The sequence below is a fragment of the Bacillus atrophaeus genome (genome assembly GCF_001584335.1).
GTDB classification, from domain to species: Bacteria; Bacillota; Bacilli; order Bacillales; family Bacillaceae; genus Bacillus; species Bacillus atrophaeus.
Window position 1 is genome coordinate 1 of sequence record NZ_LSBB01000009.1, and the last position, 55,378, is coordinate 55,378.

The 55,378-nt window shown below is 42.4% G+C and carries 72 protein-coding genes, 1 rRNA gene, 1 pseudogene and 2 other annotated features (1 of these 76 cut by a window edge); of the genes and pseudogenes, 3 read left to right on the forward strand and 71 right to left on the reverse strand.

The window, feature by feature from the left end; all coding sequences use genetic code 11:
* Positions 1-470: ribosomal RNA gene (locus tag AXI57_RS07585) — 16S ribosomal RNA — on the reverse strand; the annotation flags it as partial.
* A 418-nt stretch (positions 471-888) separates the two neighbouring features.
* Here AXI57_RS07585 and pdaB point away from each other — a divergent pair.
* A complete protein-coding gene (gene pdaB / locus AXI57_RS07590) occupies positions 889-1,653 on the forward strand; it encodes a polysaccharide deacetylase family sporulation protein PdaB (protein ID WP_003328249.1) in 765 nt (254 codons plus the stop codon).
* Between the two features lies 1 nt (position 1,654).
* Here pdaB and kbaA read toward each other — a convergent pair whose 3' ends face one another.
* Positions 1,655-2,251, reverse strand: a complete 597-nt coding sequence (kbaA, locus tag AXI57_RS07595) for a KinB-signaling pathway activation protein (protein ID WP_061669741.1) — start codon at positions 2,249-2,251, stop codon at positions 1,655-1,657.
* 107 nt (positions 2,252-2,358) lie between these two features.
* Here kbaA and gerD point away from each other — a divergent pair, with 107 nt between their 5' ends.
* Positions 2,359-2,916, forward strand: coding sequence for a spore germination lipoprotein GerD (gene gerD, locus AXI57_RS07600; protein ID WP_003328251.1), 558 nt, complete (start codon positions 2,359-2,361; stop codon positions 2,914-2,916).
* A gap of 35 nt (positions 2,917-2,951) precedes the next feature.
* Here gerD and AXI57_RS07605 read toward each other — a convergent pair whose 3' ends face one another.
* The 3 genes from AXI57_RS07605 to AXI57_RS07615 all read right to left on the reverse strand — a co-directional run bounded on the left by AXI57_RS07605 (position 2,952) and on the right by AXI57_RS07615 (position 5,308).
* A complete protein-coding gene (locus AXI57_RS07605) occupies positions 2,952-4,010 on the reverse strand; it encodes an Mrp/NBP35 family ATP-binding protein (RefSeq protein ID WP_003328252.1) in 1,059 nt (352 codons plus the stop codon).
* An 82-nt stretch (positions 4,011-4,092) separates the two neighbouring features.
* Positions 4,093-4,806, reverse strand: a complete 714-nt coding sequence (gene cwlD, locus AXI57_RS07610) for an N-acetylmuramoyl-L-alanine amidase CwlD (RefSeq protein WP_010787439.1) — start codon at positions 4,804-4,806, stop codon at positions 4,093-4,095.
* A gap of 58 nt (positions 4,807-4,864) precedes the next feature.
* Positions 4,865-5,308: a DUF2521 family protein gene (locus AXI57_RS07615; RefSeq protein WP_061570370.1), complete on the reverse strand. Its 444-nt coding sequence runs from the start codon at positions 5,306-5,308 to the stop codon at positions 4,865-4,867.
* A 143-nt stretch (positions 5,309-5,451) separates the two neighbouring features.
* Between AXI57_RS07615 and AXI57_RS20740 the strand changes: the two are divergent.
* A pseudogene (locus AXI57_RS20740) lies at positions 5,452-5,865 on the forward strand (DinB family protein).
* 45 nt (positions 5,866-5,910) lie between these two features.
* On the opposite strand, the gene AXI57_RS07620 reads toward AXI57_RS20740, so the two are convergent.
* From AXI57_RS07620 to radA, 66 genes are all read right to left on the reverse strand, one after another.
* Positions 5,911-6,678, reverse strand: a complete 768-nt coding sequence (locus tag AXI57_RS07620; protein ID WP_061669743.1) for a class I SAM-dependent methyltransferase — start codon at positions 6,676-6,678, stop codon at positions 5,911-5,913.
* A 407-nt stretch (positions 6,679-7,085) separates the two neighbouring features.
* The gene (gene rpsI, locus AXI57_RS07625; protein ID WP_003328256.1) at positions 7,086-7,478 is read right to left on the reverse strand and encodes a 30S ribosomal protein S9; all 393 of its coding nucleotides are present in this window, start codon (positions 7,476-7,478) and stop codon (positions 7,086-7,088) included.
* A 20-nt stretch (positions 7,479-7,498) separates the two neighbouring features.
* The gene (rplM, locus tag AXI57_RS07630; protein WP_003328257.1) at positions 7,499-7,936 is read right to left on the reverse strand and encodes a 50S ribosomal protein L13; all 438 of its coding nucleotides are present in this window, start codon (positions 7,934-7,936) and stop codon (positions 7,499-7,501) included.
* 159 nt (positions 7,937-8,095) lie between these two features.
* On the reverse strand, positions 8,096-8,839 hold the full coding sequence (gene truA, locus AXI57_RS07635) for a tRNA pseudouridine(38-40) synthase TruA (protein ID WP_003328258.1): 744 nt from the start codon (positions 8,837-8,839) through the stop codon (positions 8,096-8,098).
* Between the two features lie 9 nt (positions 8,840-8,848).
* On the reverse strand, positions 8,849-9,646 hold the full coding sequence (locus AXI57_RS07640) for an energy-coupling factor transporter transmembrane component T family protein (protein WP_013390724.1): 798 nt from the start codon (positions 9,644-9,646) through the stop codon (positions 8,849-8,851).
* Positions 9,643-10,512 (reverse strand): energy-coupling factor ABC transporter ATP-binding protein, encoded by an 870-nt coding sequence (locus AXI57_RS07645; protein WP_061669745.1) that lies wholly within the window; start codon positions 10,510-10,512, stop codon positions 9,643-9,645. Before AXI57_RS07645 ends, AXI57_RS07640 begins: the two co-directional genes overlap by 4 nt.
* Positions 10,488-11,333: an energy-coupling factor ABC transporter ATP-binding protein gene (locus AXI57_RS07650; protein WP_061669747.1), complete on the reverse strand. Its 846-nt coding sequence runs from the start codon at positions 11,331-11,333 to the stop codon at positions 10,488-10,490. Before AXI57_RS07650 ends, AXI57_RS07645 begins: the two co-directional genes overlap by 25 nt.
* Positions 11,334-11,471: 138 nt before the next feature.
* The gene (rplQ, locus tag AXI57_RS07655) at positions 11,472-11,834 is read right to left on the reverse strand and encodes a 50S ribosomal protein L17 (RefSeq protein WP_003328263.1); all 363 of its coding nucleotides are present in this window, start codon (positions 11,832-11,834) and stop codon (positions 11,472-11,474) included.
* A 76-nt stretch (positions 11,835-11,910) separates the two neighbouring features.
* Positions 11,911-12,855 carry a DNA-directed RNA polymerase subunit alpha gene (locus AXI57_RS07660; RefSeq protein ID WP_003328264.1) on the reverse strand — a complete coding sequence of 315 codons (945 nt, stop codon included), beginning with the start codon at positions 12,853-12,855 and terminating at the stop codon, positions 11,911-11,913.
* Positions 12,856-13,031: 176 nt separating this feature from the next.
* Entirely contained in the window at positions 13,032-13,427 is a 396-nt protein-coding gene (rpsK, locus tag AXI57_RS07665) for a 30S ribosomal protein S11 (RefSeq protein WP_010787431.1), read from the reverse strand.
* A gap of 20 nt (positions 13,428-13,447) precedes the next feature.
* Positions 13,448-13,813, reverse strand: a complete 366-nt coding sequence (rpsM, locus tag AXI57_RS07670) for a 30S ribosomal protein S13 (RefSeq protein ID WP_003328266.1) — start codon at positions 13,811-13,813, stop codon at positions 13,448-13,450.
* A 22-nt stretch (positions 13,814-13,835) separates the two neighbouring features.
* Complete coding sequence (gene rpmJ, locus AXI57_RS07675; RefSeq protein WP_003156543.1) at positions 13,836-13,949, reverse strand: 50S ribosomal protein L36; 114 nt, start codon at positions 13,947-13,949, stop codon at positions 13,836-13,838.
* Between the two features lie 33 nt (positions 13,950-13,982).
* Positions 13,983-14,201: a translation initiation factor IF-1 gene (infA, locus tag AXI57_RS07680; RefSeq protein ID WP_003156508.1), complete on the reverse strand. Its 219-nt coding sequence runs from the start codon at positions 14,199-14,201 to the stop codon at positions 13,983-13,985.
* Positions 14,179-14,520 carry a KOW domain-containing RNA-binding protein gene (locus tag AXI57_RS07685; protein WP_003328267.1) on the reverse strand — a complete coding sequence of 114 codons (342 nt, stop codon included), beginning with the start codon at positions 14,518-14,520 and terminating at the stop codon, positions 14,179-14,181. Before AXI57_RS07685 ends, infA begins: the two co-directional genes overlap by 23 nt.
* An 8-nt stretch (positions 14,521-14,528) precedes the next feature.
* Positions 14,529-15,275, reverse strand: a complete 747-nt coding sequence (map, locus tag AXI57_RS07690; protein WP_003328268.1) for a type I methionyl aminopeptidase — start codon at positions 15,273-15,275, stop codon at positions 14,529-14,531.
* Positions 15,272-15,925 (reverse strand): adenylate kinase, encoded by a 654-nt coding sequence (locus AXI57_RS07695; RefSeq protein ID WP_003328269.1) that lies wholly within the window; start codon positions 15,923-15,925, stop codon positions 15,272-15,274. Before AXI57_RS07695 ends, map begins: the two co-directional genes overlap by 4 nt.
* Positions 15,926-15,979: 54 nt before the next feature.
* Positions 15,980-17,275, reverse strand: coding sequence for a preprotein translocase subunit SecY (secY, locus tag AXI57_RS07700; RefSeq protein ID WP_010787430.1), 1,296 nt, complete (start codon positions 17,273-17,275; stop codon positions 15,980-15,982).
* A gap of 1 nt (position 17,276) precedes the next feature.
* Positions 17,277-17,717 carry a 50S ribosomal protein L15 gene (gene rplO / locus AXI57_RS07705; RefSeq protein ID WP_003328272.1) on the reverse strand — a complete coding sequence of 147 codons (441 nt, stop codon included), beginning with the start codon at positions 17,715-17,717 and terminating at the stop codon, positions 17,277-17,279.
* A gap of 30 nt (positions 17,718-17,747) precedes the next feature.
* A complete protein-coding gene (gene rpmD / locus AXI57_RS07710; RefSeq protein WP_003156497.1) occupies positions 17,748-17,927 on the reverse strand; it encodes a 50S ribosomal protein L30 in 180 nt (59 codons plus the stop codon).
* A gap of 13 nt (positions 17,928-17,940) precedes the next feature.
* Positions 17,941-18,441, reverse strand: a complete 501-nt coding sequence (gene rpsE / locus AXI57_RS07715; protein ID WP_003328273.1) for a 30S ribosomal protein S5 — start codon at positions 18,439-18,441, stop codon at positions 17,941-17,943.
* Positions 18,442-18,465: 24 nt separating this feature from the next.
* Complete coding sequence (gene rplR, locus AXI57_RS07720; protein WP_003328274.1) at positions 18,466-18,828, reverse strand: 50S ribosomal protein L18; 363 nt, start codon at positions 18,826-18,828, stop codon at positions 18,466-18,468.
* 32 nt (positions 18,829-18,860) lie between these two features.
* Entirely contained in the window at positions 18,861-19,400 is a 540-nt protein-coding gene (gene rplF, locus AXI57_RS07725) for a 50S ribosomal protein L6 (RefSeq protein WP_003328275.1), read from the reverse strand.
* Between the two features lie 29 nt (positions 19,401-19,429).
* On the reverse strand, positions 19,430-19,828 hold the full coding sequence (gene rpsH, locus AXI57_RS07730; RefSeq protein ID WP_003328276.1) for a 30S ribosomal protein S8: 399 nt from the start codon (positions 19,826-19,828) through the stop codon (positions 19,430-19,432).
* Between the two features lie 31 nt (positions 19,829-19,859).
* On the reverse strand, positions 19,860-20,045 hold the full coding sequence (gene rpsN / locus AXI57_RS20745; protein ID WP_003156488.1) for a 30S ribosomal protein S14: 186 nt from the start codon (positions 20,043-20,045) through the stop codon (positions 19,860-19,862).
* A 22-nt stretch (positions 20,046-20,067) separates the two neighbouring features.
* A complete protein-coding gene (gene rplE, locus AXI57_RS07735; RefSeq protein WP_003328277.1) occupies positions 20,068-20,607 on the reverse strand; it encodes a 50S ribosomal protein L5 in 540 nt (179 codons plus the stop codon).
* Between the two features lie 26 nt (positions 20,608-20,633).
* A complete protein-coding gene (rplX, locus tag AXI57_RS07740; RefSeq protein ID WP_003328278.1) occupies positions 20,634-20,945 on the reverse strand; it encodes a 50S ribosomal protein L24 in 312 nt (103 codons plus the stop codon).
* Between the two features lie 36 nt (positions 20,946-20,981).
* On the reverse strand, positions 20,982-21,350 hold the full coding sequence (rplN, locus tag AXI57_RS07745; protein ID WP_003328280.1) for a 50S ribosomal protein L14: 369 nt from the start codon (positions 21,348-21,350) through the stop codon (positions 20,982-20,984).
* 41 nt (positions 21,351-21,391) lie between these two features.
* Complete coding sequence (gene rpsQ / locus AXI57_RS07750; protein ID WP_003178345.1) at positions 21,392-21,655, reverse strand: 30S ribosomal protein S17; 264 nt, start codon at positions 21,653-21,655, stop codon at positions 21,392-21,394.
* A gap of 22 nt (positions 21,656-21,677) precedes the next feature.
* On the reverse strand, positions 21,678-21,878 hold the full coding sequence (gene rpmC / locus AXI57_RS07755) for a 50S ribosomal protein L29 (RefSeq protein WP_003156482.1): 201 nt from the start codon (positions 21,876-21,878) through the stop codon (positions 21,678-21,680).
* Complete coding sequence (rplP, locus tag AXI57_RS07760) at positions 21,868-22,302, reverse strand: 50S ribosomal protein L16 (RefSeq protein WP_003156478.1); 435 nt, start codon at positions 22,300-22,302, stop codon at positions 21,868-21,870. Before rplP ends, rpmC begins: the two co-directional genes overlap by 11 nt.
* 1 nt (position 22,303) lies before the next feature.
* Positions 22,304-22,960, reverse strand: coding sequence for a 30S ribosomal protein S3 (gene rpsC / locus AXI57_RS07765; RefSeq protein WP_003328281.1), 657 nt, complete (start codon positions 22,958-22,960; stop codon positions 22,304-22,306).
* Positions 22,961-22,963: 3 nt separating this feature from the next.
* Positions 22,964-23,305, reverse strand: coding sequence for a 50S ribosomal protein L22 (gene rplV / locus AXI57_RS07770; protein WP_003328282.1), 342 nt, complete (start codon positions 23,303-23,305; stop codon positions 22,964-22,966).
* 16 nt (positions 23,306-23,321) lie between these two features.
* Entirely contained in the window at positions 23,322-23,600 is a 279-nt protein-coding gene (gene rpsS / locus AXI57_RS07775; protein ID WP_003328284.1) for a 30S ribosomal protein S19, read from the reverse strand.
* A gap of 57 nt (positions 23,601-23,657) precedes the next feature.
* Positions 23,658-24,491, reverse strand: coding sequence for a 50S ribosomal protein L2 (rplB, locus tag AXI57_RS07780; protein ID WP_003328285.1), 834 nt, complete (start codon positions 24,489-24,491; stop codon positions 23,658-23,660).
* 31 nt (positions 24,492-24,522) lie between these two features.
* The gene (gene rplW / locus AXI57_RS07785; protein WP_003328286.1) at positions 24,523-24,810 is read right to left on the reverse strand and encodes a 50S ribosomal protein L23; all 288 of its coding nucleotides are present in this window, start codon (positions 24,808-24,810) and stop codon (positions 24,523-24,525) included.
* The gene (gene rplD, locus AXI57_RS07790; protein ID WP_003328287.1) at positions 24,810-25,433 is read right to left on the reverse strand and encodes a 50S ribosomal protein L4; all 624 of its coding nucleotides are present in this window, start codon (positions 25,431-25,433) and stop codon (positions 24,810-24,812) included. Before rplD ends, rplW begins: the two co-directional genes overlap by 1 nt.
* Positions 25,434-25,460: 27 nt before the next feature.
* Entirely contained in the window at positions 25,461-26,090 is a 630-nt protein-coding gene (gene rplC, locus AXI57_RS07795) for a 50S ribosomal protein L3 (RefSeq protein ID WP_003328288.1), read from the reverse strand.
* Between the two features lie 39 nt (positions 26,091-26,129).
* Positions 26,130-26,438 (reverse strand): 30S ribosomal protein S10, encoded by a 309-nt coding sequence (rpsJ, locus tag AXI57_RS07800; protein ID WP_003156464.1) that lies wholly within the window; start codon positions 26,436-26,438, stop codon positions 26,130-26,132.
* Between the two features lie 259 nt (positions 26,439-26,697).
* Positions 26,698-27,663, reverse strand: a complete 966-nt coding sequence (locus AXI57_RS07805; RefSeq protein WP_061669749.1) for an alpha/beta fold hydrolase — start codon at positions 27,661-27,663, stop codon at positions 26,698-26,700.
* A 94-nt stretch (positions 27,664-27,757) separates the two neighbouring features.
* A complete protein-coding gene (gene tuf, locus AXI57_RS07810; RefSeq protein WP_003328291.1) occupies positions 27,758-28,948 on the reverse strand; it encodes an elongation factor Tu in 1,191 nt (396 codons plus the stop codon).
* Positions 28,949-29,067: 119 nt separating this feature from the next.
* Positions 29,068-31,146 carry an elongation factor G gene (fusA, locus tag AXI57_RS07815; RefSeq protein ID WP_003328292.1) on the reverse strand — a complete coding sequence of 693 codons (2,079 nt, stop codon included), beginning with the start codon at positions 31,144-31,146 and terminating at the stop codon, positions 29,068-29,070.
* Positions 31,147-31,199: 53 nt separating this feature from the next.
* Positions 31,200-31,670 (reverse strand): 30S ribosomal protein S7, encoded by a 471-nt coding sequence (gene rpsG, locus AXI57_RS07820; RefSeq protein WP_003328293.1) that lies wholly within the window; start codon positions 31,668-31,670, stop codon positions 31,200-31,202.
* Between the two features lie 41 nt (positions 31,671-31,711).
* Positions 31,712-32,128, reverse strand: coding sequence for a 30S ribosomal protein S12 (rpsL, locus tag AXI57_RS07825; protein WP_003156445.1), 417 nt, complete (start codon positions 32,126-32,128; stop codon positions 31,712-31,714).
* Between the two features lie 115 nt (positions 32,129-32,243).
* Positions 32,244-32,492 carry a 50S ribosomal protein L7ae-like protein gene (locus AXI57_RS07830; protein ID WP_003328294.1) on the reverse strand — a complete coding sequence of 83 codons (249 nt, stop codon included), beginning with the start codon at positions 32,490-32,492 and terminating at the stop codon, positions 32,244-32,246.
* Positions 32,493-32,682: 190 nt separating this feature from the next.
* On the reverse strand, positions 32,683-36,282 hold the full coding sequence (gene rpoC, locus AXI57_RS07835; protein WP_003328295.1) for a DNA-directed RNA polymerase subunit beta': 3,600 nt from the start codon (positions 36,280-36,282) through the stop codon (positions 32,683-32,685).
* Between the two features lie 62 nt (positions 36,283-36,344).
* Positions 36,345-39,929 (reverse strand): DNA-directed RNA polymerase subunit beta, encoded by a 3,585-nt coding sequence (rpoB, locus tag AXI57_RS07840; RefSeq protein ID WP_003328296.1) that lies wholly within the window; start codon positions 39,927-39,929, stop codon positions 36,345-36,347.
* A 253-nt stretch (positions 39,930-40,182) separates the two neighbouring features.
* Positions 40,183-40,788: a class I SAM-dependent methyltransferase gene (locus tag AXI57_RS07845; RefSeq protein WP_003328297.1), complete on the reverse strand. Its 606-nt coding sequence runs from the start codon at positions 40,786-40,788 to the stop codon at positions 40,183-40,185.
* Positions 40,789-40,878: 90 nt separating this feature from the next.
* Complete coding sequence (rplL, locus tag AXI57_RS07850; RefSeq protein WP_003328298.1) at positions 40,879-41,250, reverse strand: 50S ribosomal protein L7/L12; 372 nt, start codon at positions 41,248-41,250, stop codon at positions 40,879-40,881.
* Positions 41,251-41,290: 40 nt separating this feature from the next.
* Complete coding sequence (rplJ, locus tag AXI57_RS07855) at positions 41,291-41,791, reverse strand: 50S ribosomal protein L10 (protein ID WP_003328299.1); 501 nt, start codon at positions 41,789-41,791, stop codon at positions 41,291-41,293.
* A 67-nt stretch (positions 41,792-41,858) separates the two neighbouring features.
* Positions 41,859-41,999, reverse strand: a sequence feature (ribosomal protein L10 leader region).
* A 48-nt stretch (positions 42,000-42,047) separates the two neighbouring features.
* A complete protein-coding gene (gene rplA, locus AXI57_RS07860) occupies positions 42,048-42,746 on the reverse strand; it encodes a 50S ribosomal protein L1 (protein ID WP_003328300.1) in 699 nt (232 codons plus the stop codon).
* A gap of 94 nt (positions 42,747-42,840) precedes the next feature.
* Positions 42,841-43,266 carry a 50S ribosomal protein L11 gene (gene rplK / locus AXI57_RS07865; protein ID WP_003156430.1) on the reverse strand — a complete coding sequence of 142 codons (426 nt, stop codon included), beginning with the start codon at positions 43,264-43,266 and terminating at the stop codon, positions 42,841-42,843.
* Positions 43,267-43,431: 165 nt separating this feature from the next.
* Positions 43,432-43,965 carry a transcription termination/antitermination protein NusG gene (gene nusG / locus AXI57_RS07870; RefSeq protein ID WP_003328302.1) on the reverse strand — a complete coding sequence of 178 codons (534 nt, stop codon included), beginning with the start codon at positions 43,963-43,965 and terminating at the stop codon, positions 43,432-43,434.
* A 186-nt stretch (positions 43,966-44,151) separates the two neighbouring features.
* Positions 44,152-44,331: a preprotein translocase subunit SecE gene (gene secE / locus AXI57_RS07875; protein WP_003156422.1), complete on the reverse strand. Its 180-nt coding sequence runs from the start codon at positions 44,329-44,331 to the stop codon at positions 44,152-44,154.
* A 35-nt stretch (positions 44,332-44,366) separates the two neighbouring features.
* The gene (gene rpmG, locus AXI57_RS07880; protein ID WP_003328303.1) at positions 44,367-44,516 is read right to left on the reverse strand and encodes a 50S ribosomal protein L33; all 150 of its coding nucleotides are present in this window, start codon (positions 44,514-44,516) and stop codon (positions 44,367-44,369) included.
* Between the two features lie 92 nt (positions 44,517-44,608).
* On the reverse strand, positions 44,609-45,265 hold the full coding sequence (sigH, locus tag AXI57_RS07885) for an RNA polymerase sporulation sigma factor SigH (RefSeq protein WP_003328304.1): 657 nt from the start codon (positions 45,263-45,265) through the stop codon (positions 44,609-44,611).
* A 62-nt stretch (positions 45,266-45,327) separates the two neighbouring features.
* Complete coding sequence (gene rae1 / locus AXI57_RS07890) at positions 45,328-45,840, reverse strand: ribosome-dependent mRNA decay endonuclease Rae1/YacP (RefSeq protein ID WP_003328305.1); 513 nt, start codon at positions 45,838-45,840, stop codon at positions 45,328-45,330.
* A 6-nt stretch (positions 45,841-45,846) separates the two neighbouring features.
* Positions 45,847-46,596, reverse strand: a complete 750-nt coding sequence (gene rlmB, locus AXI57_RS07895) for a 23S rRNA (guanosine(2251)-2'-O)-methyltransferase RlmB (protein ID WP_003328306.1) — start codon at positions 46,594-46,596, stop codon at positions 45,847-45,849.
* Positions 46,580-47,011, reverse strand: a complete 432-nt coding sequence (locus AXI57_RS07900) for a Mini-ribonuclease 3 (RefSeq protein ID WP_010787424.1) — start codon at positions 47,009-47,011, stop codon at positions 46,580-46,582. Before AXI57_RS07900 ends, rlmB begins: the two co-directional genes overlap by 17 nt.
* 3 nt (positions 47,012-47,014) lie before the next feature.
* Positions 47,015-48,415 (reverse strand): cysteine--tRNA ligase, encoded by a 1,401-nt coding sequence (cysS, locus tag AXI57_RS07905; RefSeq protein ID WP_003328308.1) that lies wholly within the window; start codon positions 48,413-48,415, stop codon positions 47,015-47,017.
* The gene (gene cysE, locus AXI57_RS07910; protein ID WP_010787422.1) at positions 48,412-49,065 is read right to left on the reverse strand and encodes a serine O-acetyltransferase; all 654 of its coding nucleotides are present in this window, start codon (positions 49,063-49,065) and stop codon (positions 48,412-48,414) included. Before cysE ends, cysS begins: the two co-directional genes overlap by 4 nt.
* Positions 49,066-49,145: 80 nt before the next feature.
* Positions 49,146-49,376, reverse strand: a binding site (T-box leader).
* Positions 49,377-49,379: 3 nt separating this feature from the next.
* Positions 49,380-50,831: a glutamate--tRNA ligase gene (gene gltX / locus AXI57_RS07915; protein WP_003328311.1), complete on the reverse strand. Its 1,452-nt coding sequence runs from the start codon at positions 50,829-50,831 to the stop codon at positions 49,380-49,382.
* Positions 50,832-50,921: 90 nt separating this feature from the next.
* Entirely contained in the window at positions 50,922-51,398 is a 477-nt protein-coding gene (ispF, locus tag AXI57_RS07920) for a 2-C-methyl-D-erythritol 2,4-cyclodiphosphate synthase (RefSeq protein WP_061669751.1), read from the reverse strand.
* Positions 51,391-52,089, reverse strand: coding sequence for a 2-C-methyl-D-erythritol 4-phosphate cytidylyltransferase (gene ispD, locus AXI57_RS07925; protein ID WP_061669753.1), 699 nt, complete (start codon positions 52,087-52,089; stop codon positions 51,391-51,393). The genes ispF and ispD overlap by 8 nt, the downstream gene beginning before the upstream one ends.
* A gap of 13 nt (positions 52,090-52,102) precedes the next feature.
* Positions 52,103-53,203, reverse strand: coding sequence for a PIN/TRAM domain-containing protein (locus AXI57_RS07930; RefSeq protein ID WP_003328314.1), 1,101 nt, complete (start codon positions 53,201-53,203; stop codon positions 52,103-52,105).
* Between the two features lie 120 nt (positions 53,204-53,323).
* Positions 53,324-54,406 (reverse strand): DNA integrity scanning diadenylate cyclase DisA, encoded by a 1,083-nt coding sequence (disA, locus tag AXI57_RS07935; protein ID WP_010787418.1) that lies wholly within the window; start codon positions 54,404-54,406, stop codon positions 53,324-53,326.
* Positions 54,407-54,409: 3 nt separating this feature from the next.
* Positions 54,410-55,378, reverse strand: partial view of a DNA repair protein RadA gene (gene radA / locus AXI57_RS07940; RefSeq protein ID WP_013390723.1) — the 3' portion only. Its footprint extends 411 nt past the window's final position; 969 of the gene's 1,380 nt are visible here — the last part of the coding sequence; the start codon falls outside the window, past its right edge — the gene reads right to left on this strand; it ends in the stop codon at positions 54,410-54,412.

Here is a 55,378-nt window from a genome sequence, read left to right on the forward strand (position 1 = left end):
GAACGGCACTTGTTCTTCCCTAACAACAGAGCTTTACGATCCGAAAACCTTCATCACTCACGCGGCGTTGCTCCGTCAGACTTTCGTCCATTGCGGAAGATTCCCTACTGCTGCCTCCCGTAGGAGTCTGGGCCGTGTCTCAGTCCCAGTGTGGCCGATCACCCTCTCAGGTCGGCTACGCATCGTTGCCTTGGTGAGCCGTTACCTCACCAACTAGCTAATGCGCCGCGGGTCCATCTGTAAGTGGTAGCCGAAGCCACCTTTTATGTTTGAACCATGCGGTTCAAACAAGCATCCGGTATTAGCCCCGGTTTCCCGGAGTTATCCCAGTCTTACAGGCAGGTTACCCACGTGTTACTCACCCGTCCGCCGCTAACATCAGGGAGCAAGCTCCCATCTGTCCGCTCGACTTGCATGTATTAGGCACGCCGCCAGCGTTCGTCCTGAGCCAGGATCAAACTCTCCGATAATGGACCGCAGATTAAGTTCGCCACATCCTGTGGCAACATCTGCGTGACCTGCATCGTGCAGGCCTTAGTTTGACTGACTACGCACATCGCTGTGCGATTTTTATGTTAAAACTTTGAATTAACAGGTACGTTTTGTCTTGTTTAGTTTTCAAAGATCATCTTGTCCGCTTCGTTTGAAGCAACTTTATTACTATACCATTCAGCTTCTTTTATGTCAACAACTTTTTTTAAAGTTATTTTGAAGCTTTTATGTTTTGTCTGCTGTTCATCAGCGACGAATAATAATATACCATGGTTTCTTTAAAAAGGTCAACAGTTAATTTCGTTTTTTTTCAAAGTCTTTTTGATTGTTATATTTGTCCGGCTTGTTTCATACGATTAAGCAAGGATTATGGACAAGATAAGGAGGCGTCATCTGGTGAATCATTTTTATGTGTGGCATATAAAACGTGTAAAACAAATAATCATTATCATCATCGCAGCTTTTGCCACAGCCGGTTTCTTTTATATACAAAAAGCAGTTCCCCTTCCTGTATTTTCGACTGACAGCGGTCCAAAAGCAATTTATAAAGGAGAAACAAAGTCTGATTCTGTTTCTCTCACCTTCGATATCAGCTGGGGAGACGAAAGAGCCTTACCTATTCTCGACACCCTGAAAGCCAACGGAATTAAAAACGCGACGTTTTTTTTATCTGCCTCTTGGGCTGAGCGTCATCCTGACACAGTTGCACGCATCGTAAAGGACGGCCACCAAATAGGGAGCATGGGTTATGCTTATAAAAACTACGCAAATCTGGAGAACAGCGATATTAAGAAGGATATTGTCCGGGCTCAGACCGCATTTGAAAAATTAGGCATTAAAGATGTGCATCTATTAAGACCGCCTACCGGACAATTCAACAAAGATGTATTGAAGATTGCGAACCAGTATGATTATACTGTCGTTCACTATAGTATTAACTCACACGACTGGACAAATCCGGGCGTTCAAAAAGTTATTGATAATGTAAGCAGCCAGCTTGCGGGCGGAGACATCGTCCTTTTACACGCCTCAGATTCCGCAAAACAGACTGAAGAGGCTTTACCGGAAATTATAAACCGTTTAAAAGAAAAAGGATTAAAAAATGTCTCCGTCGGGGATCTCATTGCAAATACCGAAGCTAAATCTTCAGAAATCAAATGACTTATTTCTCCGCAAACTTAGGCAGCATCAGCAATTGAAAAGCATTACAGCCCATTAAAGGAAAGAGCATTAAATAAAGCCAGTCCTCTTCATTTACTCTTAGAGCCGGAAACCATTCTAAAGCAGTGATGACAACCATTAAGAACAGAGATGATATAAATGTTTTTTTTGAGGACTGCTTTTGCTTCATGTATGCCGCAAGCAATCCAAACACCAGCAAAAACAACGGCAGCCAGGCATAGCCTATGATGGACTCTCCGCTGCCTCCAAAAAATAAAAAACGAACATACATTAAATCAAACGCTACAAATAAGATTAAAAACAATTGGAGCCAATTCCATAACGATGAGGATCTTAGGATTTCCAGTGCAAAACGATGAACCGTTAAAAACACAAAAAAGCCCATCTGACTGATTACGCTGAATATCATACCCACCCCTACAAACCACAATAATACAGAGAAGATCTCACCTATCTCCAGGTTTATAAACAATTCTTTGTATTCTTCCCATTTTAATGCAAAACCAACGATACTCGTGATAAGTGCACCTACTGCCAATATAGAAAAGAAAAAACGAACAAGTCCACGGCTTTTCATTTCTTATCCAACCCCTAAAAATCGCAAATAGCGATATTTTGTTATGTATATTTTCAGACGGATTCTTCATATTAAAAGTAAGACAAGTATGTGAAAGGAGCTTAAGCATGTCAAAAGCCAAAACGCTATTGATAAGCTGTTTTTTATTATTATCTGTAACAGCTTGCGCTCCAAAAGACCAAGCAGCGGATATGGATTATGACCAGACTAAAAAAATGGTTGTCGATATATTAAAGACGGATGATGGAAAAAAAGCGATTAAGGAATTATTAAACGATGATGCGATGAATGAAGCGTTGGTGATTGATCAGGATGCGATTAAGTCAACGATAGAGAAAACACTGACATCTAAAAAGGGCGCAGATTTCTGGAAGAACATCTTTGAAGACACCGAGTTTTCCGAGAGCTTTGCTAAAACCCTTCAATCTGAACATGAAAAAGTCATTAAAAAACTGATGAAAGATCCTGATTATCAAAAAATGCTGATGCAGATTATGCAGGATCCTGAAATGAATAAGAAATACAGCGAGCTTGCTAAGAGCCAAGAATTCCGCAGTTACTTAGAGGAAGTAATCACTGAAACCCTTTCAAGTCCTTTATACAAGAAACAATTCGAGGATGAATTAAAAAAAGCAGCCAGCAGTTCCGCTAAAGAAAAAGAATAAGACGGCAACCGGGATTACATCATCCCGGTTCCCCTTTATGCATTAACAGAAGCTTTCTCAGCAACTTCTTTTGCAATCTCATAATAAATTTCACCGATAGGGTGGCTTCTATCATAAACAGATGGCGCGAACTGGTCTTTATTCCAGTCAGGCTGTTTCAAAGGAATTCTGCCAAGCAGCGGCACTTTCAGTTCTTCTGCAAGCTTATCTCCTCCGCCTTTTCCAAAGACATACTCTTTTTCACCAGTTGTTGCACTTTCATAATAAGCCATATTCTCAATAACACCTACGACCTCATGATCGGTTTTTATGGCCATAGATCCGGCCCGTGCGGCTACAAACGCAGCAGTCGGATGCGGTGTGGATACGATAATTTCTTTACAGCTCGGAAGCATGGTATGAACATCAAGTGCCACATCTCCAGTACCAGGCGGAAGATCAAGAACGATATAGTCCACTTCTCCCCACTCGACCTCATTGAAAAAGTTGTTGAGCATTTTGCCCAGCATAGGTCCTCTCCATACAACCGGAGCATTTTCTTCTACAAAGAAGCCCATAGACATGACCTTTACTCCAAACCTTTCGACAGGAAGTAATTTTTCTCCTTCTACGGTTGGCCGTACTGTGATACCCATCATATCCGGGACACTGAATCCGTAAATATCAGCATCAATCAAACCGACTTTTTTTCCAAGTCGCGCAAGAGAAATAGCCAGATTTACAGATACTGTTGATTTGCCTACTCCGCCTTTCCCGCTTGCTACCGCAAGAAATACCGGCGGCTGATCCCTATTTAACAGCGTTTCGTTCTCCGCAGAGGGCGCTCTGAACTTCGCTACTGTTTCTTCAGGCAGTTCTTCGAAACGGAGTCCGACAGTTTCTGCTCCTGCATCTTTTAGCACATTTACAATTTCTTGCTGGATCTGCATTTGTTCAGCAGTACCCGTTTTAGCAAGAGCAACTTTCACGCTGACATGCTGCTTTTCAGGCTTGATTTTCACTTCTTTTACTGCATCCAATTCTCCCAGAGGTCTTTGAAGAAAAGGTTCGCGCATTTCCCCAACTATCTTTCTTACTTCATCTTCTCTTATCATCGAACCTCACCCTTTTGTGTATTCGTTTACAAACGTTATTATATCATACATAAACAGTAAGGACCGCATGAGAAAACCCTCCTTATTCCGGAGGGTCTCCTTTTTCAGTGTAATACCTTAATATACCTTTATATATAGAAGATGCGACCTTATCTTGATATTTTGGTTTCCCCAACTGTTTCGCTTCCCCGGGATTGGATAGAAAGCCGACTTCTATAAGCGCCCCAGGTTTTGTGACATTTTGCATTAAGTATATCCCGTGAATCCGCTTTGCTTTTCGGGTTGTATTTTCCAGATTTGTTCTTAATTCGTCTTGAATGTATTTCGCTACTTTTTCATTTTCTTTGTATTTTCCATAATAAAAACTTTGTGCCCCGCTCCATTTTTGAGACGGGATTGCATTGAGATGGATGCTGATATAGAGTTCCGCCTCTGATTTATTGATCAGTGTCACACGTTTTCTTAAATCTTCAGCTTTTCGTCTGCTATAGCCTTTCATACCCTCAGGAGCCAAATCAGTATCACTTTCTCTGGTCATAATGACGAGGGCGCCTTGCTCTTGCAGATAATCCCTTACCCTGTCAGCAACCTCAAGTGTAATATCCTTCTCTAAAAGCTCTCCGCCAACAGCTCCTCCATCCGGTCCTCCATGCCCCGGATCCAGGTAAATGATCTTCCCGCTCAAAGGCAGACTCCATGGCTTCCAGGAATCATTATTGTTGAATTGATATTTAAATAAAAACAGTAATATGATGAAGCCTAGCAAAAAACTGAGCCATTTAAGCTTTTTCCTCATCCCTTTCCCTCCCGCTTGTCCGTTATTTATAAATATGGGACAGGGTCGGGAATTATGATTACCGCATGCGAAGCTTACATTGTTTTTCTCTTTGGGTAAAGCCCTCCGTCCACCAGTCTTTAATAAACTGACGTGAGGCTTCATAAACCATTTTTTTATCAAAAGTGGAATATTGCTCGTGTGTCCAATTATATAGATAATCAAAAAACTCCAACCGCAATTCTTCCTCTTCCCTTTCAGAGCGGGCATTTATGCTTTGCATGGATTCTCCGTAATAACCGAAAATACCAAAGCGCCCTCCCAATAGGTAAGCTTCTATAGCAAAATCTATACAGCCTTCACTGATGATATCCCTTTCGTCATGCAGAAATGGAAATAACGGTGTGAGACAAGCTTTTACAGACTGAATGATCTGCCTAAGCGAGAGTTCTTTGAGTAAATTTTTTTCAAGTTCAAAATCTTTCTGACGTTTTACTTCTATAAATGATAAAACCTCTGCCATACGACGCACCCTCCTTTTAACATTTATTTTGAAGCTGGGCTGTGAAAACCATGCCCGCATTCAGATGGAAATTCCGCCAAAAGAAGGTGTCTGTAAAAAAATGAGCGAATTTAATACAGAGGTGAGTTTTTAATGAGTAAACTATTTGCTCTTGGTGCGAGCAAATAAGCGAAGAAGAATTACTAAAGAGTAGAACGGGCGGTATGGGGAGCATACTAAAGACACGATTCCACGTAATCGACGGAGAAATAAGCTGGATACATGAAATATTAGAGGAAAAGTTTTCCACCCCGATTGTGCATGCTTTAAAAGCATCAGCAATAAACAGCTTTCAATGGATTATCGGTCAGATGTAGTTGAGGTAATCAACAGCTGCGGGGAAGAGGATGGAGTGTATTCAGGTTATAGTAAGCTGGATGGCTAAACAATTTAGTAAAACCCACATTCTAAGACACGTCCTGACTCATAAAATCCATCACATCGGCCAGCTGTCTGTTTGGGCAAGAGAACTCGGAATCCCTCCTGTGGCAGCGAATTTTTTCAAAAGAATGTTATAACTGCCTCCCCAGAAAACAGCATCCAATAAGAGGATGCTGTTGGTTTCACACTTTAATGCTTCTTGTCACTGAGTATGTATTAATATACTCGTCCAATACAAATCCGCCTTTATCTTCATAAAAGCCAGAAATCATGAATCCAGCATCAATCTGTCCCTTGATTTGGTCTTCTAATGAATGTCCAAACTCAAGTGCTTCATTGTTTTGGATAAGTTCTTTTACTTTTTGCTTTGGAAGGTCTGCTGGATCGGAGTAAGGGATGGAGTGCTTCACTTTTAAAATGCCTTGCTTTTCTAACTCAATATCAAAGAGAAACACCACCGGATTGACAAAGCCGGAAATCAATGTGCCGTTTTTTTTCAGTACCCGATGCGCCTCTTTCCATACCGGCAGCACATTATCAATAAAAACATTTGAGACGGGATGTACAATGAAATCAAACGTTTCATCCTTAAAGCGCCCAAGATCATTCATGCTTCCTTTTACAGTATGTAATGTAAGGCCGTCACGTTCAGCCACATATTGATCCTGCTGAAGCTGTTTTTCTGAATTGTCTAAGATGGTGACGTCTGCCCCCGCCGCAGCTAAAATTGGGCCTTGCTGGCCTCCGCCCGCAGCTAAACAAAGCATTTTTAGACCCTTTACAGACGGGAACCATTCCTTTGGGACATCCTTAGTCGGCGTTAACCTTATATCCCACTCCCCGTTTTTGGCTTTTTCAATGATCCTTTTTTCTACAGCAACAGTCCATTCATTGCCTGATTCTACTTTATTATCCCATGCCTTACTGTTGTGTGTTACTAGCGAGTTCATGAATCGTGCTCCTTAGTCATAGTCGTTTAGAGTATATCAAATATTTCTAGATTTTCATCGCTATCCCTCTTTAAAATTAGAAAAAAATTCAAAAATTCGCAACAATTAAGTTTTTAGGTTTCTTGCTCTTTATATAAATCGCAGTGCTTTGGTTACTCAAATAAGTCTGAGATAGCAAATTTAGCCGTACTTGCCAGAACTCCCGCTGAAACTTTAGTGAGGAGGTAATCAGTTTCTTCAACTCCTCCTGCAAAAGAAAAAAGGGGTATATAGATTACTGATACAGTGAATGACACATTATTACTTGGGAAACCATATGGTTGTTCCCCCGAGTTCAGCGGAGTTATGTTCAGACAAAAAAAAGACCCCCAGCCCATAAAGGGTGAGAGTCTTTTGACAAGATGAAATTAACGTTTTGAGAACTGAGGTGCACGACGTGCGCCTTTAAGTCCGTATTTCTTACGCTCTTTCATTCTTGAGTCACGAGTAAGAAGTCCAGCGCGTTTAAGAGTTAAACGGTATTCAGGATCTGCTTCAAGCAAAGCACGAGCGATACCGTGACGGATTGCGCCAGATTGTCCAGCGAAACCGCCTCCTGTAACACTTACTAAAACATCATAGCTTCCAGCTGTTTCAGTCAGAGTTAAAGGTTGTTTAATATCTTCGATTAACGCTTCAAATGGAATGTATTCGTTGATTTCACGATTATTAACGACGATACGGCCTTCTCCTGGAACTAAACGCACGCGCGCTACAGAGCTTTTACGACGGCCAGTACCGTAATATTGAACCTGTGCCAAATTGGTAACCTCCCTTTTAATTAACCGCGAAGTTCGTAAACTTCAGGTTGTTGTGCTTGGTGTGGATGCTCAGAACCACGGTATACGTTCAATTTCTTGAACATTTGACGACCTAGAGAACCTTTTGGAAGCATGCCTTTGATCGCAAGCTCAAGCATTTTCTCAGGGTAGTTTGTACGCATCTCAAGAGCAGTTCTAGATTTCAAACCGCCTGGATGCTGAGTGTGACGGTAGTAGATCTTGTCAGTTAACTTTTTACCAGTTAACTCGATTTGTTCAGCGTTGATGATGATCACATGATCTCCAGTGTCAACGTGTGGTGTGTAAGTTGGTTTGTGTTTTCCGCGAAGGATAGATGCAACTTCTGTAGAAAGACGTCCTAGAGTCTTGCCAGCAGCATCAACAACAAGCCATTTACGTTCAATTGTACTTGCATTAGCCATAGGTGTTGTACGCATTGAATTTCCCTCCTAAATAATCTGTCATTTTCAATAAACTTCTGTTACGTTCTATTTCACAACACAATAAGTTCCGGGGCTTATCGTGGGGTTGAAATACATACCATATGATATCTTATAACTTTATGCAGACTCTGTCAAGAAAATGTTACACCTGGTTTAGTTGTCATAGTAAACGTGCCATAAATACAGTCCATGCCCGGGTGCTGTACGCCCCGCAGCTTCTCGGTCTTTCGCATCAAGCATGCCTTTCACATCGTCTGCGGAAAATTTTCCAGTACCGACATCTAACAGCGTGCCCGCGATAATTCTGACCATATTGTATAGAAAACCGCTCCCTACAATCCGCATTTGCAAACCGTCATCCGTGTCGGTCCAGTCCAGTTCATAAATAGTCCTGACTTTATCCCGCACTTCTGTATTAGCGGAGCAAAAGCTCGTAAAATCATGAGTGCCTATAAGGTGCTCTGATGCTTCTCTCATTTTCTGCACATTGAGACGATATGAAAAATGGTAAGCGTAATGCCGTTTAAATACGTCCGGGTGTTTTTCCGTGTACACAAAGTAGCGGTACTCTTTTTTGATCGCGCTAAATCGCGCATGGAACCCATCATCCGCATGTTCTGCCGTTTTTACGGCGATATCTCCCGGAAGCAATGCGTTTAATGCATACGGCCATCTCTCTGCCGGAATAGATAACGGGGTATCAAAATGAATGACCTGTCCGGCCGCGTGAACCCCGCTATCCGTTCTTCCGGAAGAAATCACCGGAACCTTGTCTTCAGACTTATGGAGAATGGCCAAGGCTTTCTCCAGCTCAGCCTGAACCGTCCTTTTTCCCGGCTGTACCTGATATCCGTTAAACAAATGTCCATCATAAGAAATCGTGCATTTCATTTTCATACGGCACCTCTACGACCTTAAGAAAAGTAACAGAACAGCCAAAAGTACAAGAGTAAGAATTACTGCTGTATCCTTCCCAGTCCATACAAGCTTTCTGTATTTCGTACGTCCTTCTCCGCCTTGATAGCCTCTCGCTTCCATGGCGACAGCAAGCTCCTCCGCCCGTTTAAACGCACTGACAAACAGCGGAACAAGCAATGGAACAATTGCCTTTACTCTGTCTTTTAAAGGACCGCTTGTGAAGTCCACCCCTCTTGCCATCTGAGCCTTCATAATCTTATCCGTCTCTTCCATCAAAGTCGGTATAAAACGTAAAGAAATCGACATCATGAGTGCAAGCTCGTGGACGGGAAGCTTGAGCTTTTTAAAAGGGTGAAGCAGCTGTTCCATTCCGTCTGTTATTTCAATCGGCGTTGTGGTCAAAGTCAGAAGTGTGGTTATTAAGATGAGGTACACAAATCTGAGAGAAATAAAAATCCCCTGAACAAGTCCGCCTTGATAAATTTTGATGAGTCCCAGATCTATGAGGACCGGTCCCTCACGCGTCATTAAAATATGAAGCAGAAAGGTAAACAGCACAATCCATATAATCGGCTTTAAACCCTTCAGCAAAAAGTGAAACGGGACTCTCGTTAAGGAGACAACACCAAACGTAAACACACCAAGCAAAGCATACGTCAGGGCATTATTAGCAAAAAAAACAATACAAACAAACATAAAGATGGTAATCAGCTTTGTTCTTGGATCCAAACGGTGAACAAGTGAAGAACCGGGTACATACTTGCCGATAATCATGCTATCCATCATAAGGTTTTCTCCTCCTGAAAGAGAGCACGGATTTCGGCTGCAGCGTCTTCGATTGTCAGCATAGGCTTTTCAAATTTGACGCCGAGTGCCATCTCCAGCTGCCTTTGAAATTTAATCGTTTCGGGGAGATCAAGACCCAAATCGGCCATTTCTTCACCCTTTGCAAATAAATCCCGGGGAGTTCCCGTTGCTTTAATTGTCCCTTGATGCATCACAATTATTTCATCGGCGTACGCAGCAGCGTCCTCCATACTGTGGGTGACAAGTATGGTCGTCAAATTACCTCTGGTATGAAGCTCATAGAACATGTCCATAATGTCTTGACGCCCTCTTGGATCGAGTCCGGCTGTCGGTTCATCCAGGACAAGCACTTCCGGCTCCATTGCAAGAACGCCGGCTATTGCGACTCGGCGCATCTGTCCGCCGCTTAATTCAAAGGGTGATCGATCAAGAAGTTCCTCTGACAGCCCGACGAGTTTTAACATTTCTCTGGCTTTCTGTTCAGCATCTTCTTTTCTCACGCCGAAGTTCATTGGACCAAAAGAAATATCTTTCAAAACTGTTTCTTCAAATAGCTGATGCTCCGGAAATTGGAAAACGATTCCGACTTTTTTCCGGAGGGCTTTAAGCTGCTTATTTTTTTTACCGGCTTGAAGCACAGTATCCCCCAGTGATATCTGTCCCTTTGTCGGCTTCAGCAGTCCATTCAAATGCTGAAGAAGAGTTGATTTGCCGGAACCTGTGTGCCCTATTACTGCTACATAGCTTCCTTCCTTAATCAAAGCATTGATATCATATAAGGCAAGCCGTTCGAACGGCGTTTTCATCTGATAGCGATGCTCTACATCTTTGATCGTAATGTCCATAGCTCTTTCACCAGCCCTTCCTGAGTCAGATGGTTTCCTTCCAGAGCCACTCCGCTTTCTTTCAACAGTTGGCTGAGCTGGAATGAGAAGGGCAGATCAAGGCCGATTTGAACAAGATCCTCATTTAATCGAAAAACCTCTTCAGGCGGTCCCTCAGCATACTTCCTGCCGCCATTCATCACAATGATTCTGTCAGCTTTAGCGGCCTCATTCAAATCATGGGTAATGGATATAACTGTGGCCATGCCTTGCTCTTTTAAATGTCTTACCGTTTCAAGCACTTCTTCTCTGCCAATCGGATCTAACATAGAGGTTGCTTCATCTAAAATAATAATATCAGGACGTGCGGCGAGAACTCCCGCAATCGCAACTCTTTGCTTTTGGCCTCCGGAGAGATGGTGCGGCTCTTGATCGAGAAAATCAAACATGTTGACTTGTTTTGTCGCCCAATCTACTCTCTCTATCATTTCTTCCCGCGGTACACCATTGTTTTCTAAACCAAAAGCCACATCATCGCGAACCGTCGTTCCGACAAATTGGTTATCCGGATTTTGAAAGACCATTCCAATCTTTTTTCGAACATCCCAAACTGATTCCTCAGTCAGCGGTATGCCGCCTACCTCAATCTCACCTGTCTCAGGCATAATTAAGCCATTTAATGCCCTGGCCAGCGTTGACTTCCCAGAACCATTGTGACCAACTATTGCAAGCCATTCGCCCTCATACACTTGCAGGGATACACCGTCAAGTGCCGGTCTTTCTGCATCTTTTCGATACCGATAAGTAATGTCATTTACTGATATCAAGTGTTTTTCATTCATGGACAGCCTGGCCTCCTCTCAACTAAAACTCTGCTTTTCTCTTCATCTTCTTGTACAAAAAGCTTTTGTATCTAAAAAAAGGGCATAGATCCAGTTAGAAACTGTCCCGCCCTTCTTTAGATACACAAAGATATGTGATTAAACCAATTCGATAATTGCCATTGGTGCTCCGTCACCACGGCGAGGACCAAGCTTCATAATACGTGTGTATCCACCTTGGCGCTCCTCGTAACGAGTTGCAACGTCAGAGAATAATTTTTGAAGTGCATCTTGGTTATTTTCTTCATTGGCAACCTCGTTGCGGATGTAAGCAGCAGCTTGACGGCGAGCATGAAGGTCACCGCGCTTGCCTAGCGTGATCATTTTTTCAACTACTGAGCGAAGTTCTTTCGCACGAGTTTCAGTTGTTTCGATTCTTTCGTTGATGATCAAATCAGTTGTAAGATCACGAAGCATAGCTTTACGCTGTGCACTCGTACGTCCTAGTTTTCTGTATGACATGTGATGTCCCCTCCTTTATTGGAATGCTGTTCTGAAATAAAAAACACACGAAAATCCTAGTTCACATCGAAACTAGTCAATCGTCTTTGCGAAGGCCGAGTCCGAGTTCTTCTAGTTTTGCTTTCACTTCTTCAAGTGATTTGCGACCTAGATTACGAACTTTCATCATATCTTCTTCCGTCTTGTTCGCAAGCTCTTGAACCGTGTTAATACCCGCACGCTTTAAACAGTTGTAAGAACGCACAGAAAGATCCAATTCTTCAATCGTCATTTCAAGAACTTTCTCTTTTTGATCCTCTTCTTTTTCAACCATGATTTCAGCATGCTGAGCTTCGTCAGTTAACCCAACGAATATATTAAGGTGTTCAGTTAAAATCTTTGAACCAAGCGCAATCGCTTCTTTAGGTCCAGTGCTTCCATCAGTCCAAACATCAAGTGTAAGTTTATCATAGTTTGCAACCTGGCCTACACGAGTGTTCTCTACCTGATAAGATAAACGAGAAACTGGCGTAAAGATTGAATCGATCGGAATCACGCCGATTGGCTGATCGTCTCTTTTGTTTGAATCAGCAGGTGTATACCCACGTCCTCTTTGAGCGGTAAGGCGAACTCGGAAACTCGCATTCTCACCAAGAGTTGCAATATGAAGATCAGGATTCAAGATCTCAATATCACTATCGTGTGTAATATCAGCTGCTGTTACAGTACCTTCACCCTGTACATCAATTTCAAGCGTCTTCTCTTCATCAGAGTAGATTTTCAATGCAAGCTTTTTAATGTGTAAGATAATTGTTGTTACATCTTCCACAACGCCTTCAATTGTCGAGAATTCGTGTAGTACACCATCTATCTGGATCGATGTTACAGCGGCACCAGGGAGTGAGGATAAGAGGATACGACGTAAGGAGTTACCCAGAGTAGTACCATATCCACGCTCAAGTGGCTCTACGACAAACTTACCAAATTTGGCATCGTCGCTGATTTCAACCGTTTCGATTTTTGGTTTTTCAATCTCGATCATTACTTAAAACCCTCCTTCAAAACGTCGAAACCTCGAATAGAATCATATGAGATTCCATCCGAAATTCCCCATTGTTTAGTCCCGTATGTGCTCAGGCAACGAGTCGGTGCATTCGTTTCATAAATAACTGTATCATAACCCATTATTGACAGGGACACAAAATCTATACAAACAAATTACACGCGGCGACGTTTTGGTGGACGGCATCCGTTATGAGGAACAGGAGTTACGTCTCTGATAGCAGTGACTTCCAGTCCGGCAGCTTGAAGTGCACGGATAGCAGCTTCACGACCAGAACCAGGTCCTTTAACAGTAACTTCTAGAGTTTTAAGTCCGTGTTCGATTGATCCTTTAGCAGCTGTTTCAGCAGCCATTTGTGCAGCAAAAGGAGTAGATTTACGAGATCCTCTGAAACCTAGAGCTCCGGCACTTGACCAAGAAATAGCATTACCATGAGTATCAGTGATCGTAACGATCGTGTTATTGAAAGTTGAACGAATATGAGCGATTCCAGACTCAATATTCTTTTTCACGCGACGTTTACGCGTGTTTGTTTTACGAGCAGCAGCCATTGTTTAGGTACCTCCCTTACTTATTTTTTCTTGTTAGCTACAGTACGACGCGGACCTTTACGAGTACGCGCGTTGTTTTTAGAGTTTTGTCCGCGAACAGGCAATCCTCTGCGATGGCGAATTCCGCGGTAGCTTCCGATTTCGATCAGACGCTTGATGTTAAGAGAAACTTCACGGCGAAGGTCACCTTCTACTTTAAGTTTGTCAATAACATCACGGATTTTACCAAGTTCATCTTCAGTCAAATCACGTACACGAGTATCTTCTGAAACACCAGCCTCTTTCAAGACTTGTTGAGCCGTTGTGCGGCCAATTCCGAAGACATATGTTAATGAAATAACAACACGTTTGTCACGTGGGATATCTACACCAGCAATACGAGCCATTCTCTGGGCACCTCCTTATAAATTATCCTTGTTTTTGTTTATGCTTTGGATTTTCACAGATCACCATTACTTTTCCTTTTCTGCGAATAACTTTACATTTTTCACAGATTGGTTTAACTGATGGTCTCACTTTCATGTGTTTCCAACCTCCTTCAGTTTCCGGAGTGCTTTATTTGTAACGGTACGTAATCCTACCACGAGTTAAGTCATATGGAGATAATTCTACCGTAACTTTGTCTCCAGGTAAAATGCGAATGAAGTGCATGCGGATTTTACCAGATACATGAGCCAAAACTGTATGACCATTCTCAAGTTCAACTTTGAACATCGCGTTTGGCAACGTTTCGACTATCGTACCTTCCACTTCAATTACATCGTCTTTCGCCATTCAAGTGTTCTCCCTTCTTCAAATCAGTAACTTGCTCTCTGACAAATTTCAAAAGAGAAAATCTCAGTTTTCCGTTTGTCACACGCCCTGTTTCGTTTATACTGTTCTGAACTTCCGGAGATACGCAATCATAAAGGGTTAAATGATTGATATTCTTTTTCTTAGGAGAATGAAAAGTACGCTTTTCTCCGTCTGCTATTAGCACATGATGATGATCAACAATTCTTATGACAACAGCAAGCTGATTTGTTTCCCGACCCTGTTTGATCCGAACAATCTGCCCTACTTCAGGCGGAAAAACAACTGTCTTCGGAATCATCTCATCACCTAGACTTTTGTCAGTATATCAAAACCCGTTTCCGTAATCGCAATTGTATGTTCAAAATGAGCACACTTTTTCCCATCTACCGTTACAACAGTCCAGTTATCAGCCAATGTTTTCACATAGCGGCTGCCAGCGTTCACCATTGGTTCAATAGCCAGAACCATACCAGGTTTTAGCCGAGGCCCTTTGTTTGGCGGACCGTAATGAGGAATTTGCGGGTCCTCATGCAAGTCTTGACCAACACCATGTCCAACATACTCCCTAACAACTGAAAACTGCTCATTTTCGACAAATGTTTGTATTGCGTGGGAAATATTCGACAAACGTTCACCTGGTTTTGCTTCCTGCAAGCCTTTATATAAAGACTCCTCTGTCACTTCCAGCAGTTTTTTATCATCATCACTGATGTTTCCTACAGGATATGTCCAAGCAGAGTCACCATGATAGCCATTTAATTTTGCACCGATATCAATACTGATGATGTCACCGTCACGCAGCACCCTGTCACCAGGGATCCCGTGAACGAGTTCCTCATTAACTGATACACAAATGCTCCCGCGAAACCCATTATACCCCTTAAAAGATGGGATTGCACCCTGCTTGTTTATAAAACGTTCGGCAATTTGATCCAATTCTTTTGTCGAGATACCTGGTTTAATGTGCTTTTTCATCTCTTCATGAGTCAAAGCCACGATTCGCCCTGCTTCCCGCATGATATCAAGTTCACGTGGGGTTTTACAGATAATCATTTATTCAATCCTCCAAGAAGCTCTTTAATATCACCGTAAACGTCTTTAATGTCCTGTTGGCCATTGACGTTAACAAGAGATCCTTTCTCAGAATAAAAATCGAGTAAAGGCTGAGTCTGCTTCATGTTTACCTCAAGCCGTTTAGAGACGGTTTCCTCATTATCATCTGCCCGTTGATAGAGTTCGCCTCCGTCTTTATCACAAATACCCGGCGTTTTCGGCGGATTAAAGACTAAATGATAGGTTGTGCCGCAAACACTGCAAATTCTGCGTCCAGTCAGACGTTCCATTAAAGCATCTTTATCTACTTTAATGTTGATGACATAATCAATCGGTTTGCCGTATTCCTCAAGAATTGCTTCAAGAGCTTCAGCTTGAGCGACTGTTCGCGGAAATCCGTCCAGAAGAAAACCTCTTTCACAATCATCCTTGCCGAGTCTTTCTTTGACAATGCCGATTGTGACTTCATCAGGTACGAGCTCTCCCTTATCAATATAAGATTTTGCTTCGAGTCCGAGTGATGTTTCCTCTTTCATAGCAGCACGAAACATATCTCCTGTTGAGATATGAGGTATCCCATAATCCTCAACAATTCGTTCGCCCTGTGTACCTTTACCGGCACCAGGAAGCCCCATTAAGACTAAGTTCATTTCGGATTTCCCCCGTCTTCTCTTTTTTTAGAGGGAATGGATAAACCATTTCCTCTAATTTTTCATAAAACCTCGATAGTTTCGTTTCACCAACTGGCTTTCTAGTTGTTTCATTGTCTCTAAGGCTACTCCGACAACAATTAACAAAGATGTACCGCCAATTTGCGCACTTTGAGGCAATCCAGCGAATTGAATGAAAAAGATAGGAAGAATGGAAATCACGGCTAAAAATATAGAACCCACAAACGTAAGTCGATACAAAATGCTCGTAATTCTATCTTGAGTCATTTTCCCTGGACGAACCCCCGGGATATAGCCACCCTGTTTTTTAAGATTATCAGCCATTTGTTCAGGATTAACCTGGACAAAAGCATAAAAGTACGTAAAGGCAATAATTAAAGCAACATATACAATCATACCAACCGGGTGCGTGTTATCAAAGTTTGCTTGAATCCACTTTGTAACATCGTTAGATCCAAAAAATGACGCGATCGTACGCGGCGTTATAAGAAACGCAACCGCAAAGATTACCGGAATAACCCCTGCTGGATTCACTTTAAGCGGAAGGTGTGTTGACTGTCCTCCGCCAGCAGGTGAACGACCTGTGCCTTTAGCATATTGAATCGCAATTTTCCTAACGGCTTGCTGAATAAAAATAACTCCAACAATAACTGCTAAAATCGCAACTACTAAAAGAGCGATTGTTACAATATGCATAAATAGCTGATCATCGCCGCCGACAAATTGAGTCTCATATATTTGCCCAACTGTTTTCGGAATACTAGCCACAATCCCCGCGAAGATGATGATCGAAATTCCGTTGCCTACTCCATGTGATGTAATTTGTTCTCCAAGCCACATTAAAAAAGCAGTTCCAGCCGTAAGCACTAAAGCAATAATTAGGTATGTGGATATACCGGATTTTTGAATCAGCGCACCATTGGCGAGATTGTTAAATCCATATGACATACCTAATGCTTGGATAAAACCAAGCACAATTGTAAAGTATCTCGTAAACTGAGCTAATTTACGGCGGCCGACTTCACCTTGCTTAGACCACTCGGTAAACTTCGGCACAACATCCATCTGTAGAAGCTGAATGATGATTGAAGCAGTGATATAAGGGGTAATTCCCATTGCAAGAATAGAGAATTGGTAAAGCGCCCCGCCGCCAAATGTATTAAGGAGATCAAATACCCCCATTTGAGTCTGTGCCTGTAATACCTCAGAGTTAACATAAGGTACAGGAATAAACGCACCTATGCGAAAGACGATAAGCATGAGTAAAGTGAATATGATTTTATTCCGAATATCACTCACACGCATAAAGTTGGAGATTGTCTTAAACAAGTTAGATCACCTCAGCTGTACCGCCAGCAGCTTCAACAGCTTCTTTCGCAGAAGCAGAGAATTTATTGGCTTTTACAGTTAATTTTTTCTCTAATTTACCGTTGCCAAGAATCTTTACTCCTGCATTAAGTTTGCTTATAACACCAGTCTCTAGAAGAAGTTCAGGAGTTACTTCCGTTCCTTCTGCAAAACCGTTTAATTTATCTAAGTTGACTACACTGTAATCCTTACGGTTGATGTTTGTAAAACCGCGTTTAGGAAGACGTTGGAATAAAGGCATTTGCCCCCCCTCGAATCCTGGGCGTACACCGCCGCCAGAACGAGCGTTTTGACCTTTGTGACCTTTACCAGCTGTTTTACCGTTACCAGAACCAATACCACGACCTACGCGGTTACGCGTTTTACGTGAACCTTCTGAAGGCTTTAATTCATGAAGTTTCATTAGGACACCTCCTTAGCCTATAATTTATTTTTATTGTTCTTTAACAGAAACTAAATGAGATACTTTGTTAATCATTCCGCGGATCGCTGCGTTATCTTCATGAACAACTGTTTGGTTAGTTTTCTTTAAACCAAGCGTTCTCACAGTAACACGCTGATCTTCCGGACGACCGATTACACTGCGTTTGAGGGTAATTTCTAATTTAGCCATTAATGTTCCCTCCTTATCCTAACAGTTCTTCTACAGATTTTCCACGAAGCTTCGCAACATCTTCAGCACGCTTAAGCTCACTTAAACCTTGAAGTGTTGCACGAATCATGTTGATCGGTGTGTTAGAACCTAAAGACTTAGAAAGGATGTCAGCTACACCAGCAAGCTCAAGTACCGCACGTACAGGGCCTCCAGCGATAACTCCAGTACCTTCAGAAGCAGGTTTTAACAAGATGTTACCTGCACCGAAACGTCCGATGATTTCGTGTGGAATTGTAGTTCCAACCATTGGTACTTCAATCAAATTCTTTTTCGCATCTTCAACAGCCTTACGGATCGCTTCTGGTACTTCTTGCGCTTTACCAGTACCGAATCCTACGTGACCGTTTTTGTCGCCGACAACGACAAGAGCTGCGAAACGGAAACGACGACCACCTTTAACAACTTTCGCTACGCGGTTAACCGTAACTAAGCGTTCTTCTAACTCTAATTTGCTTGGGTCAATACGACGCATAGTCATGTGTCCCTCCTTCTTTTATTAAAATTTAAGTCCAGCTTCGCGAGCTGCATCAGCCAGCGCTTTTACACGTCCGTGGTATAAGTATCCGCCGCGGTCAAACACAACGTTTGAAACGCCTTTTTCAGCAGCGCGTTTCGCAACTAGTTCTCCAACTTTAGTAGCAGCAGAAATATCGCCAGTGCTTTCAATGTTCAAATCTTTATCAAGAGTAGATGCACTTACAAGTGTAACACCATTCACATCATCGATGACTTGAGCATAAATGTGCTTGTTTGAACGGAAAACATTAAGACGAGGTCTTTCAGCAGTACCCGAAAGTTTTGCGCGAACACGAGCATGTCTTTTAAGACGAGAAGCATTTTTGCTTGTTTTCGTAATCATCTAGGTCACTCCTTTCTTCACTTTAAACGGTCTTACTTAGCAGATTTACCTTCTTTACGGCGAACAACTTCACCTTCGTAGCGGATTCCTTTACCTTTGTAAGGTTCTGGAGAGCGGACAGCGCGAATGTTAGCAGCAGTAGCTCCTACACGTTCTTTGTCTGTACCTTTCACGACTACTTTTGTTTGAGAAGGAACTTCGATTTCGATGCCTTCTTCAGGAACGATCTCAACAGGATGAGAGTACCCAACGTTTAAAACAAGTTTATTTCCGGATTTAGCTGCACGATAACCGACACCGACTAATTCCAAACCTCTTTCAAAACCTTTAGATACACCTTCAACCATGTTTCCAAGCAGACTGCGAGTAGTACCATGCAATGCACGGTGCTCTTTATGATCAGAAGGACGAGCGACTGTAAGCACATTGTCCTCTATTTTAATTTCCATATCAGGATGAAACGTACGAGTTAATTCTCCTTTTGGTCCTTTCACTGCTACAGTATTGTCATTGTTCAACGTAACTGTAACTTCAGAAGGAATCTCAAGTAACTTCTTACCTACACGAGACATACCAAACACCTCCATTCATGTTAAACTTCTTACCAAACGTATGCTAGAACTTCTCCACCAGCTTGTTTTGCACGAGCTTCTTTGTCCGTCAAAACACCTTGTGATGTAGAAAGAATTGCAATTCCAAGACCGTTAAGTACGCGAGGTACTTCATTAGATTTAGCATAAACACGCAAACCTGGTTTGCTGATTCTTTTAAGACCAGTGATAACGCGCTCGTTGTTTTGGCCGTATTTCAAGAAAACGCGGATGATACCTTGTTTGCTGTCTTCTACGAACTCAACGTCACGAACGAAACCTTCACGCTTTAAAATTTCAGCAATTTCTCTCTTCAATTTAGAAGCCGGGATTTCAAGCTTCTCATGGCGCACCATGTTTGCATTACGAATGCGAGTCAGCATATCTGCAACTGGATCTGTCATAACCATTATTTAATAACCTCCTTCCCATTAACGGGGTTTACCAGCTGGCTTTTTTCACGCCAGGAATTTGTCCTTTATATGCAAGTTCACGGAAACAAATACGGCAAAGTTTAAATTTACGAATAACTGAGTGCGGACGCCCGCAGCGTTCGCAGCGAGTGTACTCTTGTACTTTAAACTTTGGTGTGCGTTGTTGTTTCGCAATCATAGACTTTTTAGCCACGATTTCGCCTCCCTTTCATTGATTATTTCTGGAATGGCATACCTACTTGAGTTAATAGCTCACGAGCCTCTTCATCAGAATTAGCTGTCGTTACGATAACGATGTCCATTCCGCGAACTTTTGTTACTTTATCGTAGTCAATTTCAGGGAAGATTAACTGTTCTTTAATACCAAGTGTGTAGTTACCGCGACCGTCGAAAGATTTTTTAGAAATCCCGCGGAAGTCACGTACACGCGGTAAAGATACAGAAATTAGTTTATCAAGGAAATCATACATGCGCTCTCCGCGAAGAGTTACTTTCGCACCGATCGGCATTCCTTCACGAAGACGGAATCCAGCAATTGATTTCTTCGCACGAGTAACGACAGGTTTTTGACCTGCGATAAACGTTAATTCTTCAACAGCACTGTCGATTGCTTTAGCGTTTTGAACAGCGTCACCAACACCCATGTTGATTACGATTTTTTCGATTTTAGGCACTTGCATGACAGAATCATAATTGAACTTTGTCATTAATGCAGGTGTAATTTCTTTTGTGTACTTTTCTTTAAGGCGGTTCATGAGATAGACCTCCCTTCCTTTTAATACTATTTATCTAAGACTTGCCCAGATTTCTTTGCTACACGAACTTTTTTGCCATCTTCCACTTTGTATCCTACGCGAGTCACTTCACCTGTTTTAGGATCGAGCGGCATAACGTTTGATACATGAATTGACGCCTCTTGATTAGAAATACCGCCTTGAGGGTTTGCTTGAGTTGGTTTAGAGTGTTTCTTCACCATGTTCACACCTTCAACTAAAACGCGGTCCTTTTTAGGGAAAGCAGCAAGGATCGTTCCTTGTTTGCCTTTATCTTTACCAGAGATAACCATTACTTTATCGCCTTTTTTAACATGCATCCTGATCGCACCTCCTTGACTAAGGCATTTAATTCATTAAATAACTTCTGGAGCTAGAGAAACAATTTTCATAAAGTTGTTTTCACGTAATTCACGAGCAACCGGTCCGAAGATACGAGTTCCACGCGGGCTTTTGTCGTCACGGATGATAACACATGCATTCTCATCGAAGCTGATGTATGATCCGTCTTTTCTGCGCGCTCCGCTTTTCGTGCGAACGATAACAGCTCTTACGACTTCACCTTTTTTGACAACGCCTCCTGGTGTTGCTTGTTTAACCGTGCAAACAATTACATCACCAATATTAGCCGTTTTACGTCCAGAACCACCAAGAACTTTAATTGTAAGTACTTCACGAGCGCCAGAGTTGTCAGCTACTTTTAAACGAGTCTCTTGTTGAATCATTTTTTGTTACCTCCCTTCGGAAAACATAATTCCGAACTTTATTAGATAATAACAGCTTCTTCGACAACTTCAACTAGACGAAAACGTTTAGTCGCAGATAATGGACGAGTTTCCATGATCTTAACGATGTCTCCGATTTTAGCTTGATTATTTTCATCATGTGCTTTGAATTTCTTTGAGTATTTTACGCGTTTACCGTAAAGTGAATGTTTTTTGTAAGTTTCTACAACAACAGTAATGGTTTTATCCATTTTGTCAGAAACAACACGGCCTTGGTAAACTTTGCGTTGGTTACGTTCGCTCATGCTCACGACCTCCCCTCAGTGATTATTTATTAGCAGCAATTTCTCTTTCACGAATCACAGTTTTCATGCGCGCGATAGCTTTGCGCACTTCACGAATGCGAGCAGTATTTTCAAGTTGTCCTGTCGCTAATTGAAAGCGAAGATTGAAAAGTTCTTCTTTAAGAGACTTTACTTTTTGTTCAATTTCAGCAGTGGTAAGGTCACGAATTTCATTAGCTTTCATTTGATTCACCACCAATTTCTTCACGTTTTACGAACTTCGTTTTAATTGGCAATTTGTGAGATGCAAGACGAAGTGCTTCACGAGCAACCTCTTCAGACACACCAGAAATTTCAAATAAAACTTTGCCCGGTTTTACAACAGCTACCCAACCTTCAGGAGCCCCTTTACCGGATCCCATACGTACCTCAAGTGGTTTAGCAGTGTAAGGTTTAGAAGGGAAAATTTTAATCCAAACTTTACCGCCACGTTTCATGTAACGAGTCATCGCAATACGGGCAGCTTCGATTTGGCGGTTTGTGATCCATGAAGCTTCAAGAGCTTGGATACCGTACTCACCGAAATGTACTTCAGTACCGCCTTTAGCGCGACCGCGCATTTTTCCGCGATGCTCTCTGCGATATTTAACGCGTTTAGGTAATAACATATTATTTTCCTCCTTCCTCAGTTTTCTTCTTAGTAGGAAGAACCTCTCCACGATAGATCCAGACTTTCACACCAAGCTTACCGTATGTTGTGTCAGCTTCAGATGTTGCATAGTCAATATCAGCACGCAATGTGTGCAATGGAACAGTTCCTTCACTGTAGTATTCAGAACGAGCGATATCCGCACCGCCAAGACGACCAGAAACCATTGTTTTCACACCTTGTGCTCCAGCACGCATTGTGCGTTGGATTTGTTGCTTCTGCGCACGGCGGAAAGAAATACGGTTTTCTAATTGACGAGCGATGTTGTCAGCAACTAGCTGAGCGTCAAGATCTGCTCTTTTGATTTCAAGAATGTTGATGTGCACACGCTTGCCAGTAAGGCTGTTAAGGGCTTTACGAAGTGCTTCGACTTCTGATCCGCCTTTACCGATTACCATACCAGGCTTAGCAGTGTGGATCGTAATGTTAACGCGGTTTGCTGCACGCTCGATTTCAACTTTAGAAACTGAAGCGTCAGAAAGGCGTTTGCTAATGTATTCACGAATTTTTAAATCTTCGTGTAGGAAGTCAGCGTAATCTTTACCAGCGTACCACTTAGATTCCCAATCACGAATGACTCCGATACGAAGACCGACTGGATTTACCTTTTGACCCACGACTTATCCCTCCTTCTTTTCTGATACAACGATTGTAATGTGGCTAGTACGTTTGTTGATTTGGCTCGCACGTCCCATAGCACGTGGGCGGAATCTTTTTAACGTAGGGCCTTCGTCAACGAAAGCTTGAGTAATAACCAGACTGTTAGCGTCCAATTCATAGTTATGCTCAGCGTTTGCGATTGCAGATTTTAAAACTTTTTCAATAATTGGAGAAGCAGCTCTCGGTGTTAGGTTCAAGATAGATACTGCTTCACCTACTTGCTTGCCTCGAATCAGGTCCATTACTAGACGTGCTTTACGAGGAGCAATACGGACTGTTCTTGCGACAGCTTTTGCTTGCATTTAAAAGCCTCCTCTCTTAGCGTCTTGTTTTTTTGTCATCACTAGCATGGCCTTTGTACGTACGAGTTGGTGCGAATTCACCCAACTTGTGACCTACCATATCCTCAGATACGAAAACAGGCACGTGTTTGCGTCCGTCATAGACTGCGATTGTGTGACCGATAAACTGTGGGAAAATAGTAGAACGGCGAGACCAAGTTTTTACAACTTGCTTCTTGTCCGTTTCATTTAATTTCTCGATTTTTGTCATCAAGTGTCCATCGACAAATGGTCCTTTTTTTAAGCTGCGAGCCATTTTGGAACCTCCCTTCGTGATTGCACTACGGTCCGATATGAACCGTAGACAACCCCGTTATTTATTTTTACGACGACGTACGATAAATTTATCAGATTTGTTCGTTTTCTTACGTGTCTTGAATCCAAGAGTCGGTTTGCCCCATGGAGACATTGGTGATTTACGTCCGATTGGCGCACGTCCTTCACCACCACCGTGTGGGTGATCGTTAGGGTTCATTACAGAACCGCGGACTGTTGGGCGAACACCTTTCCAGCGTGAGCGTCCTGCTTTACCAATGTTGATAAGTTCGTGCTGCTCGTTACCTACTTGACCGATAGAAGCGCGGCAAGCAGAAAGGATCATGCGAACTTCACCAGAATTAAGACGTACAAGAACGTATTTACCTTCTTTACCAAGAACCTGAGCAGAAGTACCGGCAGAACGTACTAGCTGTCCGCCTTTACCAGGTTTTAATTCAATGTTATGCACAACTGTACCAACAGGGATGTTGATAAGTGGAAGTGCATTACCTGGTTTGATGTCAGCTTCTGGACCTGACATGATTTCAGTACCCACTTGAATTCCTTTAGGAGCAAGAATGTAACGTTTTTCTCCGTCTGCATAGTTGATTAGTGCGATGTTAGCTGAACGGTTTGGATCGTATTCAACTGTAGCAACGCGTCCAGGTATACCATCTTTATCGCGTTTGAAGTCGATAACACGGTATTGGCGTTTATGTCCGCCACCTTGGTGACGTACAGTCAATTTACCTTGGTTGTTACGTCCGCCTTTTTTGTGAAGGGGAGCAAGCAAGGATTTTTCCGGCTTGTCAGTCGTGATTTCAGCAAAATCTGAAGTTGTCATTCCACGACGTCCATTAGAGGTCGGTTTATACTTTTTAATCGCCATTTTGAATTTCCCTCCTTCTTTTTACAGATAATTACGCTTCAAAAATTTCGATTTCTTTGCTGTCTGCAGTAAGTTTCACGATCGCTTTTCTGCGACGGCTAGTCATACCAGAGTAGCGGCCGACACGTTTAGATTTCCCTTTGTAGTTCATGATGTTGACTTTGTCAACTTTCACTCCAAAGATACTTTCTACTGCATCTTTCACTTCTGTTTTATTAGCTCTTACATCAACTTCAAAAGTATATTTTTTATCAGTCATTAAATCAGCAGAACGTTCAGTAATGACGGGGCGCTTAAGAACATCACGAGGATCTTTCATTATGCAAGCACCTCCTCTACTTTTTCAACCGCAGCTTTCGTAATCAGAAGCTTCTCATGGTTGACAACGTCTAATACGTTGATTCCGTCAGCTTGAACAACTGTAACTCCAGGGATGTTACGAGCCGATAAGGAAACCGTTTCGTTTACATCTGCAGTTACGATTAAAGCTTTTTTCTCAACAGATAATCCTTTAAGGATAGCTGCCATTTCTTTAGTTTTAACCGCATCTAGAGTAAGATCTTCAAGAACAACGATATTGTTGTCTACCACTTTAGAAGACAATGCTGATTTGATTGCCAAGCGGCGAACTTTTTTAGGTAATTTGTAAGAATAGCTGCGTGGTGTTGGGCCGAATACGACACCGCCTCCGCGCCATTGTGGTGAACGGATAGAACCTTGACGGGCACGTCCAGTACCTTTTTGGCGCCATGGTTTACGACCTCCGCCACGAACTTCAGAACGATTTTTCACTTTATGAGATCCTTGACGTAAGGAAGCTCTTTGCATAAGAATAGCGTCGAATACAACACTTTCATTTGGCTCAATTCCAAATACAGAAGCGTTTAATTCGATATCACCAGCAGTAGAACCGTTTTGGTTGTATAATGCTACTTTTGGCATGATCAATTTCCTCCTTTCCTAAGAGACTTATTTAGATTTAACCGCACTTTTAACAGTGATTAAAGATTTTCTCGCACCAGGTACGTTACCTTTGATCAAAAGAAGATTGCGTTCTGCATCAACTTTTACGATTTCAAGGTTTTGAACAGTGATTTGCTCTCCGCCCATACGTCCAGGCAATAATTTGCCTTTGAATACACGGTTAGGGTCTACAGGTCCCATTGAACCAGGACGTCTGTGGTAACGTGAACCGTGAGACATAGGTCCGCGAGATTGTCCGTGGCGCTTGATTGCACCTTGGAAACCTTTACCTTTAGATACTCCTGTTACATCTACGATTTCTCCAGCAGAGAAAATTTCAACCTTGACTTCCTGACCAACTTCATACGCATCCATTTCCACTCCGCGTAATTCTTTAACGAAGCGCTTAGGAGCAGTTTCCGCTTTTGCAACGTGTCCTTTTTCCGGTTTGTTTGAAAGCTTTTCACGCTTGTCGTCAAAACCAAGCTGGATAGCTTCGTAGCCGTCATTTTCAGCAGTTTTCTTCTGAAGAACAACGTTAGCAGCTGCTTCAATAACAGTTACCGGGATAAGATCACCGTTTTCTGCGAATACTTGCGTCATACCAATTTTTCTTCCTAAGATTCCTTTGGTCATTCGTCACACCTCCTATTATGATCATTCTATATTTTAGAATTAAAGTTTGATTTCGATATCAACACCAGATGGTAAATCTAATCGCATTAGAGCATCAACAGTTTGTGGTGTTGGGTTCACAATGTCGATTAAACGTTTATGTGTACGCATTTCAAATTGCTCACGAGAATCTTTGTATTTATGCACCGCACGAAGAATCGTGTAAACTGATTTTTCAGTTGGCAACGGAATTGGACCAGATACACTAGCACCAGAACGTTTTGCCGTTTCAACAATCTTCTCTGCAGATTGATCAAGGATTCTATGATCATATGCTTTTAAACGAATACGAATTTTTTGTTTTGCCATTATTTTCCCTCCTTTTCGCCTACTTCACGTTAGACAGTTCTCCGTGAGAAAAACCTGATCACCTTGCCATGGCAAAGCGGCCGGGTGTGTCAGCAACCTCTCACTTCATCGCAGTCAAAGACCAACATGCACTATTATACAAAAAATAGACGCATGTTGCAAGACCTAATTAAATAATACGTGTTTTGCACACTTTTTTTATTATACAGGTGATCTTTGAATTAATCAAGGTTGAGTGCACACTGCAGTAACATCTCTATCATAAATGGTATCTTCCATGTGTGCTGAGTATGTCCGCAAACAATTTAGGCTCTTCTAAATGAGGTGAGTGAGCTGAATTTTCAAACCAATGCCAGCTTTTATCGGGAGCGGATAGTCTTTGGCAGTAAGATTCCGGTATCGTACCAGGGATAATCAAGTCATGCCTGCCGGAAATAAAACAACATGGTACTTTAATAGAAGGAACTGATTTAAAAGCATCAAAGTGATATAGTTCATCCATTAAAGTTCTAGAGCTGAAGCTTTGTCCTCGTATATATTGCAAACAGCCTTTTACTCCATATTCTTTTCCAAACAACATTAGGCTGAATATCTTAATAGCTTGCTGCCTCTTATGGGTAAAACCTCCCCTTCTCAGCTCGATACACAATCGAAATATCTCATGGCGGATTTGTTTATTCCATGGCGGAGGCCCGATTAACCGCAGCAAAATAGCAGGTATGGATTTTTTGTTTTCATGATTCATTTCCTCAAGACACCGGTACGCAGCCTGTTCTTCTTCTCGCACGTTAACAACTTGGCTGATACCGTAATAAGCATAAAATAAATCCGGTCTTGCCTGCAGCACAGTTAGAGCTAATAAGGCTCCCCATGAATAGCCGGCCAAATAGATTTTTTGCACCTTAAATGAATTGACAAGCATCTCTGCAATCTCGATAGCATCCTCAGTTAACTGCCTGATTGTCATTGATCTCTTTAGGACATGTTTTGAATAGGATAGCCCAGCGCCTCGTTGATCCCAATTCACAACAGTGAAGTGCTGTTCCAATTCCTTTTGAAAATGTCTCGCATAGCCAATTTGCGCAGTTCCCGGGCCGCCATGCAAGAACAGCAGTAAAGGATTGGATCTATTGGCTCCATTGATCATCAGAACCTGTTCGGTGTTCCCTATCTGATATTTTTTTAGTATAGAAATATGAAGGTTCTTATGATTGTTTTCACACATGCCCTTAGCTCCTACATTTAGATAAGCTTTATTATACATTTAATCAGACACAAAGAAAAAACGAGGCCCAAAGGGCCTCGTTTCATTTATACGATTACTCAGTGATTGTAGAAACAACACCAGAGCCAACAGTACGTCCGCCTTCACGAATAGAGAAACGAGTTCCTTCTTCGATAGCGATAGTTGAGATAAGCTCAACGATCATTTCAGTGTTGTCTCCAGGCATAACCATTTCTACGCCTTCTGGAAGTTGGATGATACCAGTTACGTCAGTTGTACGGAAGTAGAACTGAGGACGGTAGTTAGAGAAGAATGGAGTATGACGTCCACCCTCTTCTTTTGAAAGAACATAAACTTCAGCTTTGAATTTGCTGTGTGGAGTGATTGTACCTGGTTTAGCAAGTACTTGACCACGTTGGATATCTTCACGAGCTACACCGCGAAGAAGTGCTCCAATGTTGTCTCCAGCTTCAGCGTAATCAAGAAGCTTACGGAACATTTCAACACCAGTAACAGTTGTTTTGCTGTTTTCTTCTTGAAGACCGATGATTTCAACTTCGTCACCGACTTTAACTTGTCCGCGTTCTACACGTCCAGTAGCAACTGTTCCACGACCTGTGATTGAGAAAACGTCCTCAACAGGCATCATGAATGGTTTTTCAGTGTCGCGTTCTGGAGTTGGGATGTACTCATCAACCGCAGCCATAAGCTCAAGAATTTTTTCTTCATACTCAGCGTCTCCTTCAAGAGCTTTAAGAGCAGAACCTTTAACAACAGGAACATCATCGCCAGGGAAATCGTATTCGCTAAGAAGATCGCGAACTTCCATTTCAACTAGTTCAAGAAGCTCTTCGTCGTCTACCATGTCGCATTTGTTTAAGAATACAACGATGTAAGGTACACCAACGTTTTTAGAAAGAAGGATGTGCTCACGAGTTTGTGGCATTGGGCCATCAGCAGCAGATACTACAAGGATAGCTCCGTCCATTTGCGCAGCACCAGTGATCATGTTTTTAACATAGTCAGCGTGTCCTGGGCAGTCAACGTGTGCATAGTGACGTGTGTCAGTTTCGTACTCAACGTGTGCAGTAGAGATAGTGATACCGCGCTCGCGTTCTTCTGGAGCACCATCAATTTGATCGTACGCCATAGCTGTACCTTTACCAGATTTCTTATGAAGTACTGTTGAGATAGCAGCAGTTAATGTTGTTTTACCATGGTCAACGTGTCCAATTGTACCAATATTGGCATGTGATTTGGAACGGTCGAATTTTTCTTTAGCCATTCTAAAATCCTCCTTAAGAGCTTTAAATTAGTAATGTATAGAGTGATAGAAAGTGAAAGCAGGCTTTCACTTTCTCATCTTACAATAGTAGTTATACTTGAGTTAAGTGGCAAAATCAATTATTCGCCTTTATTTTTTTTGATAATTTCTTCAGAGATGCTCTTCGGCACTTCTTCGTAATGGTCCATGTGCATTGTGAACGTACCGCGGCCTTGCGTATTAGAACGAAGTGCAGTAGCGTACCCGAACATTTCAGAAAGAGGAACCATAGCGCGAACAACTTGAGCGTTACCGCGAGCTTCCATACCTTCTACACGGCCACGACGTGAAGTAATGTCGCCCATGATGTCTCCCATGTATTCTTCAGGAATAACGACTTCAACTTTCATAATCGGTTCCAAAAGAACAGGGTTACATTTGCTGACCGCATTTTTCAATGCCATAGAAGCAGCGATTTTAAACGCCATTTCGTTTGAGTCAACGTCATGGTAAGAACCATCAAAAAGTTTTGCTTTAATGTCGATTAGCGGGAATCCAGCGATTACACCATTATCAAGTGCATCTTCAAGACCAGCTTGTACAGCAGGAATGTATTCACGAGGAACCACACCGCCGACAATCGCATTTTCGAATTCAAAGCCAGCGCCTTCTTCGTTTGGTTCGAATTCGATCCAAACGTGCCCGAACTGACCGCGTCCACCAGACTGACGTACGAACTTACCTTCAACTTTTGCAGCGGAACGGAAAGTTTCACGGTATGCAACCTGAGGTGCACCAACGTTAGCTTCAACCTTAAATTCACGCTTCATACGATCAACAATGATATCAAGGTGAAGTTCACCCATACCAGAGATGATTGTTTGGCCAGTTTCTTGGTTTGTTTGTGTACGGAAAGTCGGATCTTCTTCAGCAAGCTTAGCTAGAGCGATACCCATCTTGTCTTGGTCAGCTTTAGACTTAGGCTCGATCGCAACGTCGATAACCGGTTCTGGGAATTCCATTGATTCCAAGATAACATGGTCTTTCTCGTCACATAGAGTATCTCCAGTAGAAGTATCTTTTAGACCTACAGCAGCTGCGATATCTCCTGCGTATACAGTAGAGATTTCTTCACGGCTGTTGGCGTGCATTTGAAGAATACGTCCGACACGCTCACGTTTGCCTTTAGATGAGTTTCTTACATATGAACCGGAATCAAGTGTTCCAGAGTACACACGGAAGAACGTCAGCTTACCAACGTAAGGGTCAGTCATAACTTTAAATGCAAGTGCTGAGAATGGCGCATCATCAGAAGATTCACGAACCACTTCTTCATTTGAATCAGGAAGAATACCTTTAATTGCCTCAACATCAGTCGGTGCAGGAAGGTAATCAAGAACTGCGTCAAGCACTAGCTGAACACCTTTGTTTTTGAAAGCAGAACCGACAAGTACAGGATAGAATTCAACATTCAATGTACCTTTACGGATAGCAGCTTTCAGCTCGTCGATTGTGATTTCTTCACCTTCAAGGTACTTTTCCATAAGCTCTTCATCAAGCTCAGCGACAGCTTCAATCAGGCTGCTGCGAAGCTCTTCAGCTTGTTCTTTGTACTCTTCAGGGATTTCTTTCGCATCAGAACGAGTTCCAAGATCATCTTCGTAGAAATACGCAACGTTTTCTACAAGGTCGATGATACCTTCAAAGTTATCTTCAGCACCGATCGGCAATTGAATTGCATGAGCGTTTGCTTGAAGACGGTCTCTCAAAGTTCCTACGGAGTAAAGGAAATCAGCACCGATTTTGTCCATTTTGTTAACAAATACGACACGCGGTACTCCGTAAGTAGTTGCTTGACGCCAAACAGTTTCTGTTTGCGGTTCAACACCGGATTGTGCATCAAGTACAGCAACTGCACCATCAAGTACACGAAGTGAACGTTCAACTTCAACTGTGAAGTCTACGTGTCCAGGTGTATCGATGATGTTTACGCGGTAACCTTTCCACTGTGCAGTTGTTGCAGCAGATGTGATTGTGATACCACGTTCTTGTTCCTGCTCCATCCAGTCCATTTGTGAAGCTCCTTCATGAGTTTCACCAATTTTATGGATACGGCCTGTGTAGAACAAGATACGTTCAGTTGTTGTCGTTTTACCGGCATCAATGTGAGCCATGATCCCGATATTACGAGTTTTTTCTAAGGAGAACTCTCTTGCCATTGGGTAATTTCTCCTTCCTTATTAGGAAATTATGATTTTTAAAACTATATATTCTACCAGCGATAGTGAGCGAACGCTTTGTTTGCTTCAGCCATCTTATGAGTATCTTCGCGTTTCTTAACAGCAGCACCAGTATTGTTAGCTGCGTCAAGGATTTCGTTAGCTAAGCGCTCTTCCATCGTTTTTTCTCCGCGAAGACGAGCGTAGTTTACTAACCAGCGAAGTCCAAGAGTTGTACGGCGTTCTGGACGAACCTCTACAGGCACTTGGTAGTTCGCACCACCTACACGGCGTGCTTTTACTTCAAGTACAGGCATGATGTTTTTCAATGCTTGTTCGAAAACCTCCATTGCATCATTGCCAGTACGTTCTTTAATGATATCGAATGACTTGTATAGGATTGTTTGAGATTTACCTCTTTTACCGTCGATCATCATTTTATTGATAAGACGAGATACAAGCTTAGAGTTGTAAATCGGATCAGGTAAAACATCTCTTTTTGCTACAGGACCTTTACGTGGCATCTGAATATCCTCCCTTCATCTATTATAATTCTTAACGTTTATTATTTTGCTTTAGGACGCTTAGTTCCGTATTTAGAACGGCCTTGCGCACGGTTTTCAACTCCAGCAGTGTCAAGCGCACCACGAACGATGTGGTAACGTACCCCTGGTAAGTCTTTTACACGTCCGCCGCGGATAAGTACAACACTGTGCTCTTGCAAGTTGTGTCCGATACCTGGAATGTAAGCAGTAACCTCAATTCCGTTAGTTAGACGTACACGAGCATATTTACGAAGTGCTGAGTTCGGTTTTTTCGGTGTCATTGTACCGACACGAGTACAAACCCCGCGTTTTTGTGGAGAAGATACGTTAGTGTGCTCTTTTTTAAAGCTGTTGTATCCTTTATTAAGTGCAGGAGACTTTGAGTTTTCAACTTTACTCACGCGTCCTTTACGTATTAGCTGATTAATTGTAGGCATTTTGTAATTCCTCCCTTCATTATGTTTTATAACCCACATACCCAGGTGGTTCATCAAAAGGCAAAAAACAATGTCTTTACACAAGAAAAAATCTTACGCAAAAACAACAAGTACGTTATAACATAATGGCAACAGCTGCTGCTCCTACCTCAATTCCGCAGGCTTTGCCGAGCTTTTTCATGGATTCAACCACAGAGACTGCGATACCTTGATCTTTCGCAAGCTTTATAACGCTTGACGTAAGAATGGGATCAGCGTCCTTTGCAACGACGACTTCCTTTACTGAACCTCGTTTTAGAGCTTTCACTGTTTGCTTCGTACCAATAATAATTGATTTGGCCTGCGATACTTTATCATAAGACATAAACATATCCTCCAAAGTAACAGGTTTAATTCGAGCACCTTGGTTATATTATCACTCTGGGAGAAGGATGTCAACATCGCATGACAATTTTTAGTGTCAATGTTCTCAAAGAATGACATATTTCACTAATGATACTGCTGAAAGGCTGTCGAAACAGCCCTTCAAACAGCAAGCATCAGTTTTTTCTACTCTATTCAACCGGCACCATATCATCAGTCGGCTGTACCTTTGAAATCGGCTGTACTTTTCGGTATTTCATCATACCTGTACCAGCCGGAACAAGTTTACCGATGATAACATTTTCTTTCAGGCCGAGAAGTTCATCACGCTTACCTTTAATTGCTGCATCTGTAAGGACACGTGTTGTTTCCTGGAAGGAAGCAGCTGATAAGAATGAGTCAGTTTCAAGCGAAGCTTTTGTAATACCGAGTAAGACAGGACGGCCAGTAGCTGGACGATCGCCTTTAAGCAATACTTTTTTGTTCGCTTCAGTAAATTGGTGAATATCAAGCAATGAGCCAGGAAGTACATCAGTATCTCCGGCATCAATTACACGGACTTTGCGAAGCATTTGGCGAACCATTACTTCTACGTGTTTATCACCGATTTCCACACCTTGCATACGGTAAACCTTTTGAACCTCATGAAGAAGATACTCTTGAACTGATGTAATATCAGTTACTTTGAGAAGTTCTTTCGGATCAATTGATCCTTCTGTCAGAACTTGGCCTCGAGTAATTTCATCTCCAACCGTAACTTTAAGGCGAGAATTATAAGGAGCCGTATACGAACGTGTTTCAACCGCGCCTTGAATCACAACTTCCTGCTGCTTATCACGGACTTCATTAATTTCGGCAACTTTACCGTCAATTTCAGAAATTGTCGCTTGACCTTTAGGATGACGCGCTTCGAAAAGCTCTTGGATACGCGGAAGACCTTGTGTAATATCGTCTCCTGCAACCCCGCCTGTATGGAAGGTACGCATTGTTAACTGTGTACCAGGCTCTCCGATAGATTGGGCAGCGATGATTCCGACTGCTTCTCCAACCTCAACATCAGTGCCTGTAGCAAGATTTCGGCCGTAGCATCGTTTACACACACCATGAGGCGTGTTACATGTAAACGCGGAACGGATCCAGACTTCTTCAATACCAGATTCAACAATTTCGAGAGCTTTATCTTCATCAATCAGTTCGTTTTCGTTCACAAGCACTTCATCTGTTTCAGGATGTCTTACTTGTTTTCTAGAGAAACGGCCGATAAGACGTTCTTCTAAGCGCTCGATAATTTCAGTGCCTTCTCTAAGCGGTTTAGCCAAAATACCTCGGTCAGTTCCGCAATCTGTTTCACGGATGATAACGTCCTGTGCAACATCAACAAGACGACGTGTAAGGTAACCTGAGTCAGCCGTTTTCAAGGCTGTATCAGCAAGACCTTTACGTGCACCGTGAGTAGAGATAAAGTATTCCAATACAGTAAGACCCTCACGGAAACTTGATTTGATCGGTAATTCAATGATTCGTCCAGCCGGGTTGGCCATCAGACCACGCATACCCGCAAGCTGCGTAAAGTTAGATGCGTTACCACGGGCACCTGAGTCACTCATCATGTAAATCGGGTTGACTTCATCTAATGATTGCATCAGTTTACCTTGGATTACATCTTTAGCCGAACTCCAAATTGAAATCACTCGTTCATAACGTTCTTCTTCCGTAATCAGACCACGTCTGAACTGCTTCAACACATTGTCAACTTTGCCCTGTGCTTCTTCAAGGATTTCTTGTTTATCATCAAGAACGACGATATCGGAAACCCCTACTGTAATACCGGCTTTTGTTGAATATCTGAAGCCAAGGTTTTTCATACGGTCAAGCATTTTAGATGTTTCGGTAATGTGGAATCTTTTAAAGATCTCCGCAATGATTTTACCTAAAATGCCTTTCTTAAACGGTGCGTTGACAGGCTGTTGTTCGATCACAGCTTTTACATCGGCACCTTTTTCTAAGAAGAAGCGCTCAGGTGTCTTTTCTTCAATATTGCTCTTCGTAGGCTCATTCATATAAGGGAATGATTCAGGAAGAATTTCATTGAAAATAAGTTTTCCAACGGTTGTAATTAACAGTTTTGATCGCTGCTCATCGGTAAATGTCACGTTCTTAAGTGAGTTAGCTGCAACAGCTACTCTCGTATGAAGATGAACATATCCGTTTTGATAAGCAAGAAGAGCCTCATCTGTATTTTTAAAGACCATACCCTCACCGACAGCTCCAGCACGCTCAAGAGTTAAGTAGTAGTTTCCTAATACCATATCCTGAGACGGTGTAACAACCGGTTTACCATCTTTAGGGTTCAAGATGTTTTGAGCAGCAAGCATAAGAATACGAGCCTCAGCTTGTGCTTCTGCAGATAACGGAACGTGAACCGCCATTTGGTCTCCGTCAAAGTCAGCGTTATAAGCTGTACATACGAGCGGATGAAGACGGATTGCGCGACCTTCAACAAGTGTTGGTTCGAACGCCTGAATTCCGAGTCTGTGAAGCGTAGGTGCACGGTTTAAAAGAACCGGATGCTCCTTAATGACTGATTCTAATACATCCCATACTTCAGGCTGTACTCGCTCAATTTTACGTTTTGCGCTTTTAATATTATGTGCAAGGCCTTTTTCGACAAGCTCTTTCATGACGAAAGGTTTGAAGAGTTCAAGCGCCATTTCCTTCGGCAGACCGCATTGATACATTTTCAAATGAGGACCTACGACGATTACAGAACGTCCGGAGTAATCGACACGTTTACCAAGAAGGTTTTGACGGAAACGTCCTTGTTTCCCTTTCAGCATATGTGATAAAGATTTCAACGGTCTGTTACCAGGACCGGTAACAGGTCGTCCGCGGCGTCCGTTATCAATTAAAGCATCGACAGCTTCTTGCAGCATACGTTTTTCGTTTTGAACGATGATGCTTGGCGCACCAAGATCCAAAAGACGTTTTAAACGGTTGTTACGGTTGATAACACGACGGTAAAGATCGTTCAAGTCAGACGTCGCAAAACGTCCGCCATCAAGCTGAACCATCGGTCTAAGCTCAGGCGGGATAACAGGAAGCACGTCAAGGATCATCCATGAAGGCTTGTTTCCTGAGTTACGGAAGGCTTCCAATACTTCAAGGCGTTTGATCGCACGCGTACGGCGCTGTCCTTGAGATGTTTTCAGCTCTTCTTTTAACGTGTCCACTTCTTTTACCAGATCAATGTCTTGAAGAAGCTTATTAATCGCTTCCGCACCCATTGACGCTTGGAATTTGCTGCCGTATTTATCAAGATACGCACGGTATTCCTTTTCAGATAAAAGCTGTTTCTTTTCAAGCGGTGTGTTTGCCGGGTCTGTAACAACGTAAGAAGCAAAGTAAATCACTTCTTCCAATGCACGCGGTGACATATCCAGTACAAGTCCCATCCGGCTTGGGATTCCTTTGAAATACCAAATGTGAGAAACAGGGGCAGCAAGTTCAATATGCCCCATTCTCTCACGACGGACTTTAGCCCTCGTTACTTCAACTCCGCAACGGTCACAAACAACGCCTTTATAACGAACTCGCTTGTACTTCCCGCAATGACATTCCCAGTCCTTAGTCGGTCCGAAAATGCGTTCGCAAAACAGGCCGTCCTTTTCAGGTTTTAACGTACGATAGTTTATCGTTTCAGGCTTTTTCACTTCACCAAAAGACCATGAACGGATTTTATCCGGTGAAGCAAGACCGATGTTCATATACTCAAAATTGTTCACATCTAGCAAGGGGCCTACCTCCCTTTTTATCTTCGGATTAACCGATGTCACTTGCCTTTATAACTTAGAGACTATTCTTTTGTTACTACATCACGTTCAACGTCTGCAGGTGCAGCAGCTTCTTCCGGCTCTTCATCATTTGATAAAGCCAGACCGTCAGCTTGCTTGCCATCCTCGTCGTCTTCTAAATCTCTCATTTCTATCTCTTCTTCATCACCGGAAAGGATTTTAACATCCATACCCAAGCTTTGAAGTTCTTTAATTAATACTTTGAATGATTCCGGAACACCTGGTTCTGGAACATTATCGCCTTTCACGATGGCTTCGTATGTTTTCACTCGGCCAACCACGTCATCGGACTTAACAGTAAGAATTTCTTGAAGAGTGTAAGCAGCACCGTAAGCTTCAAGTGCCCAAACCTCCATCTCACCAAAACGCTGTCCGCCAAATTGAGCTTTACCGCCAAGAGGCTGTTGCGTAACAAGTGAGTAAGGACCTGTAGAGCGTGCATGAAGTTTATCGTCAACCATGTGAGCCAGTTTAATCATGTACATGATACCGACAGATACACGGTTGTCAAACGGCTCTCCAGTACGTCCGTCGTAAAGAACAGTCTTCGCATCTCTGGACATTCCGGCTTCTTCAAGTGTTTCCCACACGTCTTCTTCACGTGCTCCGTCAAATACCGGCGAAGCAATGTGAATGCCTAGGTAACGAGCTGCCATTCCCATATGAAGCTCCAATACTTGCCCGATGTTCATACGTGATGGTACGCCAAGCGGGTTAAGCATGATATCAATCGGTGTGCCGTCAGGAAGGTAAGGCATATCTTCTTCTGGAAGAATCTTGGAGATAACACCTTTGTTACCGTGACGACCGGCCATTTTATCTCCTTCAGAAATTTTACGTTTCTGAACGATATATACACGTACTAGCTGATTTACACCCGGAGGAAGTTCGTCACCGTCTTCACGGTTAAAGACCTTCACATCGTGGATGATTCCGCCGCCGCCGTGAGGCACACGAAGAGACGTGTCACGGACCTCGCGTGCTTTTTCACCAAAGATGGCATGAAGCAGGCGTTCTTCAGCTGTAAGTTCAGTCACACCTTTTGGCGTTACTTTACCTACGAGAAGATCTCCGTCATTCACTTCAGCACCGATACGGATGATTCCGCGTTCGTCAAGATTGCGGAGCGCGTCTTCCCCGACGTTCGGAATATCACGAGTGATTTCTTCCGGTCCAAGTTTTGTATCACGTGCTTCTGATTCATATTCTTCAATGTGAATAGATGTATAAACATCGTCCTTCACAAGACGTTCGCTCATAATGATGGCATCCTCATAGTTATAGCCATCCCATGTCATGAAGCCGACCATGACGTTGCGGCCAAGTGCAAGTTCACCTAACTCCATAGAAGGACCGTCAGCAAGGATTTCTCCTTTTACTACTTCATCGCCGACACTTACAATCGGACGCTGGTTATAGCAAGTACCTTGGTTAGAGCGGACAAATTTCAGCAAGCTGTATTTATCCAGGTTTCCTTTTACTTTTTGACCGTCTACATCTTCATAACGGCGCACCCAAACGTTTTTCGCTTCAACGCGCTCAACGATTCCAGGGTGTTTACAGATGACGGCAGCACCGGAGTCTTTCCCGGATACATATTCCATCCCTGTACCGACGAATGGCGCTTCCGGCTGCATAAGAGGCACAGCCTGACGTTGCATGTTCGCTCCCATTAATGCACGGTTGGAGTCATCGTTTTCCAAGAACGGGATACACGCAGTCGCAGCAGATACAACCTGCTTAGGCGATACATCCATGTAATCCACACGGTTTCTAGGAACAACGGTGTTCTCCCCTCTGAAACGGGCTACAATGCTGTCATCTACGAAAGAACCCTCGTCATCAAGTCGCGCGTTTGCTTGAGCGACAACATAGTTATCTTCTTCATCAGCAGTTAAGTAGTCGATTCTAGGTGTTACTTTTCCTGTTTCAGGGTCAACACGGCGGTATGGCGTTTCAATAAAACCAAAGCGATTCACTTTCGCATATGATGATAATGAGTTGATCAAACCGATGTTCGGGCCCTCAGGCGTTTCAATCGGACACATACGGCCATAGTGGGAGTAGTGAACGTCACGTACTTCCATTCCGGCGCGCTCACGTGTCAATCCGCCAGGTCCAAGAGCTGACAGACGGCGCTTGTGCGTTAATTCAGCAAGCGGGTTCGTCTGATCCATGAACTGAGAAAGCTGAGAGCTTCCAAAGAACTCTTTAATAGACGCGATAACAGGACGAATATTGATAAGCTGCTGCGGAGTGATAGTATTCGTATCCTGGATTGACATTCTTTCACGAACGACACGTTCCATTCTGCTTAGACCGATACGGAATTGGTTTTGCAAAAGCTCACCGACAGAACGTAAACGGCGGTTCCCAAGATGATCGATATCATCTGTGTCGCCTACTCCGTGAAGCAGGTTGAAGAAGTAGCTGATAGAAGAAATAATATCAGCAGGCGTAATGTTTTTAATCGCCTCTTCAATGTACGCATTGCCGATCACATTAATCGTCTGTTCTCCTTCGGCATCCGTAGGAGCAAAGATTTTAATGGATTGAAGCGTCACTTCATCTTCGACAACGCCGCCATTAGGATACAGTTTTCTAAAACCGATTCCGTTTTCTAAGTATGGCAGCACTTTATCAAGTGTTCTTCTGTCAAGAATCTGTCCTTTTTCTGCAAGAATTTCACCAGTTTCAGGATCAACAAGTGTTTCTGCAAGTCTTTGGTTAAACAGGCGATTCTTGATATGAAGTTTTTTATTAATTTTATAGCGTCCTACATTGGCAAGATCGTACCGTTTCGGATCGAAGAAACGGGAATCAAGCAAGCTTTTTGCGTTTTCTACTGTAGGCGGTTCTCCAGGACGGAGGCGCTCGTAGATTTCAAGAAGCGCTTTATCACTGTTTTCAGTGTTATCTTTATCAAGCGTATTGCGCAAATACTCGTTTTCTCCGATAAGATCAGTAATCTCTTGATCGGAGCCGAAGCCGAGAGCACGCAAAAGAACCGTAACCGGCAACTTACGTGTGCGATCAATGCGGACATAAACAACATCTTTCGCATCAGTTTCGTATTCTAACCATGCGCCACGGTTTGGAATGACAGTCGCGGTAAAACCTTTTTTACCGTTTTTGTCTACTTTACCACTGAAATATACACTTGGAGACCGAACAAGCTGAGATACGATAACACGTTCCGCACCATTGATGATAAAAGTACCTGTATCTGTCATAATAGGGAAATCTCCCATGAAGACATCTTGGTCTTTTACCTCTCCAGTTTCTTTGTTAATTAAACGAACCTTCACTCTTAGCGGAGCTGAATAAGTCACATCACGTTCTTTTGATTCTTCTACAGGATACTTAGGATCTCCTAAACTGTAGTCAATGAACTCAAGAGAGAGGTTACCAGTGAAATCCTCAATTGGCGATATGTCTTGAAACATCTCTCTAAGACCCTCATCAAGAAACCACTGATAAGAAGAGGTTTGAATTTCAATGAGATTTGGTAATTCTAACACTTCGCTAATGCGAGCATAGCTTCTGCGCTGGCGGTGTCGTCCATACTGAACTAGTTGACCTGTCAACTGATTCACCCCTCAAATCATGCGTATTATATGTGTAATAAGTATTTCTTTTTAAATACAAGTAAAAGAGAATACTTTTACAAGACAAAAGAAAAAAGGGTTTCTAATTAAGAAAACCACATCCAAAAACAAATACCGATTTTATTAGCATTTCCATACTTGTATAAATTATACATAGTGAATGACATTTTATCATATCAAGTAAAATATATACATTGGCATTTTATAATATTAACATAGCTAAAATACCGAGTCAAACTTTTTTTGCTTTTATGATATAATAGCCTTTCTTTTTTTGAACAACGGAAACTTCATCAAAAAGCTCCTTAAGTTTATCAATGGCAGAAGGCCCGCCTTGTTTTTTCTGTATGACGATCCACAAATCACCTGAAGGCCTTAGGTGTTCAGCGCTTTTTTCAAAGATGGCATGGACAACTTTTTTTCCGGCGCGGATTGGGGGATTAGTTATAATAGAGGCAAATGTTTGAGCAGAATCAACATTTGAAAATAAATCACTCTGATAAATACGGACATTCTCAATTCCGTTGTGTTCTGCATTTTCATTTGATAGCTCTACGGCTCTTTCGTTAACGTCGATCATGTGGATGGTCCGGTCTTTAAAATCACTTGCAAGCGAAAGCCCGATTGGACCATAACCGCAGCCTACATCTAAAAAATCACCTTCGGCTTCCGGTTCTTCAAAGGATTCAATCAGCAGACGAGATCCAAAATCAACTTCCTTTTTTGAAAAGACTCCGCTGTCGCTTGTAAATGTAAAGTCTTTATTGCGCAAATTAAAAGACCATGATTGTTTGTTGCTTTTAACTGAAGGTTTTTCTGAATAATAGTGTTCACTCATCATTAGAACCTCCTCATTTTAATTGCTTAAAGAAAAGCAAAGAAAAAGCCCGCCTTATAAAAGCGAGCTTCCCCTTCAGGCAAGTGAAGATTACTTAACTTCTACAGAAGCGCCAACTTCTTCAAGTTTAGCTTTAAGCTCTTCAGCTTCTTCTTTAGCAATACCTTCTTTAAGTGGTTTTGGAGTGTTGTCAACAAGTTCTTTAGCTTCTTTCAAGCCAAGACCAGTGATTTCACGTACAACTTTGATAACTTTGATTTTTTGTCCGCCTGCACCAGAAAGGATAAGGTCGAATTCGCTTTGCTCTTCAGCAGCTCCGCCAGCAGCAGCTCCGCCAGCTACAGCTACAGGAGCAGCAGCAGTTACGCCAAATTCTTCTTCGATTGCTTTTACTAGGTCGTTCAATTCAAGTACAGTTGCTTCTTTAACGGAAGCAATGATTTCTTCGATATTTAAAGCCATTTGTAATTCCTCCATTTGTTTTATTTAGATACAGATAAAATTAAGCGCCTTGTTCTTCCTTTTGTTCTGCCACTGCTTTAGTAGCAAGTGCAAGGTTACGAACTGGAGCTTGAAGAACGCTAAGCAACATAGAAAGTAATCCGTCGCGTGATGGAAGTTCAGCAAGAGCTTTCACTTCTTCAACCGTAGAGACGTTTCCTTCGATTACGCCAGCTTTGATTTCTAGAGCTTCGTGGGTTTTAGCAAATTCGTTAATAACTTTTGCCGGAGCGATAACATCTTCTGTACTGAATGCAATAGCGTTCGGTCCAGTTAAGACATCATTCAAACCAGTAAGTTCAACTTGTTCAACCGCACGGCGAGTCATAGAGTTTTTGTAAACTTTGAACTCAACGTTAGCTTCACGAAGTTGTTTACGAAGTTCAGTTACTTCAGCCACGCTAAGTCCGCGGTAATCAACGATAATCGTTGATTTGCTTTCTTTAAGTTTAGAAGCAATCTCTTCAACAACAACTTTTTTTGTTTCAATTGCGCTGCTCATGGTTACACCTCCTGTAGATTCGTTGTGTAACACTTATACCGTTAGGTGATCACGACTCTGAACGACGAATGACATATAAAAAGCCTCCATTCGACATGGAGGCTGTATATACAAGCGTACGTAACGTAATAGCTGTGATATATATACACCTCGGTAGGATATTAAGCCGTAAAGCCCCTACTGTCTGCGGTATAAATGACATATTTTATTTTACAACATTTTGAATAATATCAGAATGCTGTTTTAAAGTCAATACTTATTTTACGCTGAAAGTAGAAGCGTCCACTTTGATTCCAGGGCCCATAGTAGATGTTACAGCAACGTTTTTCACGTAAACACCTTTAGCCGCAGCAGGTTTTGCTTTTAGGATAGTGTCATACATTGTTGTGAAGTTCTCAACAAGTTTTTCATCCTCAAAAGAAACTTTACCGATTGGAACATGGATGTTACCAGCTTTATCAACGCGGTATTCAACTTTACCAGCTTTGATTTCATTGATCGCTTTTTCAACTTCGAATGTAACAGTTCCAGTTTTAGGGTTTGGCATAAGACCTTTTGGTCCAAGCACACGTCCGATTTTACCGACTTCACCCATCATATCAGGAGTTGCCACGATTACATCAAAATCAAACCAGCCTTGCTGAATTTTAGTGATATAATCTGAATCGCCAACGTAATCTGCACCAGCAGCTTCAGCTTCTTTTGCTTTTTCGCCTTTTGCGAAAACAAGAACGCGTTGAGTTTTACCAGTACCATTTGGAAGTACTACTGCACCGCGGATTTGCTGGTCGTTTTTACGAGGGTCAACCCCTAAACGGAATGCTACTTCAACTGTAGCGTCAAACTTAGCTGTGTTCGTTTTTTTTGTAAGTTCCACCGCTTCAGCTACACCGTATGCTTTCGCACGGTCTACAAGCTTAGCAGCTTCAACGTACTTTTTACCTTTTTTAGCCATTTTAAAATTTCCTCCTTATGTGGTTATAGCGGAATGACCTCCCACGAATAAGGGTTGCGAACTTGTTAAAACTCGCAACCCAACAAGAAACAAATTAATCCTCGATTACAATACCCATACTGCGGGCAGTACCTTCAACCATGCGCATTGCCGCTTCAACGTCTGCTGCGTTTAAGTCAGGCATTTTCGTTTCAGCGATTTCGCGTACTTTATCGCGCTTAACGGTTGCAACTTTATTACGGTTTGGTTCACCAGAACCAGACTCAATTCCAGCCGCTTTTTTAAGCAATACTGCAGCAGGTGGAGTTTTTGTAATAAATGTAAATGAACGGTCTTCGTAAACCGAAATTTCAACAGGAATGATTAGACCAGCTTGGTCAGCTGTACGAGCGTTAAACTCCTTACAGAATCCCATGATGTTTACACCGGCTTGACCTAGTGCAGGTCCAACTGGCGGAGCTGGGTTAGCTTTTCCAGCAGGAATTTGCAATTTTACAACTTTTACTACTTTTTTAGCCACGAGACACACCTCCTTAAGTCCGTGATGTGGTAATAGGGTAAACCCTCCCACTCAAGGTTTCATTCTTTATATGAATGACGAAATATCAAGCTAGCTGCCTTGGAAACCCAAGACGTACCTTTGCTATATTATCATTTCTATATAGCAATTTCAAGTTTTTTCACATTACAATTTGTCGATCTGGGTAAATTCCAGCTCAACCGGCGTTTCACGGCCGAACATATTAACGAACACCTTAACCTTGCTTTTATCATAATCAATTTCTTCAATTGATCCTGTAAAGTTGGCAAATGGTCCGTCTATGACTTTCACTGTCTCTTTTAATTCAAAATCGATTTCCGTTTTACGCTCGTCCATTCCCATTCTCTTCAGAATGGTTTCAGCTTCACCCGGCAGAAGCGCAGTCGGTTTTGAGCCTGAACCCGCTGATCCGACAAAGCCTGTAACTCCCGGCGTATTCCGGACGACATACCAAGAATCATCTGTCATGACGATTTCAACAAGCACGTAACCAGGGAACACTTTCTTTTTCACAACTTTTTTCTTACCGTTTTTGATATCGGTCTCTTCTTCTTCAGGCACGACTACACGGAAAATTTTATCCTGCATCCCCATTGATTCAACACGTTTTTCCAAGTTGGCTTTTACTTTGTTCTCATAACCAGAGTACGTGTGAACAACATACCAATTCTTTTCCATTCTCATTCAGGACTTGTGCAGTCCTTCCCTCCCCGCAAAAAATATTTAATATAAAACGTAACGCCTTAAAGCAAAAAATAGGCTGCGAGCCTATGACAACTTTCAATTTCAACACAATGAAAAAACCCGCTGAACGGGTTTTTGGTAAGTGATATTATGATCTATTATAGCACGTATTGCTGACCATTATTCAACTATTAAACGAATTAATTGAGAAATTCCTGTATCAAGGAGGGCAAAAAAGATAACAAAAAAGATTACTGTTGATATAACCGTGATGGTATAGCGCGTTAACTCTTTCCCTTTAGGCCAGCTTACCTTTTTCATTTCTTTCCCTACATCTTTAAAGAAACTCATCATACGCATGTAAAAGACCTCCACAATTTAAAAAGCGAAAAAAACTATTTTGTTTCTAAATGAGCTGTATGTGAATTGCAAGAACTGCAGTATTTCTTAACTTCTAAACGCTCAGCTGCTGATGCAGAGCTTTTCATCGTTGTATAATTACGGTTTCCGCATGCCTTACATGCCAACGTAATTTTTTTTCTCATGTCATTACACCTTTTTCTAAATAGACGTTAGATCTTTATTTTAGTAACATATCACAGTCAGAAAAATACTGTCAATATACCATAAATACCTATCATAAACTGATTTCACGGATTTCCAAGTACTTCTCCAGCTTTCGTTTCACACGCTGAAGAGCATTGTCGATGGATTTTACGTGCCGGTTTAAGTCATCCGAGATCTCTTGGTAACTTCTTCCGTCAAGATAAAGGACAAGCACTTTTCTCTCTAAATCACTTAACAATTCTCCCATTTTCATCTCAATATCATCAAATTCTTCTTGATTGATGATCATTTCCTCAGGGTTCAGTGTTTTTGCTCCCGAAATCACATCAAGCAGTGTCCGGTCTGATTCTTCATCAAAAATCGGTTTATCCAAAGAGACATAGGAATTCAAAGGAATGTGTTTCTGGCGAGTAGCTGTCTTTATTGCGGTAATAATTTGGCGGGTAATACATAATTCTGCAAAAGCTTTGAAAGAGGTAAGCTTGTCCTCTCTAAAGTCACGAATAGACTTATAGAGGCCAATCATTCCTTCCTGCACGATATCTTCTCTGTCAGCGCCTATTAAAAAATAGGATCTGGCCTTTGCCCTAACGAAATTACGGTATTTCGTAATCAAGTAATCTAACGCATCACTGTCCCCAACATGAACCTTTTCAATGACCTGCTCGTCCTCCAACTGGCAAAACTGCTCTTTGTTGAATTTCCCCTTGTTGTTCTGTAGATTCACTCCGATCCCCCCGGCGCACGTAGATAGAAATATTATACATTACTGGACAAAAAAGCGTCAACCTAATCCAAGTCGCCCCGCCGCCATTTTTCAAACGTTTTCAATACTTCTTCTGATAGGGCGATTTTACCTGCCGGCTTTTCGGAAGTAATCTTTCTGACCCGCCTTTGAATTCGCCTTTCAATGGTTTCGACTTCTCTTAACAGCTCCCGAGCGGACTTTCGCAGCGCCCCTTGTCCGAAAATCGCCCATTGTTCGGTGTAATCAGACGTCGCAACATGAATCTGAGTCGCGATATTATTCAACGCTTGGGCAAGCTTCTCAATCCGCTCATCAGCTGTCTCATTTTCTTTTGTGAAAATGACTTCAACTCTGTGGTTGGTCCGTTTCTTCTCAATACCTTTTACGAGATGGGCGTCAAAAACAACAATCACCCTATTCCCAGTATATGATTGGTATTCCGCCATCTTTTGAATCAATACGTCCCTTGCTTCTTCAAAACTGTTCGCTTTTAAATCCTTTAGCTGCGGCCAAGCTCCAATCATGTTGTATCCGTCTACTAACAGGATATCCATTTTTCATTATTCTCCCAGCGGGCTTCGTTTCCTATAGATCTCATACATCAAAAGGCCGGCCGCTACAGAGGCGTTGAGAGAAGTAACTTTCCCCGCCATAGGGAGTTTGATTAGAAAATCGCATTTTTCTTTGACAAGCCGGCCCATTCCCTTTCCTTCACTGCCGATGACCAAGGCTAAAGGCATGGTGCCGTCCATTGTGCGATAATCCTCACGGGCAGAAGCATCCGTTCCGACAACCCAGATTCCCCGCTCTTTCATTTCCTCCAAAGTGCGTGCCAGGTTGGTGACTTTTACAACCGGAATATGCTCAATGGCTCCTGTAGAAGCTTTCGCCACCGTCGTTGTCAGTCCCACGGCTCTGCGTTTTGGGATGACGATGCCATGAGCGCCTACCGCATCAGCCGTTCTCATGATGGAGCCGAGATTATGCGGGTCCTCCAGCTCGTCTAACACGAGAAAGAAAGGCTGTTCGTTTTTCTCTTCCGCTCTTTTATATAGATCGTCTAATTCTGCATACTCATACGCGGCTACTTGTGCCACAATTCCTTGGTGCTGCCCGGAAACCATTTGATCCAGTTTTTTTCTCGGAACATATTGAATCGTGATGCCTTGTTTTTTTGCAAGCTCAATCACCTGCTGTGCTTGTCCCTTTACGGTGTTTTCCGCCATCCATAGCTTGTACAGTTCCCGATCTGATTTTAACGTCTCGATGACTGCATTTTTTCCTATGACGTAATCATGTTGCTGACTCATTTGTTTTCCTCCCTGACGTCCCGAATTGTATAGCTTCAGCAACCAGCTGATTCAGTCTTTCTTCTTTTTTCTCAAGAAAAAGGTGTCCGATCAAGGCTTCAAATGCTGTACTATAACGGTACGTCTGAACATCTGTGTTTTTAGGCGTGGTGCCTGACTTAGCATTTCTGCCTCTTCTCAGCACAGCCTCCTCTTCCTCCGTAAAAAATGTTTCATTTTGAAGATGGAAAAGGATATTGGCCTGAGATTTCGCAGATACAATACGGCTTGATTTTTTGTGAAGATCATTAGGCTTTGTAAACCCCTGCTTAAGCAGGTGATGCCTGACGTAAACCTCAAAAATAGCATCACCTATATAAGCAAGTGCAAGCCCGTTTAACTGCTTTGAATCTTTTATTGGATCAAATTGAAGCATTCGTTACTCTCCCCGCTTCCAGCGAGTTCCCTGAGCCGTATCCTCAAGAATGATATTCATGCTTTTCAGCTGATCGCGGATTTGGTCTGATAAAGCAAAATCACGGTTGCGTCGCGCTTCATTTCTTTTCTCAATCAATTCCTCAACATCTTGATCAAGAAGTTCTTGCTCACCCATTGTAAGACCCAGCACAGAAGCGATTCTGTCAAACATCTCAATAAAGGCGTTAATCACTTTATCTGCAGTATTATCTTCCTGCAAATAGTAATTGGCATGCTTCGCTAACTCAAACAAAATTGAAATGGCGTTTGCGGTATTAAAGTCATCGTCCATCGCTTCTTCAAAAGCGGTTCTGTGTTCTTCGATTTTTTTCAGCCACTCGTCATCATCAGCGGTTAAGTTCGTGCTGCTGTTCAAGCGATGAAGCAAGTTGCTGTAGGCTGTTTTCAAACGATTAAAGGCATTCTTTGTATTTTCCAAAAGCTCTTCTGAGTAGTTAATCGGATGACGGTAATGCACAGAAAGCATAAAAAATCTCAACAGCTGCGGATCATGCTTTTTAATAATGTCATGCACCAGAACAAAGTTCCCCAGTGATTTAGACATTTTTTCATTGTCAATATTAATATAGCCATTATGAAGCCAATACTTTGCAAATGTCTTGCCTGTTAAAGCTTCAGATTGTGCAATTTCATTTTCATGGTGAGGGAACGTTAAATCCTGTCCGCCCGCATGGATATCAATCTGTTCCCCAAGATATTTCTTTACCATCGCGGAGCATTCGATGTGCCAGCCCGGACGGCCTTTTCCCCACGGGGCATCCCAGGAAATTTCGCCGTCTTTTGCCGCTTTCCATAGAGCAAAGTCAAGGGCATCTTCTTTTTTCTCGCCTACTCGGATGCGGGCGCCTGATCTCAGTTCATCGATTGATTGCTGAGAAAGCTTTCCGTATCCTTCAAATGCTCTCGTTTTAAAATAAACATCTCCATCGGACTCATAAGCATAGCCTTTTTTTATCAGTTCTTGAACAAAATCAATAATAGCATCCATATTTTCTGTTACACGCGGATGCAGATCGGCTTTCTTGCAGCCTAAGGCGCCAACATCTTCAAAATATGCCTTGATAAAACGTTCAGAAATGGTCGGAACATCCTCGCCGAGTTCGTCAGCCGCTCTGATTAATTTATCATCCACATCCGTGAAGTTAGAGACATACTGCACATCGTAACCTCTGTATTCCAAATAGTTGCGAACCGTATCATACACGATAGCGGGACGGGCATTTCCGATGTGAATATAGTTGTATACGGTCGGGCCGCACACATACATTTTCACCTTTCCCTCCTCGAGAGGAACAAACGTTTCCTTTTGTCTTGTCAGCGTATTATAAAGAGTGATTGTCATTTTTGGTTTATCCTTTCTTTTCTTTCTTCAAGTTCACTTTTCAGCTGTAAGATTTCCTTCTCTAAAGACTTAAATCGGTCAGAAACCGGATCAGGTAAATCCTGATGATTTAAGTCGCGTTTAATTTTTTGGCCATTTTGGACAACTACTCTTCCAGGTATCCCCACAACAGTAGAAAAATCAGGAACATTGTGAAGCACCACGGAGCCAGCCCCTATTTTCGAACCTTCTCCGACTGTAATCGAGCCGAGCACCTTAGCTCCTGTCGCTATTAAAGCATCATCCTTGATCGTCGGATGCCTCTTCCCTTTTTCTTTCCCCGTTCCCCCAAGAGTGACGCCTTGAAAGACAGTCACATTGTTGCCGATTTCGCACGTCTCGCCTATGACAACCCCCATACCATGATCAATAAAGAACCTTCTCCCTATCGTCGCGCCGGGGTGGATTTCAATGCCGGTAAAAAATCTGCTGATCTGAGAAATAAGGCGTGCAAGGAAATAAAATTTCCGTTTATATAAAGCATGTGCAATCCGATGCGCCCATATAGCATGTAAACCAGAATAAGTTAAAATCACTTCAAAATAGCTTCTTGCTGCCGGATCTTGGTCAAACACTGTATCAATGTCTTCTTTAAGCATTTTAAAAAACACATGCTTCCCCCCGTTCTACCCGCTTCCTTCTGTCTTTTTTTGTTTTCAGGCAATAAAAAAAGCGTCTCTGCATGCAACATGACAGAGACGCTTTTACCGCGCGGTTCCACTCTGTTTGAAAAACAGATCACTGTTCTCCCAACTTTAACCGATAACGGCGGCATCCGCCTTTGAATACTTATTTTTCGCAAAATGTTCTTCAAAGGTCTTAAGGGCGCACTTCTAAAACCCGACCATGGATCTCTCTCAGCCATGAAGATCCTTTCTGTGATGGTCTAATGTTTTATACTCTTCCCTGTCAACAATTTCATATATTAAGCATTTTTCAAACGTTTAATAACGGTTTCTCTTCCAATCAGCTCAATCGATTGCGGAAGCTCAGGGCCGTGAGTCTGGCCAGTTACCGCTACACGAATCGGCATAAATAACTTTTTCCCTTTATGTCCTGTTTCTTTTTGCACTGCTTTGATGGAAGCTTTAATATGATCCGGTGTAAACTCCTCGAGTTCTTCCAGCTTCGCAGCGAACACACTAAGCACTTCCGGCACCTGCTCTTCATCTAAAACAGTCTTCGCCTCTTGATTATACTCGATATCTTCCTTAAAGAACAAATCAGTAAGCTCAACAATTTCTGCGCCGAAGCTTAATTGCTCATGATATAAAGAAATCAGCTTGCGAATCCATTCCTGCTGTTCCGGAGAAAGTTCAGTTCCGACTTTACCGGCCTTCTGTAAATGCGGAAGCGTCAGTTCAACGACCTGCTCAAGATCCAGCTCTTTCACATATTGGTTGTTGACCCATTTTAGTTTATGCATATCAAACAATGCTGGTGATTTTGATAAACGATTCACATCAAAAATTTCAATAAACTGTTCCTTTGTAAAAAGTTCTTCTTCTCCTACTGGAGACCAGCCTAATAGGCCGATAAAGTTAAACAGCGCTTCTGGCAAGTATCCTAAATCTTTATATTGCTCGATGAATTGAATGATGGACTCATCGCGTTTACTGAGCTTTTTGCGGCTTTCATTCACGATTAACGTCATGTGGCCAAACACAGGAATATCCCATCCGAATGCTTGATAAATCATGATTTGTTTCGGCGTGTTTGAAATATGGTCTTCACCGCGCAGCACATGCGTCATTTTCATCAAATAATCATCAACCGCTACAGCAAAGTTATACGTCGGTGTTCCGTCTTTTTTCACAATGACAAAATCACCAATGCCGTCTGATTCGAAAGAAATCTCACCTTTTACGATATCGTTAAAGGCAATGATCTTTCCTTCCGGCACACGGAACCGAATACTCGGCTTTCTGCCTTCAGCAAGGAATTGATCCTGCTCTTCCTGAGTCAGATTTCTGTGCTTGCCTGAATAACGGGGCATCTCGCCGCGGGCAATCTGTTCTTCGCGTTCTTTTTCAAGTTCTTCTTCCGTACAGAAACATTTATAAGCAAGCCCTTTTTCAAGAAGCTCTTCATAATAGACTCGGTAGATATCGTTACGCTCAGACTGACGGTACGGGCCGTATTCTCCGCCGACATCTACACTTTCGTCCCAATCAATGCCGAGCCACTTCAAATAATTCAGCTGGCTTTGTTCTCCGCCCTCAATATTGCGTTTTTGGTCCGTATCCTCTACACGAATAATAAACTTTCCGCCTTGATTGCGGGCAAATAAATAATTAAAAAGAGCCGTTCTGGCATTTCCTATATGCAAATGTCCCGTTGGACTCGGTGCATAGCGAACGCGTACTTCATTTCCCATTTTCTAATACTTCCTTTCATCTCAGGTCTGGCCTCAAGTAAAATATATGCATCTATTCTACCACCAAATAGATCGTGCATCAAAATAAGATTAGCCTTTTTGTATCAGCACTGTCGCCTGCGCCGCTATTCCTTCGGCTCTACCCGTAAACCCAAGTTTCTCAGTTGTCGTAGCCTTTACATTAATCTGAGAGGTATCGGCTCCAAGGCCTTCAGCAATTCTTTTTCTCATGTCTTCTATGTATGGCGCCATCTTCGGCTTTTGGGCGATAATGGTACAGTCCAGATTCCCTAGAACATAACCTTTTTGTTTCACAATATCCCAAACATGCTGCAGCAATTTGAAGGAATCTGCGTCCTTAAATTCCGGATCCGTATCTGGAAAATGCTTGCCGATGTCTCCCTCTCCAACTGCTCCGAGGCAGGCGTCAGCAATTGTATGAAGTAAAACATCAGCATCAGAATGTCCGAGCAGACCCTTTTCATAAGGGATTTCAATTCCTCCGATAATAAGAGGCCGGCCTTCCGCCAGCTGATGCACATCAAAACCTTGTCCGATTCTAAACATATTCATTCCCACTTTCCGCTCTCATGATTGCTTCTGCCGCTATTAAATCATCCGGTGTCGTCAGTTTAATATTCGTGTAATCACCTTCGACGACACTTACATAAGCACCCTCCAGCTCCTCAACGAGACTGGCGTCATCCGTTCCTAAAAAACCTTTTCTTTCAGCTTCCCTATGAGCCTCCATCAATAAGGAAAGACGAAAAGCTTGTGGCGTTTGAACGGCCCACAAGCTTGAACGTTCAATAGTCTCAGTGACTTCAGAGCCTTGAACGCGTTTAATGGTATCTTTCACAGGAACAGCAAGGATTGCCGCTCCTGTCTGCTCTGCTGTTTCGATCAGCTTATCAATTTGTTTATGCTTCACAAAAGGACGCGCGCCGTCGTGAACAAGCACAATATTTTCTTGCCTTATTGTTTTGAGGCCCTCATACACACTATGCTGCCGTTCATCTCCGCCCTTCACAACCTCGATCGCTGTATCAAACGAATACTGTTTCAGCAGTCCTTGAAAATCTTCATGGTCATGTTCATTTATGACTAAGATGATTTTTCGGCACGGTCTATGGCTGTCAAACACTCTTAAAGTGTGAATGATAACCGGAGCATCTTTCAGCTCAATAAACAGCTTATTCCTTCCCGCCTTCATTCGTTTCCCCTGTCCGGCGGCAAGAATCACTACATCATAGTTCATATTCTTTCTCCCTCTAAAGAGCCTTCTCCAACAGCTTCGGCTTTGCAAAAATCATTCTTCCAGCCGCTGTTTGCAGCACACTTGTTACGAGCACATCAATATGCTTGCCAATATAGTTCCGCCCTTCTTCCACTACAATCATGGTACCGTCATCCAAGTAGGCAACACCTTGGTTATGCTCTTTCCCGTCTTTGATGACCTGCACATTCATTTCTTCACCCGGAAGCACTACAGGCTTCACAGCATTGGCCAGATCATTAATGTTCAGCACCGCTACTTTTTGAAGCTCACATACTTTATTTAAATTAAAATCATTTGTCACTACGACTCCGGAAGTCAGTTTGGCCAATTTAACAAGCTTGCTGTCAACCTCCTGTATATCTTCAAAGTCGCCTTCATATATTTCCACTTTAATATCCAATTCTTTTTGGATGCGATTTAAAATATCAAGGCCGCGGCGTCCTCTGTTTCGCTTTAATACGTCAGAAGAATCGGCAATATGCTGCAATTCTCCAAGGACAAACTGCGGAATAACGATGATCCCTTCTAAAAAACCAGTTTGGCAAATATCTGCAATTCTCCCATCAATAATAACACTTGTGTCTAAAATTTTCAGCTTTTTATCCTGCTCTTCATGCTCTTCCTCAGCCGTACCTTTTTTCTTTTGCATTCTTGAAGAAATCGAGAACAGGCTGATTAGCTCATCCTTTTTCTTAAAGCCGACCTGAAAGCCGAGATAGCCCAGAAAGAAAGCTAAAAAGACAGGAATAATCGTGCTGAGAATTCGGTATGGTATATTGTCTAAAGGAATCACATTTACGATAAGATAAGCGATTATAAGTCCAAATACTAAGCCGAGACTCCCAAATAACAAATCTGGAACCGGAGCTTTCAACAAAGAATCCTCTATCCACTTCACCCAGTTTACAACATATTCTGTTCCCCATATACTGATGAGAAAAAAGATAATGGCACCAATTGCCGCAGACGTATACGCGTTTGTTACTAAAGGTATGTCCTGTATATTTAACAGCACAAACAATTCAGGTATTAAAAATATACCGACAACGCCGCCAAAAATAATGAAGAACGCCTGAACTATTCGTTTTAACATACCCCCACCTCCTTTTTAAGATAAATATTTTTTGAATCAAAATTTGTAAAAACCTACGAATATCAGAATAAACAAAAACCAGCAATAATATACCCGAAATGAAATCGTTTTAATCTACATTTACAGCTGTCTGTCAATATAATGCTTTTCTTGAAGACGTTTTAAGCCTTTTTTAATTTTTTGGGCTCGTACCTCACCTATGCCCTCAACATCATCTAATTCTTCTGCACTTGCTTCAATAATCCTTGGCAGAACGCCAAAAGCTTCCACTACATTCTCAACAATCGGCATCGGCAGCCGCGGGATTTTATGAAGAAGTCTGTAACCTCTAGGTAAAACATAATCTTCAAGATTTGTAGAGGCTGAATAGCCAAGCAGCTTATATACAATAGAGTCATCCAGCAAATCATAACTGGACATATCCTGAAGCTCCTTCAAAAGCACAAATGGGTCTTTGATTTTTTCCTTCACATAGTCCTTAATAAATAAGGCAGCCTCTTCTTCCATGTCTGTAATCAGTTCAATGACCTGCAACCTGATTAAATGTCCTTCGGTACCTAATTCTTTGATATACATATTAATTTCATTTTTAATTCTCAGCACCATTTCATATCTGTGCATAACGGAGAGCACATCACTGAATGTGACCAGCTCTTCAAATTCCAAGGCATTCAGCGCCGTTATCGTTTTATCAAGAATGGTCTTATACTTTTCAAGTGTTTGAATGGCTTGATTTGCTTTTGTTAAGATAAAACCGATGTCTTTTAACGTATACCTCATGTTTTCCTGATATAACGTAATGACATTTCTCCGCTCTGAAATAGCGATAACCAAACAGCCCGTTTGTTTCGCTACCCTTTCCGCCGTGCGGTGACGCATTCCGGTTTCAGAAGAAGATATTGTCGCCTCAGGCATCAGCTGAGTATTGGCATAAAGTATTTTTTGCCCAGAATCACTTAAAATGATAGCCCCGTCCATCTTAGCCAGCTCATACAAATGCGCCGGCGCAAAGGACGTATTAATATGAAAGCCGCCATCCACTACCTCTTTCACTTTATCGTTGTAGCCTACAACGATTAAACCGCCTGTATTGGCTCTTAAAACATTCTCTATTCCAGCTCTGAGCGGCGTTCCCGGCGCCACAAATTGTAATATAGCCGAGAGATCCAACTCTTGTTTCGCCCCTTTTTTCTCTTTTTCCATCTATTATGATCCTCCTAATGAAGTACGAAGCGCTTCTGCAACATTTGCTACTCCGACAACCTCAATCCCTTTTGGTTTTGTCCATCCATCTAAATTCGCCGCAGGTATGATCATACGCTTAAATCCAAGTTTAGCAGCTTCTTTCACACGCTGTTCAATTCTGGATACCCTGCGGACCTCACCTGTTAAACCGACTTCTCCTATAATGCAGTCGGCAGGATTTGGCGGTGTATCCCTAAAGCTTGATGCAATACTGACAGCTACAGCGAGATCGATTGCCGGTTCATCCAGCTTAACGCCGCCTGCTACCTTTAAATACGCATCTTGATTTTGAAGCAGCAGCCCAACTCTTTTTTCTAACACTGCCATGAGCAGTGACACTCTGTTATGGTCAATTCCCGTGGCCATACGCCGGGGATTCCCAAAGCTGGTCGGTGAGATAAGGGCCTGTATTTCCACAAGAATCGGTCTGGTTCCTTCCATAGATGCTACTATGCTGGAACCTGCCGCTCCGGCTGATCGTTCCTCAAGAAAGATTTCAGAAGGATTCAGCACCTCTGTCAGACCCTCTTCCCGCATTTCGAAAATGCCCATTTCATTTGTAGAGCCGAAACGGTTTTTTACTGCCCGCAGGATGCGGAACGTATGATGCCGCTCTCCTTCAAAGTAAAGAACAGTATCAACCATATGTTCCAACAGTCTCGGACCAGCAATTGAACCTTCTTTTGTTACATGTCCTACGATAAAAATCGGTATACCCTTTGTCTTAGCAATTCTCATCAGCTCTGCCGTACACTCCCTGACTTGCGACACACTGCCCGGAGCTGATGTAATATCGCTTTGATAGACCGTCTGAATGGAGTCAACAACCACAAATGCTGGATTCATCTCTTGTATAGCAGACGAAATATACTCCATGTCGGTTTCAGCTAAAACATGTAACGTTTGGTTATTAATATCGAGCCGATCTGC

Bases quoted from the DNA above. Each gene is read 5' to 3' on its own strand.
- rpsS (WP_003328284.1), bottom strand. From the start codon at position 23,600: ATGGCTCGCAGCTTAAAAAAAGGACCATTTGTCGATGGACACTTGATG.
- rplX (WP_003328278.1), bottom strand. From the start codon at position 20,945: ATGCATGTTAAAAAAGGCGATAAAGTAATGGTTATCTCTGGTAAAGAT.
- AXI57_RS07660 (WP_003328264.1), bottom strand. From the start codon at position 12,855: ATGATCGAGATTGAAAAACCAAAAATCGAAACGGTTGAAATCAGCGAC.
- rae1 (WP_003328305.1), bottom strand. From the start codon at position 45,840: ATGGATATCCTGTTAGTAGACGGATACAACATGATTGGAGCTTGGCCG.
- AXI57_RS07605 (WP_003328252.1), bottom strand. From the start codon at position 4,010: ATGATAAGAGAAGATGAAGTAAGAAAGATAGTTGGGGAAATGCGCGAA.
- truA (WP_003328258.1), bottom strand. From the start codon at position 8,839: ATGAAAATGAAATGCACGATTTCTTATGATGGACATTTGTTTAACGGA.
- rplJ (WP_003328299.1), bottom strand. From the start codon at position 41,791: ATGAGCAGCGCAATTGAAACAAAAAAAGTTGTTGTTGAAGAGATTGCT.
- rpsG (WP_003328293.1), bottom strand. From the start codon at position 31,670: ATGCCACGTAAAGGTCCTGTAGCAAAAAGAGATGTTTTACCTGATCCG.
- AXI57_RS07900 (WP_010787424.1), bottom strand. From the start codon at position 47,011: ATGCTTCAATTTGATCCAATAAAAGATTCAAAGCAGTTAAACGGGCTT.
- rpmG (WP_003328303.1), bottom strand. From the start codon at position 44,516: ATGAGAAAAAAAATTACGTTGGCATGTAAGGCATGCGGAAACCGTAAT.
- rplP (WP_003156478.1), bottom strand. From the start codon at position 22,302: ATGTTATTACCTAAACGCGTTAAATATCGCAGAGAGCATCGCGGAAAA.
- rplB (WP_003328285.1), bottom strand. From the start codon at position 24,491: ATGGCGATTAAAAAGTATAAACCGACCTCTAATGGACGTCGTGGAATG.
- AXI57_RS07640 (WP_013390724.1), bottom strand. From the start codon at position 9,646: ATGATGGATAGCATGATTATCGGCAAGTATGTACCCGGTTCTTCACTT.
- tuf (WP_003328291.1), bottom strand. From the start codon at position 28,948: ATGGCTAAAGAAAAATTCGACCGTTCCAAATCACATGCCAATATTGGT.
- rpmJ (WP_003156543.1), bottom strand. From the start codon at position 13,949: ATGAAAGTGAGACCATCAGTTAAACCAATCTGTGAAAAATGTAAAGTT.
- infA (WP_003156508.1), bottom strand. From the start codon at position 14,201: ATGGCGAAAGACGATGTAATTGAAGTGGAAGGTACGATAGTCGAAACG.
- AXI57_RS07645 (WP_061669745.1), bottom strand. From the start codon at position 10,512: ATGGACATTACGATCAAAGATGTAGAGCATCGCTATCAGATGAAAACG.
- rpmC (WP_003156482.1), bottom strand. From the start codon at position 21,878: ATGAAAGCTAATGAAATTCGTGACCTTACCACTGCTGAAATTGAACAA.
- AXI57_RS07615 (WP_061570370.1), bottom strand. From the start codon at position 5,308: ATGGCAGAGGTTTTATCATTTATAGAAGTAAAACGTCAGAAAGATTTT.
- rpsE (WP_003328273.1), bottom strand. From the start codon at position 18,441: ATGCGTCGTATTGACCCAAGCAAATTAGAGTTAGAAGAACGCTTAGTT.
- AXI57_RS07685 (WP_003328267.1), bottom strand. From the start codon at position 14,520: ATGATTCCGAAGACAGTTGTTTTTCCGCCTGAAGTAGGGCAGATTGTT.
- kbaA (WP_061669741.1), bottom strand. From the start codon at position 2,251: ATGAAAAGCCGTGGACTTGTTCGTTTTTTCTTTTCTATATTGGCAGTA.
- map (WP_003328268.1), bottom strand. From the start codon at position 15,275: ATGATTATCTGTAAAACCCCACGTGAACTTGATATCATGCGGGAAGCA.
- rplV (WP_003328282.1), bottom strand. From the start codon at position 23,305: ATGCAAGCAAAAGCTGTCGCAAGAACAGTCCGTATTGCTCCTCGTAAA.
- rplN (WP_003328280.1), bottom strand. From the start codon at position 21,350: ATGATTCAACAAGAGACTCGTTTAAAAGTAGCTGACAACTCTGGCGCT.
- AXI57_RS07930 (WP_003328314.1), bottom strand. From the start codon at position 53,203: ATGTTAAAACGAATAGTTCAGGCGTTCTTCATTATTTTTGGCGGCGTT.
- rpmD (WP_003156497.1), bottom strand. From the start codon at position 17,927: ATGGCTAAATTAGAAATTACCCTCAAACGCAGTGTAATCGGTCGTCCG.
- nusG (WP_003328302.1), bottom strand. From the start codon at position 43,965: ATGGAAAAGAATTGGTATGTTGTTCACACGTACTCTGGTTATGAGAAC.
- rplR (WP_003328274.1), bottom strand. From the start codon at position 18,828: ATGATTACGAAAACAAGCAAAAATGCTTCTCGTCTTAAAAGACATGCT.
- rpsJ (WP_003156464.1), bottom strand. From the start codon at position 26,438: ATGGCAAAACAAAAAATTCGTATTCGTTTAAAAGCATATGATCATAGA.
- rpsL (WP_003156445.1), bottom strand. From the start codon at position 32,128: ATGCCTACAATTAATCAGCTAATACGTAAAGGACGCGTGAGTAAAGTT.
- rplD (WP_003328287.1), bottom strand. From the start codon at position 25,433: ATGCCAAAAGTAGCATTATACAACCAAAACGGTTCTACTGCTGGTGAT.
- rplE (WP_003328277.1), bottom strand. From the start codon at position 20,607: ATGAACCGCCTTAAAGAAAAGTACACAAAAGAAATTACACCTGCATTA.
- cysS (WP_003328308.1), bottom strand. From the start codon at position 48,415: ATGACAATCACTCTTTATAATACGCTGACAAGACAAAAGGAAACGTTT.
- AXI57_RS07805 (WP_061669749.1), bottom strand. From the start codon at position 27,663: ATGTGTGAAAACAATCATAAGAACCTTCATATTTCTATACTAAAAAAA.
- AXI57_RS07650 (WP_061669747.1), bottom strand. From the start codon at position 11,333: ATGAATGAAAAACACTTGATATCAGTAAATGACATTACTTATCGGTAT.
- secE (WP_003156422.1), bottom strand. From the start codon at position 44,331: ATGCGTATGATGAGTTTCTTTAAAGATGTAGGGAAAGAAATGAAAAAG.
- rplC (WP_003328288.1), bottom strand. From the start codon at position 26,090: ATGACCAAAGGAATCTTAGGAAGAAAAATTGGTATGACGCAAGTATTC.
- AXI57_RS07695 (WP_003328269.1), bottom strand. From the start codon at position 15,925: ATGAACTTAGTCTTAATGGGGCTTCCTGGTGCCGGTAAAGGTACACAG.
- fusA (WP_003328292.1), bottom strand. From the start codon at position 31,146: ATGGCAAGAGAGTTCTCCTTAGAAAAAACTCGTAATATCGGGATCATG.
- rplL (WP_003328298.1), bottom strand. From the start codon at position 41,250: ATGGCTTTAAATATCGAAGAAATCATTGCTTCCGTTAAAGAAGCAACT.
- AXI57_RS07845 (WP_003328297.1), bottom strand. From the start codon at position 40,788: ATGAGTGAACACTATTATTCAGAAAAACCTTCAGTTAAAAGCAACAAA.
- gltX (WP_003328311.1), bottom strand. From the start codon at position 50,831: ATGGGAAATGAAGTACGCGTTCGCTATGCACCGAGTCCAACGGGACAT.
- rplM (WP_003328257.1), bottom strand. From the start codon at position 7,936: ATGCGTACAACACCTATGGCTAATGCAAGTACAATTGAACGTAAATGG.
- rpsK (WP_010787431.1), bottom strand. From the start codon at position 13,427: ATGGCTGCTGCTCGTAAAACAAACACGCGTAAACGTCGCGTGAAAAAG.
- rpsH (WP_003328276.1), bottom strand. From the start codon at position 19,828: ATGGTTATGACAGATCCAGTTGCAGATATGCTGACTCGCATTCGTAAT.
- rlmB (WP_003328306.1), bottom strand. From the start codon at position 46,596: ATGAGTCAGCAACATGATTACGTCATAGGAAAAAATGCAGTCATCGAG.
- rplQ (WP_003328263.1), bottom strand. From the start codon at position 11,834: ATGTCATACAGAAAACTAGGACGTACGAGTGCACAGCGTAAAGCTATG.
- rplW (WP_003328286.1), bottom strand. From the start codon at position 24,810: ATGAAAGATCCTCGTGATGTTCTTAAGCGCCCCGTCATTACTGAACGT.
- rplO (WP_003328272.1), bottom strand. From the start codon at position 17,717: ATGAAACTTCATGAATTAAAGCCTTCAGAAGGTTCACGTAAAACGCGT.
- ispF (WP_061669751.1), bottom strand. From the start codon at position 51,398: ATGTTTAGAATCGGACAAGGTTTTGATGTGCATCAGCTGGCGGAAGGC.
- AXI57_RS07620 (WP_061669743.1), bottom strand. From the start codon at position 6,678: ATGAACTCGCTAGTAACACACAACAGTAAGGCATGGGATAATAAAGTA.
- rpsQ (WP_003178345.1), bottom strand. From the start codon at position 21,655: ATGAGCGAACGTAACCAACGCAAAGTTTACCAAGGCCGTGTTGTTTCT.
- AXI57_RS07830 (WP_003328294.1), bottom strand. From the start codon at position 32,492: ATGTCTTATGATAAAGTATCGCAGGCCAAATCAATTATTATTGGTACG.
- rplA (WP_003328300.1), bottom strand. From the start codon at position 42,746: ATGGCTAAAAAAGGTAAAAAGTACGTTGAAGCTGCTAAGCTTGTAGAC.
- gerD (WP_003328251.1), top strand. From the start codon at position 2,359: ATGTCAAAAGCCAAAACGCTATTGATAAGCTGTTTTTTATTATTATCT.
- disA (WP_010787418.1), bottom strand. From the start codon at position 54,406: ATGGAAAAAGAGAAAAAAGGGGCGAAACAAGAGTTGGATCTCTCGGCT.
- rpsM (WP_003328266.1), bottom strand. From the start codon at position 13,813: ATGGCTCGTATTGCTGGTGTAGATATCCCACGTGACAAACGTGTTGTT.
- cwlD (WP_010787439.1), bottom strand. From the start codon at position 4,806: ATGAGGAAAAAGCTTAAATGGCTCAGTTTTTTGCTAGGCTTCATCATA.
- rplF (WP_003328275.1), bottom strand. From the start codon at position 19,400: ATGTCTCGTGTAGGTAAGAAGTTACTTGAGATTCCTTCTGAAGTTACA.
- ispD (WP_061669753.1), bottom strand. From the start codon at position 52,089: ATGAACTATGATGTAGTGATTCTTGCCGCCGGACAGGGGAAACGAATG.